49 protein-coding genes and 2 tRNA genes (1 of these 51 running past the window's edge) are annotated in these 57,317 nt (G+C 64.4%); 32 read left to right on the top strand and 19 right to left on the bottom strand.

What is annotated here, in order from left to right; all coding sequences use genetic code 11:
- The first annotated feature begins 20 nt into the window (after positions 1-20).
- Positions 21-97, top strand: a tRNA-Met gene (locus GR158_RS07780).
- Positions 98-808: 711 nt separating this feature from the next.
- On the opposite strand, the gene GR158_RS07785 is transcribed toward GR158_RS07780, so the two are convergent.
- Entirely contained in the window at positions 809-1,402 is a 594-nt protein-coding gene (locus tag GR158_RS07785; RefSeq protein ID WP_134653399.1) for a hypothetical protein, read from the bottom strand.
- A gap of 21 nt (positions 1,403-1,423) precedes the next feature.
- Complete coding sequence (locus GR158_RS07790; protein WP_134653397.1) at positions 1,424-1,741, bottom strand: PepSY domain-containing protein; 318 nt, start codon at positions 1,739-1,741, stop codon at positions 1,424-1,426.
- 522 nt (positions 1,742-2,263) lie between these two features.
- On the opposite strand from GR158_RS07790, the gene bcsN reads away from it, so the two are divergent.
- The 6 genes from bcsN (at position 2,264) to GR158_RS07820 (ending at position 13,545) form a co-directional block, all read left to right on the top strand.
- Positions 2,264-3,223 (top strand): cellulose biosynthesis protein BcsN, encoded by a 960-nt coding sequence (bcsN, locus tag GR158_RS07795; RefSeq protein WP_160870647.1) that lies wholly within the window; start codon positions 2,264-2,266, stop codon positions 3,221-3,223.
- 81 nt (positions 3,224-3,304) lie between these two features.
- Complete coding sequence (gene bcsA, locus GR158_RS07800; protein ID WP_160870648.1) at positions 3,305-5,473, top strand: UDP-forming cellulose synthase catalytic subunit; 2,169 nt, start codon at positions 3,305-3,307, stop codon at positions 5,471-5,473.
- Positions 5,470-7,830, top strand: a complete 2,361-nt coding sequence (locus GR158_RS07805) for a cellulose biosynthesis cyclic di-GMP-binding regulatory protein BcsB (protein WP_160870649.1) — start codon at positions 5,470-5,472, stop codon at positions 7,828-7,830. The genes bcsA and GR158_RS07805 overlap by 4 nt, the downstream gene beginning before the upstream one ends.
- Before the next feature lie 156 nt (positions 7,831-7,986).
- On the top strand, positions 7,987-10,170 hold the full coding sequence (locus tag GR158_RS07810; RefSeq protein WP_160870650.1) for a cellulose synthase: 2,184 nt from the start codon (positions 7,987-7,989) through the stop codon (positions 10,168-10,170).
- A gap of 144 nt (positions 10,171-10,314) precedes the next feature.
- Complete coding sequence (locus GR158_RS07815; RefSeq protein WP_160870651.1) at positions 10,315-11,595, top strand: efflux RND transporter periplasmic adaptor subunit; 1,281 nt, start codon at positions 10,315-10,317, stop codon at positions 11,593-11,595.
- A 9-nt stretch (positions 11,596-11,604) separates the two neighbouring features.
- Positions 11,605-13,545 carry a MacB family efflux pump subunit gene (locus GR158_RS07820; RefSeq protein WP_134649022.1) on the top strand — a complete coding sequence of 647 codons (1,941 nt, stop codon included), beginning with the start codon at positions 11,605-11,607 and terminating at the stop codon, positions 13,543-13,545.
- Between the two features lie 13 nt (positions 13,546-13,558).
- On the opposite strand, the gene GR158_RS07825 is transcribed toward GR158_RS07820, so the two are convergent.
- On the bottom strand, positions 13,559-14,884 hold the full coding sequence (locus GR158_RS07825; protein WP_134649021.1) for an MFS transporter: 1,326 nt from the start codon (positions 14,882-14,884) through the stop codon (positions 13,559-13,561).
- Positions 14,885-15,149: 265 nt separating this feature from the next.
- Between GR158_RS07825 and cyoA the strand changes: the two genes are divergently transcribed.
- The 6 genes from cyoA (at position 15,150) to greA (ending at position 20,727) form a co-directional block, all read left to right on the top strand.
- Positions 15,150-16,286, top strand: coding sequence for a ubiquinol oxidase subunit II (gene cyoA / locus GR158_RS07830; RefSeq protein ID WP_371731628.1), 1,137 nt, complete (start codon positions 15,150-15,152; stop codon positions 16,284-16,286).
- A gap of 101 nt (positions 16,287-16,387) precedes the next feature.
- Positions 16,388-18,391, top strand: a complete 2,004-nt coding sequence (gene cyoB, locus GR158_RS07835) for a cytochrome o ubiquinol oxidase subunit I (protein WP_160870653.1) — start codon at positions 16,388-16,390, stop codon at positions 18,389-18,391.
- A gap of 3 nt (positions 18,392-18,394) precedes the next feature.
- Entirely contained in the window at positions 18,395-19,015 is a 621-nt protein-coding gene (cyoC, locus tag GR158_RS07840) for a cytochrome o ubiquinol oxidase subunit III (protein ID WP_134649018.1), read from the top strand.
- Positions 19,012-19,404: a cytochrome o ubiquinol oxidase subunit IV gene (gene cyoD, locus GR158_RS07845; RefSeq protein WP_134649017.1), complete on the top strand. Its 393-nt coding sequence runs from the start codon at positions 19,012-19,014 to the stop codon at positions 19,402-19,404. The genes cyoC and cyoD overlap by 4 nt, the downstream gene beginning before the upstream one ends.
- Before the next feature lie 14 nt (positions 19,405-19,418).
- Complete coding sequence (locus tag GR158_RS07850) at positions 19,419-20,156, top strand: SURF1 family protein (RefSeq protein ID WP_160870654.1); 738 nt, start codon at positions 19,419-19,421, stop codon at positions 20,154-20,156.
- An 88-nt stretch (positions 20,157-20,244) separates the two neighbouring features.
- Positions 20,245-20,727: a transcription elongation factor GreA gene (gene greA, locus GR158_RS07855; RefSeq protein WP_160870655.1), complete on the top strand. Its 483-nt coding sequence runs from the start codon at positions 20,245-20,247 to the stop codon at positions 20,725-20,727.
- A gap of 37 nt (positions 20,728-20,764) precedes the next feature.
- Here the strand turns inward: greA and GR158_RS07860 are convergent, their stop codons facing one another.
- Together GR158_RS07860 and GR158_RS07865 are read right to left on the bottom strand one after the other, a co-directional pair.
- Positions 20,765-22,003: a saccharopine dehydrogenase family protein gene (locus GR158_RS07860; RefSeq protein ID WP_160870656.1), complete on the bottom strand. Its 1,239-nt coding sequence runs from the start codon at positions 22,001-22,003 to the stop codon at positions 20,765-20,767.
- 38 nt (positions 22,004-22,041) lie between these two features.
- Positions 22,042-23,142 (bottom strand): carboxynorspermidine decarboxylase, encoded by a 1,101-nt coding sequence (locus tag GR158_RS07865; protein WP_160870657.1) that lies wholly within the window; start codon positions 23,140-23,142, stop codon positions 22,042-22,044.
- A 523-nt stretch (positions 23,143-23,665) separates the two neighbouring features.
- On the opposite strand from GR158_RS07865, the gene GR158_RS07870 reads away from it, so the two are divergent.
- Together GR158_RS07870 and GR158_RS07875 are read left to right on the top strand one after the other, a co-directional pair.
- Positions 23,666-25,897: a heavy metal translocating P-type ATPase gene (locus GR158_RS07870; protein WP_160870658.1), complete on the top strand. Its 2,232-nt coding sequence runs from the start codon at positions 23,666-23,668 to the stop codon at positions 25,895-25,897.
- Positions 25,894-26,463, top strand: a complete 570-nt coding sequence (locus GR158_RS07875) for an SCO family protein (RefSeq protein ID WP_371731629.1) — start codon at positions 25,894-25,896, stop codon at positions 26,461-26,463. Before GR158_RS07870 ends, GR158_RS07875 begins: the two co-directional genes overlap by 4 nt.
- On the opposite strand, the gene GR158_RS07880 is transcribed toward GR158_RS07875, so the two are convergent.
- On the bottom strand, positions 26,460-26,876 hold the full coding sequence (locus GR158_RS07880; RefSeq protein ID WP_160870946.1) for a helix-turn-helix domain-containing protein: 417 nt from the start codon (positions 26,874-26,876) through the stop codon (positions 26,460-26,462). The genes GR158_RS07875 and GR158_RS07880 overlap by 4 nt on opposite strands.
- A gap of 345 nt (positions 26,877-27,221) precedes the next feature.
- Here GR158_RS07880 and GR158_RS07885 point away from each other — a divergent pair, with 345 nt between their 5' ends.
- Positions 27,222-28,265 (top strand): murein L,D-transpeptidase family protein, encoded by a 1,044-nt coding sequence (locus GR158_RS07885; protein ID WP_202402198.1) that lies wholly within the window; start codon positions 27,222-27,224, stop codon positions 28,263-28,265.
- A gap of 16 nt (positions 28,266-28,281) precedes the next feature.
- Positions 28,282-29,031, top strand: a complete 750-nt coding sequence (locus GR158_RS07890; RefSeq protein WP_134649011.1) for a L,D-transpeptidase — start codon at positions 28,282-28,284, stop codon at positions 29,029-29,031.
- Between the two features lie 71 nt (positions 29,032-29,102).
- On the opposite strand, the gene GR158_RS07895 is transcribed toward GR158_RS07890, so the two are convergent.
- Positions 29,103-31,664, bottom strand: a complete 2,562-nt coding sequence (locus GR158_RS07895; RefSeq protein ID WP_160870659.1) for an FAD-dependent oxidoreductase — start codon at positions 31,662-31,664, stop codon at positions 29,103-29,105.
- A gap of 287 nt (positions 31,665-31,951) precedes the next feature.
- Here GR158_RS07895 and chrA point away from each other — a divergent pair, with 287 nt between their 5' ends.
- The 5 genes from chrA (at position 31,952) to modC (ending at position 36,871) form a co-directional block, all read left to right on the top strand.
- A complete protein-coding gene (gene chrA / locus GR158_RS07900) occupies positions 31,952-33,361 on the top strand; it encodes a chromate efflux transporter (protein WP_160870660.1) in 1,410 nt (469 codons plus the stop codon).
- A gap of 146 nt (positions 33,362-33,507) precedes the next feature.
- Positions 33,508-33,654: a DUF1127 domain-containing protein gene (locus GR158_RS07905; protein ID WP_134649008.1), complete on the top strand. Its 147-nt coding sequence runs from the start codon at positions 33,508-33,510 to the stop codon at positions 33,652-33,654.
- 538 nt (positions 33,655-34,192) lie between these two features.
- Positions 34,193-34,966 (top strand): molybdate ABC transporter substrate-binding protein, encoded by a 774-nt coding sequence (gene modA / locus GR158_RS07910; RefSeq protein ID WP_160870661.1) that lies wholly within the window; start codon positions 34,193-34,195, stop codon positions 34,964-34,966.
- Positions 34,967-35,099: 133 nt separating this feature from the next.
- Positions 35,100-35,801 carry a molybdate ABC transporter permease subunit gene (modB, locus tag GR158_RS07915; protein WP_160870662.1) on the top strand — a complete coding sequence of 234 codons (702 nt, stop codon included), beginning with the start codon at positions 35,100-35,102 and terminating at the stop codon, positions 35,799-35,801.
- The gene (gene modC / locus GR158_RS07920; RefSeq protein ID WP_160870663.1) at positions 35,798-36,871 is read left to right on the top strand and encodes a molybdenum ABC transporter ATP-binding protein; all 1,074 of its coding nucleotides are present in this window, start codon (positions 35,798-35,800) and stop codon (positions 36,869-36,871) included. Before modB ends, modC begins: the two co-directional genes overlap by 4 nt.
- Before the next feature lie 15 nt (positions 36,872-36,886).
- On the opposite strand, the gene GR158_RS07925 is transcribed toward modC, so the two are convergent.
- The 3 genes from GR158_RS07925 to GR158_RS07935 all read right to left on the bottom strand — a co-directional run bounded on the left by GR158_RS07925 (position 36,887) and on the right by GR158_RS07935 (position 39,775).
- Positions 36,887-37,777 carry a hypothetical protein gene (locus GR158_RS07925; RefSeq protein ID WP_202402199.1) on the bottom strand — a complete coding sequence of 297 codons (891 nt, stop codon included), beginning with the start codon at positions 37,775-37,777 and terminating at the stop codon, positions 36,887-36,889.
- A 241-nt stretch (positions 37,778-38,018) separates the two neighbouring features.
- Positions 38,019-38,378: a winged helix-turn-helix domain-containing protein gene (locus GR158_RS07930; protein WP_160870664.1), complete on the bottom strand. Its 360-nt coding sequence runs from the start codon at positions 38,376-38,378 to the stop codon at positions 38,019-38,021.
- 59 nt (positions 38,379-38,437) lie between these two features.
- Positions 38,438-39,775, bottom strand: coding sequence for an aspartate aminotransferase family protein (locus GR158_RS07935; RefSeq protein WP_160870665.1), 1,338 nt, complete (start codon positions 39,773-39,775; stop codon positions 38,438-38,440).
- Positions 39,776-39,999: 224 nt separating this feature from the next.
- Between GR158_RS07935 and GR158_RS07940 the strand changes: the two genes are divergently transcribed.
- On the top strand, positions 40,000-40,548 hold the full coding sequence (locus GR158_RS07940) for a cupin domain-containing protein (protein ID WP_134649002.1): 549 nt from the start codon (positions 40,000-40,002) through the stop codon (positions 40,546-40,548).
- A gap of 45 nt (positions 40,549-40,593) precedes the next feature.
- On the opposite strand, the gene GR158_RS07945 is transcribed toward GR158_RS07940, so the two are convergent.
- From GR158_RS07945 to GR158_RS07955, 3 genes are all read right to left on the bottom strand, one after another.
- Entirely contained in the window at positions 40,594-40,782 is a 189-nt protein-coding gene (locus GR158_RS07945; protein WP_134649001.1) for a YegP family protein, read from the bottom strand.
- A gap of 261 nt (positions 40,783-41,043) precedes the next feature.
- Positions 41,044-41,331 carry a hypothetical protein gene (locus GR158_RS07950; RefSeq protein WP_134649000.1) on the bottom strand — a complete coding sequence of 96 codons (288 nt, stop codon included), beginning with the start codon at positions 41,329-41,331 and terminating at the stop codon, positions 41,044-41,046.
- A gap of 171 nt (positions 41,332-41,502) precedes the next feature.
- Positions 41,503-41,576: transfer RNA gene (locus tag GR158_RS07955), tRNA-Gln, on the bottom strand.
- A gap of 272 nt (positions 41,577-41,848) precedes the next feature.
- On the opposite strand from GR158_RS07955, the gene GR158_RS07960 reads away from it, so the two are divergent.
- Genes GR158_RS07960 through GR158_RS07970 form a run of 3 tightly spaced genes read left to right on the top strand, consistent with a single transcriptional unit; the run spans position 41,849 to position 44,492 of the window.
- Positions 41,849-43,396, top strand: coding sequence for a Ppx/GppA phosphatase family protein (locus tag GR158_RS07960; RefSeq protein WP_160870666.1), 1,548 nt, complete (start codon positions 41,849-41,851; stop codon positions 43,394-43,396).
- Positions 43,393-44,109 carry an RlmE family RNA methyltransferase gene (locus GR158_RS07965; protein ID WP_134648998.1) on the top strand — a complete coding sequence of 239 codons (717 nt, stop codon included), beginning with the start codon at positions 43,393-43,395 and terminating at the stop codon, positions 44,107-44,109. Before GR158_RS07960 ends, GR158_RS07965 begins: the two co-directional genes overlap by 4 nt.
- Positions 44,109-44,492: a VOC family protein gene (locus GR158_RS07970; RefSeq protein ID WP_134648997.1), complete on the top strand. Its 384-nt coding sequence runs from the start codon at positions 44,109-44,111 to the stop codon at positions 44,490-44,492. Before GR158_RS07965 ends, GR158_RS07970 begins: the two co-directional genes overlap by 1 nt.
- Positions 44,493-44,497: 5 nt before the next feature.
- Here GR158_RS07970 and GR158_RS07975 read toward each other — a convergent pair whose 3' ends face one another.
- Complete coding sequence (locus GR158_RS07975; RefSeq protein WP_160870667.1) at positions 44,498-45,907, bottom strand: DHA2 family efflux MFS transporter permease subunit; 1,410 nt, start codon at positions 45,905-45,907, stop codon at positions 44,498-44,500.
- A 239-nt stretch (positions 45,908-46,146) separates the two neighbouring features.
- Between GR158_RS07975 and GR158_RS07980 the strand changes: the two genes are divergently transcribed.
- The 4 genes from GR158_RS07980 to GR158_RS07995 all read left to right on the top strand — a co-directional run bounded on the left by GR158_RS07980 (position 46,147) and on the right by GR158_RS07995 (position 49,843).
- The gene (locus GR158_RS07980; protein WP_160870668.1) at positions 46,147-47,148 is read left to right on the top strand and encodes an MBL fold metallo-hydrolase; all 1,002 of its coding nucleotides are present in this window, start codon (positions 46,147-46,149) and stop codon (positions 47,146-47,148) included.
- A gap of 181 nt (positions 47,149-47,329) precedes the next feature.
- Positions 47,330-48,826 carry an IMP dehydrogenase gene (gene guaB, locus GR158_RS07985; protein ID WP_160870669.1) on the top strand — a complete coding sequence of 499 codons (1,497 nt, stop codon included), beginning with the start codon at positions 47,330-47,332 and terminating at the stop codon, positions 48,824-48,826.
- Positions 48,827-48,965: 139 nt separating this feature from the next.
- Positions 48,966-49,325 carry a hypothetical protein gene (locus GR158_RS07990; RefSeq protein ID WP_134648993.1) on the top strand — a complete coding sequence of 120 codons (360 nt, stop codon included), beginning with the start codon at positions 48,966-48,968 and terminating at the stop codon, positions 49,323-49,325.
- A 98-nt stretch (positions 49,326-49,423) separates the two neighbouring features.
- Positions 49,424-49,843: an MAPEG family protein gene (locus GR158_RS07995; protein ID WP_134648992.1), complete on the top strand. Its 420-nt coding sequence runs from the start codon at positions 49,424-49,426 to the stop codon at positions 49,841-49,843.
- 29 nt (positions 49,844-49,872) lie between these two features.
- On the opposite strand, the gene GR158_RS08000 is transcribed toward GR158_RS07995, so the two are convergent.
- Both GR158_RS08000 and GR158_RS08005 read right to left on the bottom strand, forming a co-directional pair.
- Positions 49,873-50,445 (bottom strand): GNAT family N-acetyltransferase, encoded by a 573-nt coding sequence (locus GR158_RS08000; RefSeq protein ID WP_160870670.1) that lies wholly within the window; start codon positions 50,443-50,445, stop codon positions 49,873-49,875.
- Positions 50,439-51,392 carry a LysR substrate-binding domain-containing protein gene (locus GR158_RS08005; RefSeq protein WP_160870671.1) on the bottom strand — a complete coding sequence of 318 codons (954 nt, stop codon included), beginning with the start codon at positions 51,390-51,392 and terminating at the stop codon, positions 50,439-50,441. Before GR158_RS08005 ends, GR158_RS08000 begins: the two co-directional genes overlap by 7 nt.
- A gap of 274 nt (positions 51,393-51,666) precedes the next feature.
- On the opposite strand from GR158_RS08005, the gene GR158_RS08010 reads away from it, so the two are divergent.
- Together GR158_RS08010 and GR158_RS08015 are read left to right on the top strand one after the other, a co-directional pair.
- Complete coding sequence (locus tag GR158_RS08010; RefSeq protein WP_160870672.1) at positions 51,667-51,963, top strand: DUF1127 domain-containing protein; 297 nt, start codon at positions 51,667-51,669, stop codon at positions 51,961-51,963.
- Positions 51,964-52,230: 267 nt separating this feature from the next.
- Positions 52,231-54,480, top strand: coding sequence for a methyl-accepting chemotaxis protein (locus GR158_RS08015; RefSeq protein ID WP_160870673.1), 2,250 nt, complete (start codon positions 52,231-52,233; stop codon positions 54,478-54,480).
- 68 nt (positions 54,481-54,548) lie between these two features.
- Here the strand turns inward: GR158_RS08015 and GR158_RS08020 are convergent, their stop codons facing one another.
- The 3 genes from GR158_RS08020 to GR158_RS08030 all read right to left on the bottom strand — a co-directional run.
- Positions 54,549-55,391, bottom strand: coding sequence for a DUF937 domain-containing protein (locus tag GR158_RS08020; protein WP_160870674.1), 843 nt, complete (start codon positions 55,389-55,391; stop codon positions 54,549-54,551).
- An 85-nt stretch (positions 55,392-55,476) separates the two neighbouring features.
- The gene (locus tag GR158_RS08025) at positions 55,477-56,850 is read right to left on the bottom strand and encodes a glutamate--cysteine ligase (protein ID WP_134648986.1); all 1,374 of its coding nucleotides are present in this window, start codon (positions 56,848-56,850) and stop codon (positions 55,477-55,479) included.
- A gap of 136 nt (positions 56,851-56,986) precedes the next feature.
- Positions 56,987-57,317 carry the 3' portion of a 16S rRNA (uracil(1498)-N(3))-methyltransferase gene (locus GR158_RS08030; protein ID WP_160870675.1) on the bottom strand. The gene runs 407 nt beyond the window's last position, so the window shows 331 of its 738 coding nt (coding positions 408-738); its start codon lies beyond the right edge, outside the window; the stop codon is at positions 56,987-56,989.

The raw sequence follows: 57,317 nt of genomic DNA on the forward strand, positions 1-57,317 counted from the left end.
CAACGGCAAAAACCGGGTAACGCGGGGTGGAGCAGCCCGGTAGCTCGTCAGGCTCATAACCTGAAGGCCGCAGGTTCAAATCCTGCCCCCGCAACCAAAACTGACAAGTAAGCCCCTGTTTTTGCAGGGGTTTTTTGTGTTTGCCTGGTGCTGCAATTTAGAGTGCAGATAAAGTATTGATTTTAATAGGCAAAAGATCAGTTTTGGTTACGGGTTCGATTTGTACCTGCGTGTTCGGACGAGGATGCAATGAGAATGAGTAAGACCGCGCAACTTAACTCGGAGCTTGATACTACGCGCAGAAGGTACGTGGACATTGACGGACCGAACTACGAAAACCTGATGCGTGCGCTTGCCCGAAAGGCAGCTTTGGCCGATCACAATGCGTGGTTGGCGGATGAGGAAGAAATACCTAATCCTAAACCCCGAAAGCGCGCCGCAAAGCCACCAAAGAGTAACGATGCGTAATGCGTCCAACTCGACGACGTTAGCGCGCCGCTCCTCAATGGTAATGGGCTGATCGGCTTGATGCCAGATTAAGGAGTGCAGCTAATTGCACAAATAGTTGCAATTAACTGCAGGAAAATATGGGCGCTGATGCCGCGAGTTAGTCAATAAAATCAAGCATATGCGTACAGTTCAAAGCGTATAGGGTCGGTCAGTGCCTTTGACGAGAACGGTCCCCCGCAACCAAAACAAAAAACCCCGCTCGGAGAAATCCTGCGGGGTTTTGTCGTTTTGGGAAACGCGCAGCGTTTATCTTGCTCTGTGTGAAAAAGGGCCGGCGATCTGCCGGCCCCTTTTACGTTCAACGCCTGTAGCGCAGGCGCTCCTGTTCGACTTCGGCCGGGCCATACGGATCGAGCGTGTCGTCGAAGCGGCTCCAGCCGCTTTCGGCATAGGCTGCGCGCCGCTGGTCGGGATCGACCCAGTTGGCGTTGCGAAGGATGGCTTCGGCCTCGCTCTCGAGAGTGTCGTCGACCTTCGCCGTGACGAGGGTGCCGCCGCGGCGCACACCTTCCGCATAGACATGCGCACGGTCTTCGGGAACGCCGGATTCGGTCAGCGCACCGATGAGGCCGCCGGCCGCACCACCGGCCACGGCGCCGGCGACGGCACCGGCGGCCGTCGCAGCGAGCCAGCCGGCCGCGACGACCGGACCGACGCCCGGAATGGCCATGACGCCGAGCCCGGTCAGCAGGCCGCCGACACCGCCGACCGCAGCGCCAATGCCCGCACCGGCGCCGGCGCCTTCGGCGGCGTTGCTTTCGCGGCCATGACGGTCGCCGGCATTGTTGGAAACGATGCTGATATCGCTCGAGGGCACGCCGCGCGCCTCAAGCGCGCTGACGGCAGCACTTGCATCGGAATAGTCGTCGAAAAGTCCTGTGACGGTCTTCATGGGAACCTCCTGATTGTGGAATTAGTTGGCGACGATGTTGCCCTGATAGTCGAGGGCGACGCCGACGGCCTTGCCGTCCTTCATCGCCTTGGCCTGCCAGACGCCCTTGTCGTCCAGCGTCAGGCCGGTGATGTCGCTGTAACCGGCCTCGGCAATACGTTCCTTCGCCTGCTCCTCGGTGAAGCTGTTCGCGCCCTCGACAGGGGCGGTCGCGTTCTTGCTGTCCGGTGTGGCGACGGCCGGCGTATCGCCATCGGTTGTCGGCGTGGTGGCCGTCTGGGCGAAGGCGCCAAGGGCAGATGCGCTCACAAGAGCGGCGGCTAGAAGAATTTTTCTCATGATCGTGTTCCTCGTTGGAGCCTGAATGCAGGCCTTTTAGGAACATCGTGCCAGTCGCATGGTTCCGAAAAACGCAAAATAGAAATTGTCGTTCGGATATGGAACATCAGGCAAATCAAGGCGTTGCGCACGCGTCCGCTCGCATCCCGTGGTGAGGTTTCATGGGGCGTGGTCTTCTTTCTGGCTACTGGATATGTCCCGCCAATCGTCACCCTGCTGGTGCTATGGATTAAAGGGGCCCTTCGGGTCACTCGTCGGAAGATCGTTCGCACTGCGCGTCGCCTGACGTGCATAATAGGCCGGCTTCCCGACGGCACTCTCGATTTTTTGCGGGGTATAGGCGGCGATGCCGGGGGCGGCGGGCCGGTGGAGTTCTGTCGCTGCGCTGGCTTGTTTCTCACAAGACGGCAAGGCGACAGCGCCTTCGATACTGTCATACGCATGAAGATGAGGCTCGATCAGGCCTTCGGGACGTGGGATCTTGGGATTTCTATTTGCCGCGCAGCGAAATATGACTAGGTCATGGATGATTCGGCGGCGATTCTGTTTTTCCGTCGTGGCGGCCGGCTGCTTCGTGCGGCATCGCTGCTGACGGTGCTTGCTGCGCTGGCTGGCGCCGGTTGTGCGGCGCGTCCCGGCGCGGGTGTGGACTCGATGTCGACCACGGTGCCCGCGACGAGCGCGCTTGTGCTGCCCGCTCCGGGCACGCTTTCGATCGTCAGCGTCATCCAGCGTCAATATACCAACGCCATCGAACAGCAGATCGCGCTTTCCACGACGGCGGCCACATCCGGGCAGAATTTCATCAGCATCCAGGCCTTCGGCCCGGCGGAAACCGTGGCGCGGCCCGCGGGCGCGCTCGCTTTCAAGCCCGTGCAGCAGGGCGCGATCCGCGGGGAGATCCGCAAGTATTTTCCCGGCCGCCAGCTCGTGATCTCCACCAATTTCGTGCGCAACAGCTACGGCCCGTTCGGCTACGCCTATGGGCTGGGTGCGGGCGACGACGGCTGCCTCTACGGATGGCAGCAGGTTCGCTCCGATGTGTCCGATCGCGACAGGCTGCGCGAACTCGGCATGCTCCAGATCCGCCTGCGCGTGTGCCAGTCGGGTGCCTCCGAGAGGGAACTGGTCGAGCTGATGTATGGCTACACGGTCGTCGGCGGGTTTGCCGGCGTCGCCTGGAACCCCTATGGCAGGCCTGCCCCCGTCGACAGCCAGATCGGTGGTGGTGAACCCCTGCGGCCGGTCTTCGAGGAACCGACGACGACGGTGGCCACGCCCACCCGCAATCGCGCGGTCGTGACGCGGCGGACTGTGGCGGAAACGCCCGTGCGCAAGACGCAGACGGCCGCCGATACCAGCGGGAACGCGGTCGTCGTTCCCTCGCCGTCGGGTGGTGCTACGGTTTCCGGCGGCGAAGCGGTCGTCGTGCCGTCGCCTGTCTGCGCCACGGGCGAGGGCGGGGCGGCAAGCTGCAACTGAAGTCGGTTGAGCCCTAATTTCTCCTTAACCGTCTTGCGGGTAGTGTCTCGCGATCACGCCATGACGGCGAAGGATGGGTAAATGAGACATAGCGGTACCGTCATACTATGGGCATGTGTGTCCGCGCTCGTGATTCTCGTCATCACGCTCCCCATCAATCTCCAGACCCAGCTTGTCGCCAGCATTGCCGTCGTGACCTTCATGGCGGTGATCAAGGTCCTGCGCGCGGAAGGCATCTGGCGGCTGATCGCGCTCGCCTTCGGCACCGCCATCGTCTTGCGCTACGTCTACTGGCGCACCACCAGCACGCTGCCGCCGCTCAACCAGCTGGAAAACTTCATTCCGGGCTTCCTGCTCTATCTCGCCGAAATGTACAGCGTGATGATGCTGGCGCTCAGCCTCTTCGTGGTCGCGCTGCCGTTGCCGTCGCGCAAGGGCAGCGTCACGCCGCTTGAAAGGCTGCCCAGCGTCGATGTCTTCGTGCCGAGCTACAACGAGGACATCGGCCTTCTCGCCAATACGCTCGCTGCCGCCAAGGCGATGGACTACCCCGCCGACAAGATGACGATCTGGCTGCTGGACGACGGCGGCACGGAACAGAAGCGTAATGCGACCGCCGTTGTGGAGGCGCAGATCGCGACGGCGCGCCATGCCGAGCTGCAGGCGCTGTGCCGCGATCTTGGCGTCAACTATCTCACGCGTGCGCGCAACGAACACGCCAAGGCCGGCAACATGAACAACGGCATGCTTCATTCGAAGGGCGAGCTGATCGCCATCTTCGATGCGGACCATGCCCCGGCGCGCGACTTCCTGCGCGAGACGGTCGGGTACTTCGCCGACGATCCCAAGCTGTTCCTTGTCCAGACGCCGCACTTCTTCCTGAACCCCGACCCGCTGGAGCGCAACCTGCGCACCTTCGAGAAGATGCCCAGCGAAAACGAGATGTTCTACGGCATCATCCAGCGCGGCCTCGACAAGTGGAACGCGTCCTTCTTCTGCGGCTCGGCCGCCGTCCTCAGGCGCACCGCGCTCAACGAGGCGGGCGGTTTCAGCGGTCTTTCGATCACGGAAGACTGCGAGACGGCGCTGGCGCTGCATTCGCGCGGCTGGAACAGCGTCTATGTCGACAAGCCCCTGATCGCCGGGCTCCAGCCCGCCACCTTCGCCAGCTTCATCGGCCAGCGCAGCCGGTGGGCGCAGGGCATGATGCAGATCCTGCGCTTCCGCTTCCCGCTCTTCAAGCGCGGGCTCTCGCTGCCGCAACGCCTCTGCTACATGTCGTCCATGCTGTTCTGGCTGTTTCCGTTCCCGCGCACGATCTTCCTGTTCGCGCCGCTCTTCTACCTGTTCTTCGATCTGGAGATCTTCACCGCATCGGGCGGCGAGTTCCTTGGGTACACGCTTGCCTACATGCTCGTGAACCTGATGATGCAGAACTATCTCTACGGCTCGTTCCGCTGGCCGTGGATTTCGGAACTGTATGAATATGTGCAGAGCGTGCATCTGCTGCCGGCCGTCGTGTCGGTGATGCTCAATCCCACGAAGCCGACCTTCAAGGTGACGGCGAAGGACGAGTCGATCGCGGTGGCGCGGCTGTCGGAGATCAGCCGTCCGTTCTTCGTCATCTTCGCCGTGCTGTTCATCGCCTTCCTCATGAGCATCTACCGGTTCTATGCAGAGCCCTACAAGGCGGACGTCACCTTCGTCGTCGGCGCCTGGAACCTGCTCAACCTGCTGATTGCCGGCTGTGCGCTCGGCGTCGTCTCCGAGCGCAGCGAGAAGGCGGCCAGCCGGCGCGTCACCGTCAAGCGCCGCTGTACCTTCCTTAGCGAGGGCCGCGAATATCCCGCCACGCTCGAAAACGTGTCGGCGAACGGCGCCCGCGTGCAGGTCTTCGGCCTTGAGGACCATATCGCGACCGGCGCGGAGGGCGCCCTGCGCTTCAAGCCTTATGGCGGGGAGCACGAGGAAGCGCTGCCGGTCGAAATCCGCAACACTGAAACGACCGGCAACGTCATGGTGATCGGCTGCCGGTTCACGCCGCAGGATGCCCGGCACCATTCGCTCGTCGCGGACCTCATCTTCGCCAACTCCAACCAGTGGAGCGATTTCCAGGTGTCGCGCCGTTATAATCCCGGCATCTTCCGCGGCACGCTGTGGTTCCTCGGGATCGCCGCCTATCAGACGAGCCGCGGCCTGATCTACTTCGTGCGCAGCCTGGGCGGGCGCAAGGGGGAGGCGACGTCGTGAAGTTCGCTCCAGCAGCGGCCGTGGGGCTCGGCCTGTTTCTCGCGCTCTCGGCCTCCACGACATTCGCGCAGGAGGCTGCCGTTCCCTTCGACATGTCGGGCGAGCGTGGCCCGACCGCCGACAAGAAGCCGGACGAGGGCGAGAGCGGCACGACCACGACCACGACCACGCCCACGACGACCCAGGTGGAACAGAAGCCGGTCGTGAAGCCGCCCGCGCGGCGTTACATCGTGTCGGCCCCGTCGCTGATGCTGGAAGGCGAGGTCGCCAGCCGTTCCTTCCCGATCTACCTCACGAAGGATGAGGCGGCCGGCGCCGATGCGCTCAACCTCGGCTATTCCAACGCCGTCGTCGTCGCGCCGGAAGCCTCGCGCCTGACGGTCGTGGTCAACGACGTTCCCATCGGCGAAATGCCGGTGCAATCGGCCGAAGGCACGAAGGATGTGCAGCTGAAACTGCCGGCCGGCCTGCTGCGTCCCGGCGTCAATCGCGTCACGTTCAACGCGACACACCGCCACCGCACCGACTGCACCATCCGCTCGACCTACGATCTCTGGACGGCGATCGATCCCGCGCGCACGTTCCTGACCCTGCCGGACACCCCGGCGGGCCGCTTGCAGACCATGGACGATATTCCCGCCATCGGCGTCGGGCCGACCGGGCAGACGAAGTTCATCCTGGTCCTGCCGGAAATGGGCCAGCCCGCCGCCACGAACGCCCTTATGCGCCTCAGCCAGGGCCTCGCCATGATGGCGAAGATGCCCAACCAGACCTTCGATGTCGTCAATACGATGCCGGCGACGCTCGGCGCCGGCGAGCTGGCGGTCGTGATGGGCACGGCCGGCGATCTGACGCCGATCCTGCCACGCCTTCCGGCAACGGCCGGAAGCTCCGCCGTCGCGACCTTTGTCGATGCTCCCGCAGGTGACGGCAAGGTGCTTGCCGTCAGCGGTCCCGACTGGCCGTCCATCGAAAGTGCCGTGGAGGGCATCGTCTCGCCCATTGACCGGCCGCTCGGGATCATGCGCGAAGCGCTCAGCGTTCGCCAGCGCAATGCCGCCGAAATGCCGCTCGTGTACGGAGAGACCACCCTGACACTGGCCGCGCTCGGTGTGCGCACCGGCGAATTCAGCGGCCGCCGTTTCCGCACGGGCTTCGATATCGGCATTCCCTCGGATTTCTACGCCGACGCCTATGGCGAAGCGACGCTGCTGCTCGATGCGGCCTATGCGCCCGATGTGCTGCCAGGCAGCCATTTCGATGTCTACGTCAACGGCAACCTCGCCTCCACGGTGCCGTTCAACAGCCGGAACGGCGGCATTTTCCGTCACCTTCCCATTCGCGTGACGATGCGGCACCTGCGGCCCGGTCCCAACCGCATCGACATCGAAGCGATCCTTCTGACGCAGGCCGATGCGGTCTGTGCGCCGGGCGCCAGCGCCTTGCAGGAGCCGCGCTTCGCGCTGTTCGACACCTCCGAATTGCGCGTGCCGAATTTCGCCCGTATCGGGCAGATGCCCAACCTTGCCGCGCTGTCGGGAACCGCGTTCCCCTATAACGGCCAGGCCGAACCGGCGGCGCTCTACCTCGACCGCCTGGATTCCGACACGCTTTCGACGGGCGCGACGTTCCTTGGCCGGCTTGCGGTGTCCGGTGGCCGGGCCTTGCAGGTTCGCCCGGAATCCTCGGCGCTTGCCATCGGCGATCGCAACGCCATCCTGATCGGCACGTTGTCGCAGCTTCCGCCGCTGGTGCTCAGCCAGACGCATATCGCCGCCGAAAGTGCATCGACCTGGGGCGCGCCGGTGACGGGCGACAATCAGCAGGCCGGCACGCAGGAGGCGATAGACCAATGGCAGTCACGCGTGCGTGGGGGCGCATGGCGCAGCCAGGTGGCGGCGTTCCAGGCCTGGCTGCAGGAAACCTTCGACATCTCGTTCTCGTCGCTCCGGTTGCTGCCGGGCGAAGAGCAGGAGGTGGTGCCCGACGATAGCGCCCAGTTCCTCATCGCCCAGGGTGACAGCCCGGACCATACGGCGACATGGACCGTGCTTTCGGCGCCGACGGGCGCGAGCCTCAAGGCGGGTATGGCTGCGATGGCGCAGGATGCCCGCTGGCAGCAGCTGGATGGTTACGCGTCGCTGGATGACAAGGCCTCCGACAGCCTCGACACGCGGCCGGTCAGCCGCGCCCGGTTCGTGCCGACCCAGCCGTGGAGCTTTTCGAACATGCGCCTGATCGCGGCGAACTGGCTGTCCTCCAACATCCTGTCCTATGCGCTGGCGTTTTGCGGCCTCTCGCTGCTCCTCGGCATGGCGACCTGGGGGCTTTTGCGCCGGTTCGGGCGGCAGTTGTGATCGCGCTGTTTACCGTCGGTTAACCCTACTGGGCTTTTATCGGTGCGAGTTGGCTCTTTATGACGGACACAGGACCGTGTCCGCCGTTCATGACGCATGGTGTCGTCACGGGGTAAGCCGGAGCCGGATGTGGATAATGACCGAAGGAAATTCGGGATGAAGTCGATCCTGATGGCGCTCGTCCTCGTTTCCGCCGGCGCGGCAAGCGTCGCTGGCTTGTCATTCCGCCTGCCCGGCGATCAGCCGCAGGATGTGCTGCGCATGGCTGCGGGTGCAGACGGGCGTGGGAAGACGGAAAAGAGCCCGCGCGTGGAGCTGGCGCAAGCCGACGGAAACGCGCAGCAGGTTCCCGCCAACCAGACCACGACGACTGCGCAAACCACCCAGACGACACAGGCCGCCGAGACGACGCAGGCCAAGCCCGCGGTCGATGAAAGCGCCCTGCGCTACTTTGCCTCGCGCGGAGACACGGTGCGGCTGAACGCCGAGATCGCCCGCCTGCGCGCGCTCTATCCGACCTGGACCCCGCCGGAAAATCCCCTCGCCATTCCCGAGAACGAGGACAAGCAGCTCGAGGCGATGTGGGCGCTCTACAGCCAGTCGCGTTATGCCGATGTCCGCGCGGCGATCGCCGCCCGCCAGAAGGAAGATCCGCAGTGGACGCCGCCGGCCGACCTCGTCGAGCGGCTCGATATCGCTGAAAAGCGGGCGGCGCTCATCGCGGCTTCCAATGCGGGCAACAGTCAGGAAGTCGTGCGTCTCGGGGCAGAGACGCCGAGCCTCCTGACCTGCAGCGATGCCGACGTGCTCTGGCGCGTCGCCGAGGCCTTCGTGAAGGTCGATCGCGTGCCGCGCGCCAAGGATGCCTTCGGCTACATGCTCGACAACTGCACGAACGGACCGGTCCGGCTTGCGACGGTGCAGAAGGCTGCCGCCGTGCTCGGCTATGCCGACATGCAGGAGCTCCTGGCGCGCGAGCGTGTCGCTGCCGACGGCACCAAGGAATTCGATCCGATCCGTCCCGATCTCGCGCGTCGTTTCGTCAGCGAAGGCGACGATGAGCCGAAGCTGACCGTCGCGTCGGAATATCTGAAGATCGTCGAGAAGCTTCTGGCGGATGACGGCCTTGCATCCGACGCGCTGCTGCTCGGCTGGTATCACCTTCGCCGCGACGAGAACGTGCTGGCCGAACCCTTCTTCCGCAAGGCGCGCTCGATCGAGGATTCCGCCTCGGCCGCCCAGGGCCTGTCGCTCATCCTGCTCGCCCGCAAGCAGCCGGCGGAGGCGGAGGATGTGATGTATGCATGGCGCACCAGTTCCGACCAGGCGATGGAAACCTATCTCGCCGCGACCGCGAACCTGATGGCGCTCGACCCGATGCCGACCATCGATGCAAAGGTGCTCAACCGCATCGCGCAGGTGACGGTGGAGGAAAAGCACCCCGAAACCGGCGAGCAGTTCGGCTGGTACGCGCTCGCGATGGACCAGCCCCGCACGGCGACGGAATGGTTCTCGCAGGTCCTGCGCTGGAAGGCGGACTACGAGCCCGCCGCCTATGGTCTGGGCGTGACGCGTCTTCGTCTTGAGGACAGGGCAGGGCTTGCGGCGGTGAAGCAGGCCTGGGCAAGCCGTTCGGAGCGCATCGCCCGGCTGGGCGAAGCCGATACCGGCGACGATGCGGCACCCCTTCGCCGCGAGCGGGAGCAGCGCGCTGTGCAGGTCGACCGCCGCTTGCCCACGCGCGATGTCGTGGCCGAGGAGCGCCCGGCGGTCGTCGAGGAGGTTGCCACGAGGACGCAACGCACCGTCCGTACGACGACACGCAGCACGTCGAGCGCCGATTGCCGCTCGACGCGCGATCCGGCAGGCCTTCCGCCGGCCAGCGCCCTGTCGCTGGGCTGGTGCCTCATGGAAAGGAACCGCCCCATGGAGGCCGCGCAGGCCTTCGAGGTGGCGCTGGGCGGGCAGGGCACGGTGCGCAGCGATGCGGCCTATGGCCAGAGCCTCGCTTATCTGCGTGCCGGCCTGACCAGCGATGCCGCCGTCGCCGCCACCAAGGCGAAGCTCGAGCAGCGGCGTGGCGCCGAACTCCAGTCCGCCATCCTTGCAGACCGCGCCGTCGCGAGCTTCCGTGCGCAGCGTTACCGCGAGACATTGGCCTATCTCGACCAGCGCCAACAAATCCGCGCCGAGCCGGTCGACCTGATGGTCATGCGCGCCTATGCCTACAAGAATCTCGGCATGCGGGGAGACGCCTTCCGTCTCTTCGAGGCACTGGGCGAGACGGGCCGGAAGGACGCAATCCGCGCGCTGGCGGAATTGCGCGCCGAGCGTCGCTAAGCCCGGCCCGGCTGGCACCTTCAGGCACGCTTACAGGAAACATTACGAAAATATAATGATCCCAAAGGGTTCTCCTTTCGGGACATCGGTGTCACATCTCTTTGTAAGGGACAGGGAGGCACGGCCTCGACCATTGGAAGACGGATGAGCAAGAGCGCACGACCGAAAGAGGATGCCAGGACCGCCGAGGATGCGGGCCGGACCAATGTGACATTCATGCCCGGCGCGGTGCCGCCGCGGCGGCGCAAACGTTCGCGGGCATGGCTTTGGCTGGGGCTTGCCGTCCTTGTCGCCGGGGCCGGTTACTACGGCTGGCGGGCCTACACACCCGCCGACACGGCAGCCGCCGTCGTCACCGAGGCTGTGGTGCGCGGCGATATCGAGAACGCCGTCACCGCCGTTGGCACGCTGGAAGCGGTCAAGTCCGTCGATGCCGGTGCGCAGGTCTCCGGCCAGCTGAAGGCGCTGCATGTCGCCATCGGCGACACGGTCGACAAGGATACGCTGCTTGCCGAGATCGACCCCGCGACCATCGAAAACCGTATGGAGATCAATCGCGCCGAACTCGCCAATCTCCAGGCTCAGCTTGAATCCAAGAAGGCGCAGCTCACCTTGAGGCAGGCCAATATCGCCCGCCAGCGCAATCTCGTGGCCGGCAGCGCCGCCGCCCAGCAGGCGCTCGACCAGGCCGTCGCCGATCTGGCGGCCGCCGAAGCCGATGTGAATGCGACCGAGGCGCAGATCCGCAAGCAGCAGGCGACCATCGCCGGCGACGACGTGGACCTCGGCTACACCAAGATCTATGCGCCCATGGCCGGCACCGTCGTTTCCAACCCGGTGAAGGAAGGCCAGACGCTGAACGCCGCCCAGTCGGCGCCCACCATCGTCACCATTGCGGACCTCTCGACCATGACGGTGCGCGCCGAGGTATCCGAGGCCGATGTCGGCCGCCTGAAGGTCGGCATGGAGGCTTATTTCACGCTGCTTGGCCAGCCCGGCAAGCGTTTCAACGGCACGCTGCGCCAGATCGAGCCGACGCCGACCGTGGAAAACAACGTCGTTCTCTACAACGCGTTGTTCGACGTACCGAACCCCAACGGCGAGCTGATGACCTCCATGAGCGCGCAGGTCTTCTTCGTGCAGGCCGCCGCGCGCGACGTGCTGATCGTGCCGAACGGCGCGGTGAGCATGAAGCGCGCCGAAGGCGGCGGCAAGCCGCAGGCGGAAGTGACGGTCGTCAAGCCCAACGGCGCAACCGAGACCCGTTCCGTCGAAACCGGCATCCGCAACCGCGTCAGCGTCGAGATCAAGAGCGGGCTGGAAGAGGGCGAACGCGTCGTCGTGACCCCGACATCGGAAGGCGGTTCGGGCCGCGGCGGCAGGGGCGGGCAGGGTCGCGGCATGCGCATGCCGCCGATGTTCTGAGGTGCTGACATGGCACCGCTGATCTCGCTCCGGGACGTCACCAAGACCTATTTCAACGACGGTTTCGCCGTGGAGGTGCTGCACGGCGTCTCGCTGGATATCGAGGCCGGGGAATTCGTCGCCATCATCGGCCAGTCCGGTTCCGGCAAGTCGACGCTGATGAACATCCTCGGCTGTCTCGACCAGCCGACGAGCGGCGATTACCGCATCGACGGCGAGCCGGTTTCCGATATCGACAGCGACGACCTCGCGGCGCTGCGCCGCCGCACCTTCGGCTTCGTGTTCCAAAGCTATAACCTCATCCCGACGGCAAGCGCGCTGGAGAATGTCGAGGTCCCCGCGATCTATGCCGGCCTTCCGGCGCGTGACCGGCAGGAGCGGGCGGAAATGCTGCTCGGCTCGCTGAAGCTCGGTGATCGGCTGGATCATCGGCCCAACCAGCTTTCGGGCGGCCAGCAGCAGCGTGTCTCCATCGCACGCGCACTGATGAACGGCGGCCGTGTCATCCTCGCCGACGAGCCGACCGGCGCGCTCGACAGCCAGAGCGGCCAGGAGGTCATGGCGCTCTTGCGCAAGATGCACGAGGACGGCCACACGGTTATCCTGATCACCCACTCGCGCGAGGTGGCGGAAGCCGCAGACCGATTGATCGAAATCCGCGACGGCACCATCATCTCCGACCAGGCGCGAAAGCCGCGGTCCGCGTCATCAGCCGCCGCCGGCCTGCAGAAGGCGGTGCGTGAGGGATCGGCTGCGATCGCCGACCTCTCCGAAGCGGTCAAGATGGCGTTCCGGGCCCTGCATGCAAACCTCTTTCGCACCGTCCTCACGCTGCTCGGCATCGTGATCGGCGTCGGCTCGGTGGTGGCGATGCTGGCGATCGGCACGGGCGCGCAGAATTCGGTGCTCGACCGTATCTCGGCGATGGGATCGGACCTGCTGCTCGTGCGTCCGAGCATGGCCAATTTCCGCGGTGGCGGGAGTGCGCCGGTGACGCTCATACCGGCAGATGCCGACGCCATTCTCGAAGTGCCGAACGTCGCCTTCGCCGTGCCGGAAATGACGAGCACGGTCACCGTGCGCTACGGCAATATCGATTACCAGACGACCGCCAACGGCACGGTGCCGGCGTTTCCGCGCGCGAAATCCTGGGCCGTGGCCTCGGGTGAATTCATCAATGCCGAGGACATGAGCACCTATGCCCCGGTTGTCGTGCTGGGCCAGACGGTCGCCAGGACGCTGTTCACCAACGGCGAAAACCCGCTCGGCCAGTATGTGCTGGTCAACAAGATTCCTTTCCAGGTGATTGGCGTCATGGCGGAAATGGGCGCGACCGCCGGCGGCAACGATCAGGACGACGTGATGCTCGTGCCGCTGTCGACCGGCAGCATGCGGCTCTTCGGCCAGCGCAACGTGCGCACGATCACCGTGCAGGTGCAGGACGCCAGCGCCATCGATCAGACGCAGGACACCATTCAGGCACTGCTGGACGAGCGCCACAAGGCGCAGGATACGCAGATCACCAACATGTCCTCGGTGCGCGAGGCCTTCACCGAGACGTCGAACACGATGAAGCTGTTCCTGGGTTCGGTCGCCGCGATCTCGCTGCTCGTCGGCGGCATCGGGGTGATGAACATCATGCTGGTCAGCGTGCGCGAGCGCACCCGCGAGATCGGGGTTCGCATGGCGACGGGTGCGCGTCAGCGCGATATCCTGTTGCAGTTCCTCATCGAGGCGCTGGTCGTCTCGGCGATCGGCGGCGCCATCGGTGTCGTGCTGGGCCTGTCCATCGGCGGCATTGCCCAGGCCTTCGGCATGCCGGTGAGCTTCACCGTCGGACCTGTCGCGCTGGCCTTCGCCTGCTCGTTCCTGACCGGTCTGGTCTTCGGCTACCTGCCGGCCCGCAACGCCTCGCGCCTCCAGCCGGCGGTTGCGCTGAGCACGGACTGACGCCGAACCGGCGTCAGGTGCGGTCGAGCGCCCTTGTGAGCGTGAGCGCTGCGATGGTGCAGATCGCGCCGGAGATCAGGTAGCCGCCGATGAAGATGATGCCAAAGCTGCTGGCAAGTCCGAGCGCCACCAGTGGTGCGAAGCCCGCGCCGACCAGCCAGGCGAGGTCGGAGGTGAGGGCGGCGCCGGTATAGCGGTAGGGCTGCGAGAAGCGCGAGGACACCGCGCCCGAGGACTGGCCGAAGCTCAGGCCCAGGATGAAGAAGCCGATCAGGATGAAGGCATCCTGTCCCTTGCCGCCCGCATCCAGCAGGAACGGTGCGGAGAAGGAGAAGATCGCGATCAGGATCGCGCCGGCCATCAGCTGGTTGCGCCGGCCGATCCGGTCGGCGAGCACGCCCGACAGCACGATGCCGACCGCGCCGAGTGCTGCACCCGCAACCTGCACCCACAGGAACTGTGCCGCCGACTGCCCGCCCGTCAGCGTGACCCAGGAGAGCGGAAAGATGGTGACGAGGTGGAACATCGCGAAGCTTGCCAGCGGTACGAAGGCGCCGAGAACGACGTCGGTGCTGTGCTTGCTCAGCATTTCGAACACCGGTCGCGCCTGCAGCTCCTGCGCTTCCATCGCCGCGCCGAATTCCTTGCTGGCGACGATGCGCAGGCGCGCGAAGAGCGCCACAACGTTGATCGCGAAGGCCACGAAGAAGGGATAACGCCAGCCCCACGAGATGAAATCCTCCTGCGACAGCGTGCTGACGAAATAGCCGAACAGGACGCTGGCCAGCGCAAAGCCGATGGGCGCGCCGAGCTGCGGGATCATCGCGTACCAGCCGCGGCGGTTGTCCGGGGCGCTGAGGTTGAGCAGCGAGGCGAGGCCGTCCCACGCGCCGCCGAGCGCAAAGCCCTGTCCGAGACGGAAGAGCGCCAGAAGCGCCACGGCCCAATAGCCGATCGTGTCGTAACCCGGCAGGAAGGCGATGGACGCCGTCGAGCCACCGAGGATGACGAGCGCCGTCGTGAGCTTCGTGCCGCGTCCGTAATTGCGGTCGATCCACATGAAGACGAAGGAGCCGACCGGGCGGGCGAGGAAGGCCAGCGGGAACAGCGCGAAGGACATCAGCGTCGCGACCACCGGATTGGGCGCGAAGGGGAAGATGAGCTTGGGAAAGACCAGGATGGAGCCGAGGCCGTAGACGAAGAAATCGAAGAACTCGGAGGTTCGGCCGATGACCACGCCGATGGCGACGCTGCCGGGCGACAGCGGCTTGTCGTCCTCATGCATGCGGCGCGCGTCGCGCTCCAGACCGGACGAGGTGGGATTGACGGCCGAACTCATGAACTCCTCCGTATGGATTTGCGTCATGTGGTTAGAATGTTGATCAATCGTTGGCCGATGGCAAGGACTACCTTGCAAATGAGTCACCGGGCCTGCGAATTGACAGAGGGCATTTCTATTGCGCTAGTACAATCGCGCATCGACAGATAGCCCCTTATTGACTACCCTCCTGCGACAGAATGCTGCGCTGCGACGATGGACCTCACTTCCAAAGCCGTTTGTGCCCGATTATTGCCGACTAGACAGAACGCAAGTTGAGGCCGAAATGCCGAAGCAATTCAGTTTAGCCAGTCGATTCACCGTTTTTGCCCTTATGCTCGCCACTTTGAGTGGTTGTGATCTCGTCGTCATGTCTCCATCCGGTGATATTGCGGCGCAGCAAAGGGACCTGATCGTCATCTCGACGATCCTGATGCTGGTGATCATCATTCCCGTGATTTTCCTCACGCTGTTCTTCGCCTGGCGGTACCGTCAGTCGAACACGGCCGCCAAATACGATCCGGAATGGCACCATTCCACCGGCCTGGAAGTGGTCATCTGGTCGGCGCCGCTCGCCATCATCATCGCGCTGGGCGCCATCACCTGGGTCAGCACCCACAAGCTCGATCCCTATCGTCCGCTCGATCGCATCGACGCGGCGCGGCCGGTGACGGAGGAGATGAAGCCGATCACCGTGGAGGTCGTCGCGCTCGACTGGAAATGGCTGTTCTTCTATCCGGATTACGGCATCGCCACCGTCAACGAGATGGCGGCCCCCGTCGATGTGCCGATCAACTTCAAGCTCACGGCCTCCTCGGTCATGAACTCGTTCTACATCCCCGCGCTTGCCGGCATGATCTATACGATGCCGGGCATGGAGACGAAGCTGCACGCCGTCATCAACAAGCCCGGCGAGTATGACGGCCTCTCGTCCAATTTCAGCGGCGACGGCTTCTCGCACATGCGCTTCAAGTTCCACGGCGTCGACCAGGCGGGCTTCGATGCCTGGGTCGCCCGCGTCAAGCAGAACGGAACCGCGCTCAACCGCGACGCTTACCTGAAGCTCGAAAAGCCGAGCGCGAAGGAACCCGTCCGCTACTTCGCCACCGTCGATGACGGGCTCTACGAGGCCGTGCTCAACATGTGCGTGCGCGAAGGCCAGATGTGCATGAAGGACATGATGCACATCGACATGATGGGCGGCGGCGGCAAGGACAGCCACGACAACAAGGAGCGCCTGCGCCACGACGACCGCTTCGTCAGCGAGGCCCGCCCGAAGAGCGACATCCCCGTCGAACAGCTGGTCGCCTCTCTCGAGCAGGATATCTGCCGCACCGAGCCCGGCGAGGCCCTGACGCTGGATGTGGACGGCAAGCTGCCGGCGACCGAGTTCATGAAGTACAGCCCGCGCGCGACGCAGTAGCGCCCGCGCCTGCCGGAACCGGCTCCCGCGGTTCCGGCGCCTGTGTAGAAACCCATGGCCTGCCAGTCCCGGGCCGCAGTCTGTAAAGTTTGGACCACCCCATGTTCGGTGACATCAGCCTCACGCAATTCATCTTCGGCCGGCTTACCTGGGAAGCGATCCCCTATCACGAGCCGATCCTTGTCGTGACCTTTGCGGTCGTGGCGCTCGGCGGCCTCGCCATCCTGGGCCTGATCACGAAGTTCAAGCTCTGGGGCTATCTCTGGAACGAATGGTTCACGAGCGTCGATCACAAGAAGATCGGCATCATGTACATCATCCTCGCCATCATCATGCTGCTGCGCGGCTTTGCCGACGCCATCATGATGCGCATCCAGCAGGCGATCGCCTTCAATGGCAACGAGGGCTACCTCAACCCGCACCACTACGACCAGATCTTCACCGCCCATGGCGTGATCATGATCTTCTTCGTGGCGATGCCCTTCGTCACCGGCTTCATGAACTATGTCGTGCCGTTGCAGATCGGCGCGCGCGACGTCTCGTTCCCGTTCCTCAACAACTTCTCCTTCTGGATGACGACGGCCGGTGCCGTCATCATCATGATGTCGCTGTTCGTGGGCGAGTTCGCCCGCACCGGCTGGCTGGCCTATCCGCCGCTGTCTGGCGCCGATTACAGTCCGGGCGTCGGTGTCGATTATTACATATGGGGCCTTCAGGTGGCGGGCGTGGGCACCACGCTGTCCGGCATCAACCTCATCGCGACCATCGTGAAGATGCGCGCGCCCGGCATGACCTTCATGAAGATGCCGATCTTCACCTGGACGTCGCTCTGCACCAACATCCTCATCGTCGCCACCTTCCCGATTCTCACCGCCACGCTCGCGCTGCTGTCGCTCGACCGCTACGTCGACACGAACTTCTTCACGAACGATCTCGGCGGCAACCCGATGATGTATATCAACCTCATCTGGATCTGGGGCCATCCGGAGGTCTACATCCTCGTCCTGCCGGCCTTCGGCATCTTTTCCGAGGTGGTCGCCACCTTCAGCGGCAAGCGTCTCTTCGGCTATGCCTCGATGGTCTACGCCACCTGCGTCATCATGATCCTGTCCTATCTCGTGTGGCTGCACCACTTCTTCACGATGGGCTCGGGCGCGTCGGTGAACGCCTTCTTCGGCATCACCACCATGATCATTTCGATCCCGACGGGGGCGAAGATGTTCAACTGGCTCTTCACCATGTATCGCGGGCGCATCCGCTACGAAGTGCCGATGCTATGGACGATCGGCTTCATGGTGACCTTCGTCATCGGCGGCATGACGGGCGTGATGCTCGCGATTCCGCCGGCCGACTTCGTGCTGCACAACTCGCTGTTCCTGATCGCCCACTTCCACAACGTCATCATCGGCGGCGTGCTGTTCGGCCTGATGGCGGGCGTCGTCTACTGGTTCCCCAAGGCCTTCGGCTACAAGCTCGATCCCTTCTGGGGCAAGATGAGCTTCTGGTTCTGGCAGATCGGCTTCTTCTTCGCCTTCATGCCGCTCTATGTGCTCGGCCTGATGGGTGTGACGCGCCGCGTCAGCCAGTTCGAGGACCCGTCGCTGCAGATCTGGTTCATCATCGCCGCCTTCGGTGCGGGCCTGATCGCCATCGGCATCGCCTCCTTCATCATCCAGCTCGTCGTGAGCTACTTGAAGCGCGACCAGCTGCGCTGTGATACCGGCGACCCGTGGAACGGCCGTACGCTGGAATGGTCGACGTCCTCGCCGCCGCCGGACTACAACTTCGCCTTCACGCCGGTCGTGCACGATCACGACAGCTGGTACGACATGAAGAACCGCGGCTACGAGCGTCCGCTCGAAGGCTTCAAGCCGATCCACATGCCGAAGAACACCGGCACGGGCGTCATCCTCTCCGGCATCAGCATCGTGCTGGCCTTCGCCCTGATCTGGTACATCTGGTGGCTGGCGGCCGTTGCCTTCATCGCGCTTATCGCAGTGTCGATCGCCCACACCTTCAACTACGACCGCGACTTCTTCATCCCCGCCGAGACCGTGACGGCCACGGAAGATGCGCGCACCAAACTGCTTGCAGAACGGACCTGAGCCATGAGCGCGACCCAAGTCCAAGAAACCGAAAAGCCGCAGTTCTACCTGACGGAAGACCACCACCCGGAAAACAGCACCAATCTGGGTTTCTGGCTGTACCTGATGAGCGACTGCCTCATCTTCGCCGTGCTGTTTGCCACGCACGGCGTGCTCGGCCGCAACTATGCGGCCGGTCCGTCGCCGGCGGACCTGTTCGATCTCAACCTCGTCGCGATCAACACGGCGCTGCTGCTGTTCTCCTCCATCACCTACGGCTTCGCCATGCTGCAGATGGAGCGTGGCGCCAAGATGGAAACGCTCGTCTGGCTCGGCATTACCGGCCTCTTCGGCGCGGCCTTCCTGGCGGTGGAAATCTATGAGTTCCACCATCTCATCGCCGAAGGCGCGGGGCCGACCCGCTCGGCTTTCCTGTCGTCCTTCTTCACGCTGGTGGGAACGCACGGCCTGCACGTCACCTTCGGCCTCATCTGGCTGGTCACGCTGATGGTGCAGGTGTCGAAACGCGGCCTGATCCCGGAAAACCGCCGCCGGCTGATGTGCCTGTCGATGTTCTGGCACTTCCTCGACGTCATCTGGATCGGCGTCTTCTCCTTCGTCTATCTGCTGGGAGTCCTCGGATGAGCTCGCATCACGAAAGCGCGTCTGACGTGCATCACGCCCACAGCCACGGTCACGAGGCCGCCCACGGGTCCTTCAAGAGCTACGTGACGGGCTTCATCCTGTCGGTCATTCTCACGGCCATTCCCTTCTGGCTGGTCATGGGCGGCGTGCTCGACAGCAAGCTCCTGACCGCCGTTCTCGTCATGGGTATCGGGGTCGTGCAGATCTTCGTGCACATGATCTACTTCCTGCACATGAACACGCGTTCCGAGGGCGGCTGGACGATGATGGCGCTGATCTTCACGCTCGTCATCGTCGGCATCGCCATTGCGGGTTCGCTCTGGGTCATGCATCACCTCAACACGAACATGATGCCCATGACCCATGAGATGATGAAGAACATGCCCTGACGGGCGGGGCCGGCATGCAGACGCATCAGCCAAGGCCGCAGGACGGCGGGCAACCATCGCCGCGCGCCCGCAAGGTTCTCACGGCGTTCCTCGTCCTGCTCGTGGCGGTGTTCGTAGGGCTCGGCACCTGGCAGGTGCAGCGGCTCTTCTGGAAGCTCGACCTGATCGCGCGGGTGGATGCCCGGGTCCATGCCGCGCCGGTAACGGCGCCTGCGGCTCCCGTGGATGCCGCCGCGGACGAATATCGCCATGTCACAGCCACCGGACTTTTCGAACACGACAAGACCGTGCTCGTCCAGGCCGTTACGGAGCGCGGCGCGGGCTTCTGGGTGATGACGCCGCTTCGGGCCGATGGCGCCCGGACGATCCTCATCAATCGCGGTTTCGTTCCCGCCGACCGCAGCGGCGAGGATGCACGCCTCGGCAGCGAACTGGCCGCCGGTCCGGTCACGGTGACGGGCCTGCTGCGGATCAGCGAGCCGGGCGGCGGTTTCCTGCGCGCCAACGATCCCGCGGCCGACCGCTGGTTCTCCCGCGACGTGGCCGCCATCGCTGCGGCCAAGGGGCTTGAGAATGTCGCGCCCTATTTCATCGACGCGGATGCAACGCCCAATCCGGGCGGCCTGCCGGTTGGCGGCCTGACCGTCGTCACCTTCCGCAACAGCCACCTCGTCTATGCGCTGACCTGGTATGCGCTGGCGGTGATGAGCGCGTTCGCGGCCTACAGCGTCCACCGCCGCCGCTTCGTCTGAAATCCCTTGCATCCCCCCGCATGCAGCGCTTTGCAAAGCAGTCGAACGACCCTACATAGTGACGTCGGTCGTCAAACGGAGTTCAGGTGTGAGCGTTGCCTTCGTCAAGGAAGAGAGTGCGGAAACAGCAGCGGAAACCCAGCTGCCGGATCGGCCCATCTCGCCGCATCAGAACCTCGTCACGGAAACGGGCCTGAAGGCGCTCGAGGCGCAGCTGCAGGCCGCGCGCGAGGCGTTCGAGGCGGCCAGTGCGCTTGAGGATGTGAACGAACGCCGCCGCCAGACGGCCGGTCCCGTGCGCGATCTGCGCTATCTCGCGGAGCGGCTGCGCACGGCCCAGCTCGTGCCGGCGCCGACCGCGAACGATGTCGTCGCCTTCGGCAGCACCGTAACCTTCAGCCGCGACGACGGACGCGTGCAGACCTACCGTATCGTCGGCGAGGATGAGGCCGACCCCAAGGCGGGTTCGATCTCCTATGTCTCGCCCGTCGCGCGCAAGCTGATGGGCAAGGCCGTCGGCGATGTCGTCACGGTGGGCGAGCAGGAACTCGAGATCGAGACCATCGCCTGAAACGAAAAAGGCCGGCTTGCGCCGGCCTTCTCATATCTTAGAAGCTGACGGCGCGATCGCCGTCCTCGTCCTGGATGCGCGTCGGCAGGCCGATGCGGTTCAGGAGGTTGATGAACGGCCTCGGCGGCAGTTCTTCCACATTGGCCATCTTCTTGACGTCCCACTCGCCGGTGGCGACGAGCATCGCGGCGGCGACGGGCGGAACGCCGGCAGTGTAGGAAATGCCCTGCGAACCGACTTCCTCATAGGCTTCCTTGTGGTCGGCCACGTTGTAGATGAAGACGGTCTTTTCCTTGCCGTCCTTCAGGCCCTTCACATAGTCGCCGATGCAGGTCTTGCCTTCGTAGCCGGGCGCGAGCGACGCCGGATCGGGCAGCACGGCCTTGACGACCTTGAGCGGCACGACTTCCAGGCCTTCCGCCGTCTTGACCGGCTGTTCGGAGAGCAGGCCGAGGTTCTTCAGCACCGTGAAGACGTTGATGTAGTGATCGCCGAAGCCCATCCAGAAGCGGACATTGGCGCCATCCATGTTCTTGGCGAGCGAGTGCACCTCGTCATGGCCGCAGAGATAGGCGCGGCGCGTGCCGACGACCGGCAGGTCGTAATCCTTGCCGATTTCGAACATCTTGTTGGTCTGCCACTGGCCGTTCTGCCAGGAATAGACGACGCCGGTGAATTCGCGGAAATTGATTTCCGGGTCGAAGTTCGTGGCGAAGTACTTGCCGTGGCTGCCGGCGTTAATGTCGACGATGTCGACATCCGTCACCTTGTCGAGATATTCGTCCTTGGCGAGCTTGGCATAGGCGTTGACGACGCCCGGGTCGAAGCCGGCGCCGAGGATGGCGGTGATGCCCTTCTCCTCGCATTCGGCCGCACGCTTCCACTCGTAGTTCCCGTACCACGGCGGCGTCTCGCAGATCTTGCCCGGCTCTTCGTGGATCGCCGTGTCGATATAGGCGACGCCGGTATCCATGCAGGCGCGCAGCACCGACATGTTGAGGAAGGCGGTGCCGACATTGATGACGATCTGCGACTTCGTGGACGTGATCAGCGCCTTGGTGGCCTCGATGTCCAGCGCGTCGAGGGCATGGCCTTCGAGAACGCCCGGCTGCTTCATCGCGTTCTTCTCATGAACGGACGCGATGATCTTGTCGCACTTCGCCTTGGTGCGCGAAGCGATGTGGATGTCGCCGAGCACGTCGTTATTCTGGGCGCATTTGTGCGCCACGACCTGTGCAACGCCGCCGGCGCCGATGATGAGCACGTTTTTCTTCATGTCCCGGAATAGCTCCTTCTGGGGTTGATGGGGGAGATTTAGGAAAGGCTTGCTTCGTAGTCCGCGTAGTCGAATTCGCGGACGGTGCGGATGCTGCCATCCAGTTCGCGGATGGCGATCGCCGGCATTTTCACGCCGTTGAACCAGTTCTTCTTGACCATCGTATAGCCGGCCGCATCCTGAACGGAGATGCGGTCGCCGACCTTCAGGCGGTTCTCGAAGTTGAATTCGCCGAAGATATCGCCGGCCAGGCACGACTTGCCGCAGACCATGTAGCGGTGCGGGCCGGTGTTGGGCGAAATCTTGGCGTTCTCGCGGTAGATCAGGAGATCGAGCATGTGCGCCTCGATCGACGAGTCGACGATGGCGAGGTCCTTGCCGTTGTTGAGGATGTCGAGCACGGTCACTTCCAGCGAGGTCGATTTGGTGATCGAGGCTTCGCCCGGCTCGAGATAGACCTGTACGCCGTATTCACCGGCAAAGCGCTTCAGCCGCTCCGCGAATCGTTCCAGCGGATAGTTCTCGCCCGTGAAGTGGATACCGCCGCCGAGGCTCACCCATTCGGCCTTCTTCAACAGCGGCGCGAACGTCTCCTCGATCGTACCCAGCATGCGATCGAAGAGGTCGAAGTCGCCGTTCTCGCAGTTGTTGTGGATCATGAAGCCCGAGACGCGGTCCATCACCGGCTCGACCTTTTTCACATCCCATTCGCCGAGGCGCGAGAAGGGGCGGGCAGGATCGGCAAGGTCGAAGCTCGACGAGGAGATGCCGGGATTGAGACGCAGGCCCCGCACGATGCCGGCCGCCTTGTCGGAGAACCGGTCGAGCTGGCCGATCGAGTTGAAGATGATCTTGTCGGCGTGGCTGATCACCTCGTCGATCTCGTAATCGGCATAGGCGACGGAGTAGGCGTGGGTTTCCTTGCCGAACCGCTCGTGCCCCAGGCGCACTTCGTTGAGCGACGAGGAGGTCGTGCCGTCCATGTAGTCGCGCATGAAATCGAAGACCGACCAGGTGGCGAAGCACTTCAGCGCCAGCAGCGCCTTCGCCCCGGACAGCTCGCGCAGCTGCGCGATCTTTTCCATGTTGGCGAGAAGCTTCGACTTGTCGATCAGATAATACGGCGTCGTAAGGGACATGCGGGACCTGTCTTGTGCGGTGGATGGCCGCCGGCGCAAACCGGCAATGCGACGAAAACGCGATGAGGAGGCGCAAACCGTCCGCTTCGCGTGGCTCAGGAAAGGGAAAAGCCGCTGTTACGGTATCGTCGTGCGGACACGGCGATGTGACAGCGCCTTGGCGCTGTTGCCCCGGTCGCGATACCTGGCGAGAAAGAGATTGGGCAGGCGCGGCGTCTTCACCGGGCGCAACGATGCGGCCGGCGTAACGGCATAAAAGCCAGACCGTGCCCCATGGGCACTGATCGAAAAGCGTTCTTCCGTTCGGGGGGCATCCGAGCCCATCCCCGATTGGAAGAGGGCGTGCCAAGACATGGCGTCCTCCCCAACCAGCAGATGAAACCTGCAACAAGTGGCGCTCTCTAACACGAGGCGGCCGGAAATATCAATGTGGCTTCCGCTGCGATTTTTTTCGATTTCGCTCTTGCACCTCTAGTCGCTAGAGGTCGTAGACCATCCTCACGATAATGAAGAGGATTGTATGATGTCCGATGTGAAAGAGACGCGTTTCCGGGTCGAGGGCATGGATTGCGCGTCCTGCGCCAGCAAGATCGATACGGCGGTGCGCCGCATGCCCGGCGTGTCCGACGTCTCGGTTTCCGTCACCGCCGGTACGATGCGTGTGCAGCACGATCCGGCGAGCGATCTTGAGGCAGTCCGCAGGAAAGTGTCGGGCCTCGGCTATGTCGTGACGCCGGGTGCTGCCCTTGCGGGAGGCAATCCCGCATCGGAACACGCACATCCGGACTGCGGTCATGCGCATGCGCACGACCATGACCATTCGCATGGCCACGACCAGGGAGCAAAGGCCGCCGCCATCGAAGGCCTGCACGGCCACGATCACGGCCCCTCGGAAGGCCCCTGGTGGAAGGGCAAGAAGGGCCGGCTGACCATTCTTGCCGGCGCCGCGCTCGTGATCGCCTATGGCGTCGGCCACCTGTTTCCCGCCATTGCATCCTATGCCTTTCTCATCGCCATGATCGTCGGCCTCGTGCCGATCGGGCGGCGCGCCATCATGGCGGCGCTTGCCGGCACGCCCTTCTCCATCGAAATGCTGATGACCATCGCGGCCGTCGGCGCCGTCATCATCAATGCGACGGAAGAGGCCGCGATGGTCGTCTTCCTCTTCCTCGTCGGCGAGCTTCTGGAAGGCGTGGCTGCCGGCAAGGCGCGCGACAGCATCCGCTCGCTTTCGACCCTCGTGCCGAAGACGGCGCTGCTGGAGGAGGACGGCCGCACCAAGGAGGTGCCGGCCGAGGCGCTTCCCGTCGGCGCGGTCATCCTCGTGCGCCCGGGCGACCGGATTTCCGCCGACGGCACGATCATCGAAGGCGAGAGCGCCATCGACGAGGCGCCGGTGACGGGTGAAAGCACGCCCGTCCGCAAGGAGACCGGCGACACGGTCTTTGCCGGCACGGTGAACGGCGACGCGGCATTGCGCATCCGGGTCACGGCGGCAGCCGCCGACAACACGATTGCCCGCGTCATCAAGCTGGTCGAGGAAGCCCAGGAATCCAAGGCGCCGACCGAGCGCTTCATCGATCGCTTCTCGAAATATTACACGCCCGGCGTCGTCGTGGTCGCTGCGCTCGTCGCGATCATCCCGCCGCTCGCCTTCGGCGGCGTCTGGAGCGAATGGGTCTACAAGGGCCTCGCGGTGCTGCTGATCGGCTGCCCCTGCGCGCTCGTCATCTCCACGCCGGCGGCCATCGCCGCGGCCCTGTCGGCCGGAGCCCGCCGCGGCCTGCTCATGAAGGGCGGCGCCGTGCTGGAAGGTCTGGGCAAGCTCACCGCCATCGCCTTTGACAAGACCGGCACGCTCACCGAGGGAAAACCCGTCGTCACCGATGTCGTCGCCTTCTCGTCTCCGGCCGAAGAGGTGCTGCGCCTCGCCGCAGCGCTGGAGGCAGGCTCCAGCCATCCGCTGGCGCTCGCCATTCTCGCCAAGGCCGCCGAGGACGGTGTCGTTCCCACGGTCGCCACCGGTTCGCGCGCGCTGGGCGGCAAGGGCGTCGCCGCCACCGTCGAGGGCAGGGACGTCTTCCTTGGTTCGCCGAAGGCCGCGGCAGAGCGCGTCGCGTTGTCCGAAGAGGTGCAGGCTGCGACCGTGGCGCTCAACGATGACGGCAAGACCGTGTCCATGCTGATCGTCGATGGCGTGCTGGCCGGTGCCATCGCCATGCGCGATGAACCGCGCGCGGACGCCGCCGCCGGCTTGAAAGCCCTGAAGGACCTCGGCATCAAGACCGTCATGCTGACGGGTGACAACGCCCGCACCGCCAAGGCCGTCGGCACCCAGCTCGGTATCGCGGTACGCGCCGAACTGATGCCGGAGGACAAGCAGCGCATCGTCGGCGAGCTGCAGCGGGAAGGCTTCGTCGTCGGCAAGATCGGCGACGGCATCAACGACGCCCCGGCGCTCGCCGCCGCCGATGTCGGCATCGCCATGGGCGGGGGAACGGACGTGGCGCTGGAAACCGCCGATGCCGCCATCCTGCACGGCCGGGTGGCCGACGTGGCGCTGATGACGGACCTCTCGAAGCGCACCATGCGCAACATTGTCGAGAACATCGTGCTCTCGCTCGGCCTCAAGGGTGTCTTCCTCGTCACGACCATTATCGGCGTCACCGGTCTGTGGCCCGCAATCCTCGCCGATACCGGCGCCACCGTGCTGGTCACGTTGAACGCACTGCGTCTCCTCAGGCCGATCAAGTGACGCGGCGCAGGACAATCCTCGGCCTCTGCGTGCTGGCCCCGATCGTCGGAGCGACGGTCGCCGCTCAGATGCCGGCGGAGGAGACGCCCAGGCAACGGGTCTTCCGGCTCGAAACCGTCGACGGCAAGCCGTTCGGGTCCGCTGATCTCGCCGGCAGGCCCTATCTCGTCTTCTTCGGCTTCACCCATTGCCCGGATGTCTGCCCGACCGCGCTTTTCGAGTTGAGCGGTCTCCTGAAGGAGATCGGTCCGGTGGCGGATCGCATCACGCCGCTCTTCGTCTCGATTGATCCCGAACGCGACACGGCGGAACTGCTCAAGCTCTACATGACGTCCTTCGATCCCCGCATCGTGGCGTTGCGGGGCGATGCGGCTCAGACCAGGCAGGCTGCGGATGCCTTCTCGGCCACATACAGGAAGGTGGAGACAGCGTCCGACAGCTACACGATGGAGCACACCGCCGGGCTCTTCCTCATCCGCGCGGACGGGCGTTTGCAGGGCATGCTCGACATGCACGAGCCGCGTGCGGTCCAGCTCCAGAAACTGAAGCTGCTGGCCCAGATTTAGCCGTGCTCGTCGTGGCAGAGTTCGTGATTGGCGAGCGCGCGGATGACATAGCAGTCGCGCACCTGGTCGGAATGGCAATGGCTGGTGATGCGCACCAGCTCGGCTTCCAGCTTCTGGAGCCGGGCGATCTTGCGGCGAACGGCAGAAAGCTGTTCGGCGGCGATGCGGTCGGCATCGTGGCAAGGGCGCTCGGGATGCTGGCTGAGATCGATCAGTTCACGGATGGCATCGAGGGTGAGCCCGAGATCGCGCGCATGGCGAATGAAGGCGAGCCGGTCGCGTTCGTCGCTGGAGTAACGCCGCTGGTTGCCTTCGGAACGTTCGGCCGGTGCGATCAGCCCCATCTGCTCATAGTAGCGGATCGTGGGAACCTTGACGCCCGTTGCCCTGGAAAGATCGCCGATGGTCAGCATCGTTTCGCCTCGTCGCATGCACTCGCCCACAGATGGACGTGGAGGTCATGAAAATCAAGTTTTCCGGCTCTTCCCATCGTGCGGACAGCGCGCGGCAAGGTTCTGACATTTTTTTGTACGTGCCGTGATCGTTGGACGAAAGAATGCCGCAAATCTGGGGTTGAAGCTCTGGTGGCAAGAGGGTTTAAGCTCCGGCCGATCCTGGTCGGCTCCGTGTCGCCGACCGCGGCATGAAGCCGCAAAAGAAACAAGATTAACGAAGTTCTAAGCAATCGCTTGGACTCTAGACGAGACGGGCGCCGCGCGATTGCGGCGCGCCGAACTTCCAACAACCGAAACAGACCGATGTTTGTGCTTCGCCAACGCTCCGATACCAAATCCGCCCGCCCGCGCCTTTCCCTGCTCGCGCGCCTCGCCGCCGCTACGGTTGCCGGTGGCCTGCTTGCCGGCTGCATGGCCATGGACGTCGCCTCGCTTGCGGAAGCGCCCAAGCTTTCCAACAAGGTGAAGGCGGAAATGTCGAAGAAGAAGATGCGGCCGGAAAGCCCGGTCCTCGTGCGCATCTTCAAGCAGGAGAGCGAGCTGGAGGTCTGGAAGGTCGATGCCAGCGGCAAATATGCCCTGTTCAAGACCTATCCGATGTGTCGCTGGTCCGGAAAGCTCGGCCCCAAGACGAAGAGCGGCGACCGCCAGGCACCCGAAGGCTTCTACCATGTCTCCGCCGGCATGCTGAACCCGAACTCGCAATATTACGTGTCGTTCAATCTCGGCTATCCGAACCGTCTCGAATCGGCGCTCGGCTATACCGGCGAGGCGCTGATGGTGCATGGCGCCTGCTCGTCGTCGGGCTGCTATGCCATGACGGACCAGGGCGTCGGCGAAATCTACGCCATCGTGCAGAAGGCGCTCGAAGGCGGCCAGCAGCGTTTCCAGGTGCAGGCCTTCCCCTTCCGCATGACGACGGAGAACATGGCCAAGCATCGCGGCGACCCGAACATGCCGTTCTGGCGCACGCTCAAGGAAGGCTACGACGCCTTCGCCTTCACGCGCCAGCAGCCGAAGGTTTCGGTGTGCGGCGGGCGCTATGTCTTCAACCGCGAATTCGTGAACGGCGAGCCGAGCGATCCGCTCGCCCAATGCCCGGCGACCGTCGACGGTGTACAAAATGATGTGATCGCGAAGATCGGCGCGGAACAAAAGAAGCTGGATGCGGCTTTCGCCGCTGCCACACCGGTTTCGAGCTTCGCCTATGTGGACGGCGGCATGCATCCCAGCTTCCGCTCGCTTTTGAAGCAGCAGGGCGCGAAGGGCATGGCATCACGCATCTCTCGCACCAAGTATCCGGTGAGCCGGCCAGACGCCGCGCTTGCCGATCCCTATGACAAGTAAGGTGTGAGGGCGTTCGTTGACATTTGAAAGCGTAACCCGCCGGACTTTCCTCCTGGGCAGTGCCGGACTGGCGACGACGGTCCTGGCCGGCTGCACCACGGCCCGGGAACGGGTCGAAGTCAGGCCCGAGCCTGTCGTCGACAACAGCATCTATGCGGCCATGTACGGCCCCAAGGATGACGAGCAGTTCCCGCTGCCCGCCATTCCCTACCAGAAGATCGATCCGCGCTTCTACCGCCAGATGGTGCCGAACCCGACCGGCGAGCGCCCCGGCGTCATCGTCGTCGATACGGCGAACCACTTCCTCTACCTGACCTATGAGAACGGGCAGGCCATGCGCTATGGTGTGGGCCTCGGCCGCGCCGGCTTCGAATGGGCGGGCCGCGGCGTCATCCAGTACAAGCGCGAATGGCCCCGCTGGACGCCGCCGGACGAGATGATCGCCCGCCAGCCCGAGCTGGAACCCTACAGTTCGCGAAACGGCGGCATGGAGCCGGGCCTCAAGAACCCGCTCGGCGCCCGTGCGCTCTACATTTTCCGCGACAAGCAGGATACGCTCTACCGCATCCATGGCTCGCCGGAATGGTGGACGATCGGCAAGTCCGTGTCGTCGGGCTGCGTGCGCATGATCAACCAGGACGTGGTCGACCTCTACAACCGCGTGCAGAGCGGCACGCCGATCGTCGTGCTCGGTGCCGCAGCCCCTGCCATGGCGGCGGTCGATCAGCCGATGCCCGTCTATGACGAGGCCACGCCGGTCTACTGAGATTTGCCTGAGCAATAAAAAAGGGCGTGCCAGCAACTGCCGGCACGCCCTTTTGCTGTCTGCGAAGCCGCTTAGGTGCGCGGCTTCAGGTTTTCGGGGTCGTAGAGCGGCTTGTAGCCGATGCTGACCACCTCGACGGGGTAGATCTCGTCGAAATAGGAGATGTTGAGCTTGCGGCCTTCCTGGCAATAGGCATGCGGCAGGTAAGCCAGCGCGATGTTCTTGCCGATGGTCGGGCCGAAGGCGATCGACGTCGTGTAGGAGCGGCGGCCGAGCTCGTCGATCAGCACTTCGCCGGTTTCCGGGTCCATGACCGGCAGGTTGCCGAGCGGATAGCGCTTCACACCGTTTTTGTCCGTATTCTCCGTCATGACCAGCGTGCAGAGCATGGCGGGCTGGTGGGGCCTGGCCTTGTATTCCAGATGCTTCGCCTTGCCGCGGAAATCCGCTTCCTTGACCTTCGGGCGCGCCAGGTCGGCCTCGATCAGGTTGTACTGGGTGAGCAGGTCGGCGTTCTGCAGGCGCAGGCTCTTTTCCATGCGGCGCGAGTTGGCATAGGTCTCGACGCCGACGGCCATGGCGCCGGTGGAGCGCAGCGCATCCCACACGGCCAGGCCGTCCTCGTACTTCATGTGCAGTTCCCAGCCCTGCTCGCCGACATAGGAGATGCGGAAGGCGGTGACCTGCTTGCCGGCGATCTCGATCGGCTTGATGGCCGCGAACGGGAAGTTCTCGATATCGAGGCCGGCCGGATCCGCGACGACCTTCTTGAGGTTTTCGCGGGCGTTCGGGCCCCAGATGCCGATGGTGATGTACTTTTCCGAGGTATCGGTGATCGTGACGTCAAGGCCGCGATCTTCGGCGACGCGCTTCATATAGTGGAAGTCGCGCGGGCCGGCGTCGGCGCCGTTGACGAGGCGGCAGCGGTCGGCCATGCGGAAGACCGTGAAGTCGGCGCGCACCATGCCCTCGTCGTCGAGGAAGTGGGTGTAGATGCCCTTGCCGATATTGCCGTCACCGCCGATCTTGGCGGCGCAGAGCCATTCGAGAAGCTCGACATGATCGGGGCCCTCGATATCCACCATGTGGAAATGCGAGAGGTTGATGATGCCGCAATCCTCGCTGAGCGCCAGGTGCTCGGCATTGGAAACACGCCAGAAATGGCGGCTGTCCCACTCGTTCTCACGCACTGGAACGCGGTCGCCGTACTTTTCCAGCAGATGCTCGTTGGCCTTGTAGCCATGCGCACGCTCCCAGCCGCCGAGTTCCATGAAGTAGCCGCCGAGCTCGACTTCGCGCTCGTAGAAGGGCGAGCGCTTGACGCCGCGCCCCGAGGCATAGGGTTCGCGGTTGTGCACGGCGGGGAAGTAGATCTTCTGCGCCGCTTCGAACGTGCGGCCCTCGATGAACTTCTCTTCCAGCTGGTGCGGGTAGAAGCGCGAATAGTCGATCGAGTTGTGGTCGATCTCGGTGCGTCCGTCCGTCATCCAGTCGGCGATCAGCTTGCCGTAGCCGGGGCCGTCCTTGACCCAGATGGCGACGCAGTACCAGAGACCGCGCACCTTCTGGCTTTCGCCGCAGGACGGTCCGCCGGCGGCCGAGACCTGGAGGAGGCCGTTGAAGGAATGGCTTTCATTGTAGCCGAGTTCACCGAGGATCGGCGTCAGCTCCATTGCCTTTTCGAGCGGCTCGAGGATCTGCTCCATATCGAGATCGCGCTGCGAGGGCGATAGGCGGGCTTCGTTCTTCTCGAGGATGTCGCGCGGATGGCACAGCCGCGGATTGGTGGTCTCGTAGTAGCCCCACTCGATCTGGCCGCCTTCGGTGGTCTTCGGGTCGCCGGTATCGCGCATATAGGCCGAGTTGCCCTGGTCGCGCAGCAGCGGATAGCCGATTTCCTTGCCGGTGCCTTCGAATTCGTTGTACGGGCCGAAGAAGGTCAGCGGATGGTCGACCGGCATGACGGGCAGGTCCTCACCGACCATTTCGGCGATCAGGCGGCCCCAGATGCCGGCGCAGACGATGACATGGTCTGCCATGATGGTGCCGCGATGGGTGACGACGCCCTTGATACGTCCACCCTCGACGATGAGCGACTTTGCCGGTGTGTTGGCGAAGGCCTGCAGCTTGCCGGTCTTCTCGGCAGCATCGACCAGCTTGCCGGCGACGGTCTGCGAACGCGGGATGACGAGGCCGGCATCCGGGTCGAACAGGCCGCCCTGCACCTGGTCCTCCTCGATCAGCGGGAACTTTTCCTTGATCTCGGCGGGCGACACGTAGTGCGCGCGCGTGCCGAACGCCTTGGCGGAGGACAGCTTGCGCTTGATTTCCTCCATCCAGGTGTCGTCGCCGGTGCGTGCGACCTCGAGGCCGCCGATGCGGGCGTAATGGCCCATCTTCTCGAAGAAATCGATGGAATACTGCGTCGTCCAGACCGAGAGATAGTCATGGCTCGTCGTGTAGCAGAAGTCCGAGGCATGTGCCGTCGAACCGATGTCGGTCGGGATGCCCGACTTGTCGATGCCCACGATATCGTCCCATCCGCGCTCGATGAGATGGTGGGCGATCGACGCGCCCACGATGCCACCCAAACCGATGATGACGACCTTCGCCTTTTGCGGAAATTCTGCCATGTGCTGGACCCCGATGAGAAATTTGAGGCCGACTTTAGGGCCTCGTTCTGCGCCATTGCAGCCTGTCTGCGACGGCTCCGCGACCAGTTCCGACAGTCGCGGGAATGGCAGCACGACCCTAGCCGATCATGCCGCCGGCGCAACGCAATTCATGATGTCGGGCGCTGGTCAGGTTTTGCCCGGGTCTGCGCTTCTTTGGAAAGCCATGCCGATGAACGGCATGTCACATTTGCTATATATCGGCAGGCTAAAGCGCCGGGGGGCGCAGAGACCAGGGAGGCGAGACATTGGCAGGCGATACGGCGGTCCGGGCGGATGCTCCGCCCAACGACCACGCGCACGGTGTCTCCATCGGCGAAGCGGTGGGCGTGTGGGCGCGGGTGGCGGCGCTGAGCTTCGGCGGCCCGGCCGGGCAGATCGCGGTCATGCATCGTATCATCGTGGAGGAGAAGCGCTGGATCGGCGAGAGCCGCTTCCTGCACGCGCTGAACTACTGCATGCTGCTGCCCGGCCCGGAGGCGCAGCAGCTTGCCGTCTATATCGGCTGGCTGATGCACCGCACGCTGGGCGGACTGATCGCAGGCCTGCTGTTCATCCTGCCCGGTTTTCTCGCCATTCTGGCGCTGAGCTACGTCTATATCGTCTTCGGCGATGCGCGTGTGGTGGAGGGGCTATTCTTCGGCCTCAAGGCGGCGGTGCTCGCCGTGGTCGTGCAGGCCGTTTTCCGCATCGGCAGCCGTGCCCTGGCCAATCCCGCGATGATCGCCATTGCCGGCACGGCCTTCATCGCCATCTTTGCCTTCAAGGTGCCGTTTCCGCTCATCGTCGCCGCCGCGGCCCTGATCGGCTATCTCGGATCGAAGTCCGGGATGCGGCTTTTCCGCGTAAGCGCCGGCCATGCCGCCACCCGCGGCGCGGTGCTGCAGGACCGCGATTCGCTTTTGGGGGAGGCGACACCTGCCCATGCCCGGCCGGATTTGCGCTGGTCGCTGAAGATCTCGGGCGTGCTGCTCTGTCTCTGGCTCGGCCCCATCGCGCTGATCTGGTTCTTTGCAGGCGGCGACAGCGTTTTCACCCATATCGGCATCTTCTTCAGCAAGATGGCGGTCGTCACCTTCGGGGGCGCCTATGCCGCGCTTGCCTATGTCGCGCAGGAGGCGGTGCAGCACTATGGCTGGCTACGGCCCGGCGAAATGCTGGACGGGCTCGGCATGGCGGAAACGACGCCGGGACCGCTCATCATGGTGCTGCAATTCGTCGGCTTCCTCGGCGCCTATCGTGATCCCGGCGGCCTGAACCCGATGGTGGCGGCGACGTCGGGCGCGATCCTCACGACCTGGGTGACCTTCACGCCCTGTTTTCTCTGGATTTTCCTGGGTGCCCCCTTCATCGAGAGGCTGCGCGGCAACGCGGCGCTGTCGGGCGCGATGTCCGCCATCACCGCCGCCGTGGTCGGGGTCATCCTGAACCTGGCCGTCTGGCTTGCGGTGCATACCCTGTTCCGGACGGTAACCGTACTCTCGGCCGGGCCGCTGCATATCGAGCTCCCGGTGCTTTCGACGCTGATCCTGCCGTCGGCCCTGCTGGCCGCGGCGGCGGCCTTTGCGCTCTTCAAGCTGAAAAGCACCGTGCCGGTGACGCTGGGCCTGTCCGCACTCGCCGGAATCGGCTGGGTTCTGCTGACTGGCGGCAACTGACCTGTCCGAACCCATGCGTTTGTTGCATGGGTGACGTGCGGGCTTTGCGCTGTACCGCAGTGCAGCATTGCGGTACAACACAGTCATCGAAAGACGCGGCGCCACGGATCGGTGCCGAACGGAGAGCCTCAGGAAAGGGGATCATCATGAACATGGCACGTTCCTTCAGCAATTGGCGCAAATATCGTCAGACCGTCACCGAACTCGGCCGCATGACCGAGCGGGAACTCAACGATCTCGGTATCGCACGCTCGGATATCCGCCAGGTCGCCCGCAACGCCGTCGGCTTCTGACCGACTGGCCGCACGACGGCAGGAATTTGGAAGCGCCCGCTCTTGAGCGGGCGTTTTTGCATTGCGAAGGACGCCGGCGAGGGCAGGGCCGGCAGGATATCTTCAGGCATTCGCTACGCGCATAACGCATGGCTGCTTTGCAAAACGATGCCTATGAAATCATCAGGAATCGGATATAGTCATACCTATCGAAGCAACGTACCTCCTCCCACGAAGCTTCGATGTTTGCAGAAGGCCTACTCCTCCTCCCAAGGCCGACTGCGGGAATGGCGACACTCCTCCTCCCAGTCGTCATTCGGTTCTATCGGAAAGCCTGCCGCACCTCCTCCCGCGGCAGGCTTTTCCATTTCTGGACCCCGGCAACGCCGCGCCCTTCCTTGTCGCCACGTTTTCCCGATGCTTTCGTTTGCAGGCAATCTGCATTGCATGCGTTATCGGCATCATTGTGTTCTCGAAAATATAACGCTGGCAAAATGGCGGGCAGCGATATATTCACGAGGATATCACGCTGCCGGAAGGCGGAAATGGGAGAACAGGAATGAACCGTCGTCTGCTTCTGAAACTCGTCTTCGCCGCCTTTGCCGCTTTGCCGCTGGCCTTGCCGGCCATTGCCGCCGAGAAGGTCACGGTCTTCGCAGCCGCCAGCCTCAAGAATGCGCTGGATGCGGCGAATGCCGCCTGGCAGGCCGAAACGGGCAATGAGACGACCGTCTCCTATGCCGCGAGTTCGGCACTCGCCAAGCAGATCGAAGCGGCGGCTCCCGCCGATCTCTTCATCTCGGCTGATCTCGCCTGGATGGACTATGTGGCCGAGAAGAAGCTGATCAAGGACGAAACCCGCTCCAACCTGCTCGGCAATCGCATCGTACTCGTGGCGCCGAAGGATGCGGCCAAAGCGGTCGACATCAAGGAAGGTTTCGATTTGGCCGGCCTCGTGGGTGACGGAAAGCTCGCCATGGGCGCCGTCGACAGTGTCCCGGCCGGCAAATACGGCAAGGCCGCGCTGGAAAAGCTCGGCGTCTGGCCGTCCGTCGAAAGCAAGGTCGCCGGCGCCGAAAGCGTGCGCGCCGCGCTCGCGCTGGTATCACGCGGCGAGGCGCCTTATGGCATCGTCTATGAAACGGATGCCGCCGCCGATCCGGGCGTTGCCATCGTCGGCACCTTCCCGGAAGACAGCCACCCGCCGATCATCTACCCAGTCGCCATCCTCGCGGAATCCCGCAGCCCGGCGGCGGCCGCCTATCTCGACTTCCTGAAATCCGAAAAGGCCGCGCCATTCTTTACCGGGCAGGGTTTTACCGTCCTGAAATAGCGCGAGTTTCACGATAGCCCTGCGATGTACGGTCGGGGCCGTTTCTATTTCATTTTGCGATTGGCGATCGTATGACCTCGTGGCACCCCCCTCGCACCGCCTCCGAAGATACCCACGAGCCGGGAGCGGTATCGTGGACTGGCTAGCGCTGAGCGCCGAGGAATGGACCGCGATCCGGCTGAGCCTTTGGGTTTCGTCGGTGGCGGTGCTCGTCAGCCTGCCGCTCGGCATTCTCGTCGCGCTGGCGCTGGCACGCGGCCGCTTCTGGGGCAAGTCGCTGCTGAACGGCATCGTGCACCTGCCGCTCATCCTGCCGCCGGTCGTGACGGGCTTCATTCTGCTCATCCTGTTCGGCCGGCGCGGCCCGGTCGGCTCCTTTCTCGATGATTGGTTCGGCATCGTCCTGTCCTTCCGCTGGACGGGCGCGGCGCTGGCCTGCGGTGTCATGGGCTTTCCGCTGATGGTGCGTTCCATCCGGCTCTCCATCGAGGCGGTCGACCGCAAGCTGGAGGAGGCCGCCGGAACACTCGGGGCAAGTCCGCCCTGGGTTTTCCTCACCGTCACGCTGCCGCTCATCCTGCCTGGCGTGCTGGCCGGCTTGATCCTCGCCTTCGCCAAGGCAATGGGCGAGTTTGGTGCCACCATCACCTTCGTCTCCAACATACCCGGCGAAACGCAGACATTGTCGGCTGCCATCTACACCTTCACACAGGTGCCGGGGGGCGATCAGGGCGCCATGCGCCTCACGCTGGTCGCTATCGCCATTTCCATGGTCGCGCTGCTCGCGTCGGAAATCCTCGCCCAGCGCATTGGCCGCAAGGTGCATCTCGAATGAGCCTCGTCGTCGATATCCGCCACCGCCTCGGCGCTTTTTCGCTGGAGGCCGCCTTTTCCTCCGATGGCGGCGTGACGGCATTGTTCGGCCGGTCCGGCTCGGGCAAGACCTCGCTCATCCGCATCATCGCCGGCCTGACGCGCCCCGCGGACGGCCGTGTCCAGCTCGACGGCGACGTGCTGGTCGATACCGCTGCCCGCCGCTTCGTGCCGCCGCATTGTCGCCGTTTCGGCTATGTCTTCCAGGAGGCCCGCCTTTTTCCGCATCTCACGGTGCGCCGGAACCTCGATTACGGCCGCTGGTTCGCGCCGAAAGGTGCACGGGCGGAAAACCCTGGTCGCATCATCGATCTGCTCGGCATCGGAAGCCTGCTCGACCGCCAGACCGCTCATCTCTCGGGCGGTGAAAAACAGCGCGTCGCCATCGGGCGTGCGCTCCTGTCGTCTCCGCGTCTTCTGCTGATGGACGAGCCGCTGGCGGCCCTCGATGACGAGCGCAAGGCGGAAATCCTGCCTTATCTGGAGCGTCTGCGGGACGAGGTCGGCATTCCCATCGTCTATGTCAGCCATTCCGTCGCCGAGGTTGCCCGCCTTGCTGACACGGTGGTGCTGATGGCCGCTGGACGCATCGAGGCCATCGGGCCGGCATCCGATGTGTTGGGCGGTCCGCGCCTTGCCTCCGCCATGGAGCGCCGCGAAGCCGGCAGCGTCCTGACCGGCCGCGTCGAGGCAAACGACGCGGCCCATGGCCTCGCCACCATCCGCCTCGAAGGCGGTGCCGCACTGCTGGTGCCCGGCGCGAAGGCCTCGCCCGGCGAGACGGTGCGGCTTCGCATTCCCGCCCGCGATGTCATGGTGGCAACGGCCCGCCCGGAAGGCTTGAGCGCGCTGAACATCCTTGAAGGCACGCTGGAAGCGATCGAGCCGGACGGGGAGGGCATGGCAAGCCTGCGCATCGCCTGCGGCGGCGATCATGTCCGCGCCCGCATCACCGCGCTTTCGGTCGAGCGCCTTGGTCTCGAGCCCGGACTGCCGGTTCATGCGGTGATCAAGACGGTCGCGCTGGAATAGGCGGTTTGAACAAGGTCAGGCCGGTTTGTTCCCGAAGCTGACGCCAATGAACTCGTTATCGGCGGTGCGACGGGTCCGGGTCTGCGTTCCCGGTGTGCGGATCGCATGGTCGTGCACATGTACGCCGTAGATATGCTCGATCCATTTTGCATTCTTGCAAACCCGCCGCGCCCGCAGCATGTTCCAAGGTGCAATCTTGCGCATAGCGTGTTCGTCGTTGAACTCGTTCACGGCCAGCCATTCGCCAACCCACGGGTTCACGGTGATGTCACCGACATCGTCCAGATAGACCGGCACAAGCGGCAGATACTTCTCCGGCGAATCGGCGAAGACGGCCAGTGAATCCTTGGCCGAGGAATAATAATCGACGTCGATCGAGGCAAAACCGATGGGTGCATCCGCCCCAACCGTGCGCAGGAAGGCCGGCAGCGTCTCGGTGATCGGCCCCAGGATCAGTTCACAATTGGCGGGCAGGTTTTCGCGGAGCCGTTCAGAGTCCATCGGGAAGTCACCCGCAGCATAGGCTTCCGGCAGATCGCGGTAGTCGACCGGCTCCGGCATGCCGGTGCCCGTGTCGAAACCCACAATCCGGAACTCCACCCCCGTGACCTTGGTGACCTGCTTTGCAATGCGGCAAATATTAAGAAGGCCGGCTCCCGCTGCAACACCGAATTCCAGCAGGGTCAGGCGCTTATAGCCCCACTCGTTGGCGAGGTCGGCAGCTCGCAGGATCGGGAAAGCATACTGCGGGCGGATCACCAGATCGAAGTCGACCTTGCAACGAAAGCTCCCGAAGCCGGCGACGAACAACGACGCCAGGTTGATGTGCAGTGGTTCCGTCAGACGCTCCACCGCGACGCGCGCAAGCTTGTCCTTACGAAAGATTCTCTTGAAAAGCGGGTTCATCTGCGAATCTCCATGCTGCCTTATCGCCTCCATGGCCAAAAGGACGTGAGAGAACGGTGAATTAAGGTCTCTGACCCTCTTAAACGCAGCCTGTTAATCAAGCATTACGCTTCAATTTAAGAGTGTATTTCCCTGACGCCTTTTGACGCATCGTCCCGGAGATCCAATGTTTTTTGTTTGAGGTAATACTGCTGCCCACAGGCAGTGGCGCGCTGATCTTCACTCAGAACGCCGGTGGCGATCACTCCGCCAAGTGGGTGACGATCCAGCCGATATCGTCGACAAGGGCCGCTTCCGCCTTCTTCTCCATGGTGTGGTAGTGCGCGATCAGCGCTTCGCCGAACGGTGTCAGCACGGCGCCGCCGCCCTGCTTGCCGCCGCGCTGCGATTCCACCACGGGTTCGCGAAACAGGCGGTTCATCTCGTCGACCAGAAGCCACGCGCGCCGATAGGACATGTCCATCGCCCGGCCGCCGGCGGAAATCGAGCCGGTTGCCCGGATATGCGTAAGAAGTTCGATCTTGCCGCGCCCGATGCGACCCTCCGGCTCGAACTGGAGGCGGAAGATGAGTTTGGGTGCGCGCTTGCCGGCTGCTGACATGAAAAGGGCCCGTGCTGATGACGGGCCCACATATAACAGCGTTTCCCGCGCAGGAAAGCTCAGGCCGCGCGCTTCAGCGCATCGCCGAGGATCGAGACGATATCCTCGAAATGCGTCTTCTCGGCAATCAGCGGCGGCGAAAACGCGATGATGTCGCCGGTCACGCGGATGAGCAGGCCCTTCTCGAAGCAATCCACGAAGACATCATAGGCACGCGCGCCCGGTGCGCCGTCGCGCGCGGCAAGCTCGATGCCGGCGATGAGGCCGATCGTGCGGATGTCGATGATATGCGGCAGGCCCTTCAGCGAATGCATCGCCGCATGCCAGTCGTCCTGCAGCTCCGCACCGCGGGTGAAGAGGCCCTCGTCACGGTAGATGTCGAGGGTGGCGATGCCCGCGGCGCAGGCGGCGGGATGGCCGGAATAGGTGTAGCCGTGGAAGAGTTCGATGGCGTTTTCCGGGCCGTGCATCAGCGCGTCGTGCACCTTGCGGCTGGAGAACACCGCGCCCATCGGGATCGCGCCGTTGGTGAGCCCCTTGGCCGTGGTCACGAGGTCGGGCGTCACGCCGAAATAGTCGGTGGCGAAGGCTGCGCCCAGACGGCCGAAACCGGTGATGACCTCGTCGAAGATCAGCAGGATGCCGTGCTTGTCGCAGATCGCGCGCAGCTTTTCGAGATAGCCCTTCGGCGGGATCAGCACGCCGGTGGAGCCGGCGACCGGCTCGACGATGCAGGCGGCAATGGTTTCCGCGCCATGCAGCGCGACGAGGCGCTCCAGATCGTCGGCAAGCTCCGCGCCATGCTCCGGCTGGCCCTTCACATAGGCATTCCTGGCGAGGTCATGCGTGTGGCGCAGGTGGTCGGAACCGGCAAGCTGCGGAAAGACGCGGCGGTTGTTGACGATGCCGCCCACCGAAATGCCCCCGAAGCCGACGCCGTGATAGCCCCGCTCGCGGCCGATCAGGCGCGTGCGCGTGCCCTGGCCGATGGCGCGCTGATAGGCGATGGCGATCTTCAGCGCCGTATCCACCGACTCCGAGCCGGAGCCCGTGTAGAATACACGGTCGAGCTTGGCGCCATCAGGACCGGGCGCGATTTCGGCCAGCCGCTCGGCGAAGTCGAAGGCGATGGGATGGCCCATCTGGAAGGAGGGCGCGAAATCCATCTGCGTCAGCTGACGCTCCACGGCGGACGCGATCTGCCGGCGGCCATGGCCGGCATTGACGCACCACAGGCCCGCGGTGCCGTCCAGCACCTGCCGACCGTCGCTGCTGGTGTAGTACATGCCTTCGGCGGCGGCGAGCAGGCGCGGCGCGGCCTTGAACTGGCGGTTGGCGGTAAAGGGCATCCAGTAGCTGTCGAGCACCGGCGCATTGGGTTTGTTGTGCACGTTCATGGCGAAGTCCTCCAGGGGCGGATCCGGCAAGGGCGCAACGGCGCACCACCGGAATTGCGAAAATCGAAAGGAAGAGCATGTCGGAAATGCTCTGGCTGGCGGGATTGTCGCCATGATTTGCAAGGCCGAACAAGTCCTTTTCTTCTTGACGCCAAGCGATTGAAAAGAAAGGATGGAGGAAGAGAGAGTTTCGCTATTTCGAACATATAGAACAGGCGGAGGCCATGTCGGTCGATATCGGGGGCAGGCTGCGCTACCTGCGCATGGCCCACAACCTTTCCCAGCGCGAACTCGCCAAGCGCGCCGGTGTCACCAATTCCACCATTTCGCTGATCGAATCGAACGCGTCCAACCCGTCCGTCGGCGCCCTGAAACGCATTCTTGACGGCATCCCGATCGGCCTTGCGGAATTCTTCGCCTTCGAACCGGACCGGCCGAAGAAGGCCTTCTACCGCGCGGACGAACTGACGGAGATCGGCAAGGGCGGCATTTCCTACCGGCAGCTGGGCGACAACCTCTTCGGCCGCAGTCTGCAGATCCTGAAGGAGTGTTACCAGCCCGGCGCCGATACGGGAAAGGTGCCGCTGGTGCACGACGGCGAGGAGGGGGGCATCGTGCTGTCGGGCCGCCTCGAAGTGACCGTGGATGACGAGCGGCGCATCCTCGGGCCGGGCGATGCCTATTACTTCGAAAGTCGGCGTCCGCATCGCTTCCGCTGCGTCGGCCCGGTGCCTTGCGAGGTCATCAGCGCCTGCACGCCGCCGACCTTCTGAACGGCAAAAAGCCCGCCGGTGGCGGGCTTTCCAAAAACGGGCCGATCAGGCCTTGGGTGCGGTGTTGTCTTCCACCGGCGCGTCGGGACCATTCTTCTTGATCGAATCGATGGCGTTCTGTGCGCTGGCCTTGCTGGAATAACCTTCCGTGGAAAACATCACTTCGCTGTTGTACTTGAAGCGAACACGAAACTCGCCGGCCTTGTCCTTGTAGATTTCAAACTTGTGTGCCATGGGCTTCCCTCTACGCTGTTGTGAATCAGGCAACCACAACGTGCCAGCCGGCGCCTGCGCTGACAAGAGGCACGTCCGCGCCGGTCCACCTGTTTATTAGGAATCGAGCAAGAGCGCCGCAAGCAGCGTTCAAGGCCGGATGCTGGGAAGATCGGCGATGATCAATGGCGCAGGCGAACTGCGTCTGCCAGGGCGGAACGCAGTTTGCCAGTGCGGGCGATGCCAGCAGCACCGCGCCGGCCACAACCCAGGCGCGCCGCATCAGGCGGCCTTTTTCTTTCGAAGCGAGAAGAGGGTCAGCGCGGCCGCACCCAGCCCGTAAAGCGCCCATTCAACGGGCAGAAGGTCCGCGGTCTCGCTGCGGATCGGCCGGTAGGCCACGGTGCCGGGCCGCGTCTCGAGCCCCGTCTTGCCCTCAGCCTGGGCCTGCGCGATCTGCTGGGGAGAAACCTCCCATTCCGCACCGCGCCACGTGTCATACGCCATCTTGCCCGCTCCCACGGCAACACCCACGACGGCGGCAATGACAAGGTTCCTGACTGTCGACATGCTTGATTTCCCTCATGATTTCCGCAGGGAAAATAACCACGCCCCGCTGCGCAGGCAAGGCCGATATGGCGTGATTTGCCGATCCGGCAGAGGAGAAGGCGCAACGACCGTTCCGCCGAGCACGGCAGGTCCGAAGCCAAGGTTCTCTGATATGATTTTCGGGAGGAAGATTGGCTGGGGAACCTGGATTCGAACCAAGATTAACGGAGTCAGAGTCCGTCGTTCTACCGTTGAACTATTCCCCAGCATGGCGGGTCGGCTTGGCCGGCGCCTGTGAGGCGGGCTTATAAACAAAAGATGGCGAGATGCAAATGGTTTTTTCCGGAAAATCGTGACGGCGTCGCCGGCGGCATGGGTATGGGGGACGCGGTCCGGCGCGTGACCGGGCGGGCTGTCGTCGTGGCGTCACAAAAAGAATTTGGCGAACGGGGCGCGCGCTGGTAATGTCGCCCCAACGAAGATCGAGAGAGCGCCTGCTTGCAGCTTCAAGGCTTTGCGCGGCGCCATAGGCAGTAACGTGAACGACCCCGACAGCGGCGAAAAGCCGTCCGTTTCCGGGGCGCGAGTTGCGGGTGATGCGGGGCGACCGAAGCGGTCGCGCCGTCGCAAGGGAAAGCAGAAGGGCGCCACAGCTCCCTCTGTCGCCTCCCTGTCCGCAGGCCAGGTGGACGGTTCGACCGGAACCGCCGAGCGCCCCCAGTCCGCCCCCGGTGGCAGCAGCAATGCGCGCCGCAACAAGCGCCGCAGGCACGGCAAGGTCGCCGGTGGCGAGAATGTGCGTCCGCTTGTCCCGGTGGGGCAGAGCGAATCGCCGCATCCCGACGAGCGCCATGCCGAAGGCCGGCGAAACCGCCGCAAGCATCGCGGAAAGAAGGCCTCCGCGCGTGTATCGCAGCCGGTGCCCGGCAGCGCCGTCGTGCAGCCGGCCGCGCAGGCCTTCATCGAGCAACGCCCTGCCACCACGCACGAGCCGCGGCGCGATACGGCTTTTGCAACCCGTGGCGGCGAGCGTGACGGCTTCGAGATGCCGCTTTATGCGGCCCTCGACCTCGGCACCAACAATTGCCGGCTTCTCATTGCCCAGCCCACGCGGCCCGGGCAGTTCCGCGTCGTGGATGCCTTCTCGCGCATCGTGCGGCTCGGGGAAGGGCTGGGCGCGAGCGGGCGGCTTTCCGAGGAGGCGATGGATCGCTCCGTCGAGGCGCTCAAGGTCTGCGCCACCAAGCTGAAGAGCCGCAATATCCGCCGCGCGCGCCTCATCGCCACCGAGGCCTGCCGTTCGGCCGAAAACGGCGAGGTCTTCCTCGTGCGGGTGAAGGAAGAGACCGGCCTCGATCTTGAAATCATCAACCGCGAGACCGAGGCGCGGCTTGCGGTCTCGGGCTGCTCGTCGCTTGTCGGGCGCGAGGCGAAGTCCGTCGTGCTGTTCGATATCGGTGGCGGTTCGTCGGAAATCGCCGTCATCCGCATCGGCGAAAACCGGTCCAGCCGGCTTGCAAATCACATCACGCACTGGACCTCGCTGCCCGTCGGCGTCGTCACGCTCTCCGAGCGTCATGGCGGGCGCGACGTGACGCCGGAAAGCTTCCAGGGCATGGTCTCGGAGGTCGAGGGCATGCTGGCGAAATTCGATTGCCCCGGCGATATCGTGCATGCGCCGGAGGATTTCCATCTCATCGGCACCTCGGGTACGGTGACGACGCTGGCCGGCGTGCACCTCGATCTGCCGCGTTACGACCGCCGCCGTGTCGATGGCGTGTGGCTTTCGGACGATGAGGTCACGGCCATGCAGGCGCGGCTGCTCTCCTGGGATTTCAACGCGCGCGCCGCCAATCCCTGCATCGGGCCCGACCGGGCCGATCTCGTTCTCGCCGGCTGCGCGATCCTCGAGGCGATCCGCAAGCGCTGGCCGTCGCGGCGCATGCGCGTGGCCGACCGCGGCTTGCGGGAAGGCCTGCTCACCGACATGATGGCCGACGACGGCGTGTGGCGCCGCGGTCGCCATCGCCGCAATCATCGCGCCGGCCCGCGCAATCCGGCAAAGCCCGAAGGACAGGCATCATGACAAAGCCCCCTATCGGCCGAAAGATCGGCCAGAAGGTCAAGAAGGGCAAGCTGAAGGCCTCTTCGCGCCGCTGGCTGGAGCGCCATATCAATGATCCCTATGTGCAGCGCGCCAAGCTGGAGGGCTATCGCGCCCGTGCGGCCTTCAAGCTGCTGGAGATCGACGAGAAGCACAACATTCTGGGAGGTGCCCGTCGCATCATCGACCTTGGCGCCGCGCCGGGCAGCTGGTCGCAGATCGCCGCCAAGGTGACGAATTCCACCGATGCCGATCCGCGCGTCGCGGCAATCGACTTCCTGGAGATGGATCCGCTGCCGGGCGTGCGCATCCTGCAGATGGACTTTCTCGATCCCGATGCCCCGCGGCAGCTTATCGAGGCGGTCGGCGGCACGCCGAACCTCGTCATTTCAGACATGGCGGCGCCCACGACCGGCCACCGCCAGACGGACCATCTGCGCACCATGCATCTGTGCGAGGTCGCGGCCTATTTCGCCGTCGAGGTGCTGGCAGAGGGCGGTCACTTCCTGGCCAAGACGTTCCAGGGCGGCACGGAGCGCGACCTGCTCAACATGCTCAAGCAGAATTTCCGGCAGGTCATCCATGTGAAGCCGGGCGCCTCGCGCGCCGAATCGGTGGAAATGTTCCTGCTTGCGAAGGGCTTCAAGGGCCGCAAGGCGCCTGAAACGAGCGACGCGGCCGAAGCGGACGCCTGATGCTTCTCTACACCACCGTCGGCACGAATGATCTCGAACGGGCCGGCCGCTTCTACGACGCCATCCTGCCGCTCATCGGCTATGGCAGGCAGAAGGAGGCGCAAGGCGAGATCGGCTATGGGGCGGATGGCGACGTGCGCTGCCGCTTCTGGGTGGTGGAGCCGTTCAACCGCGAGCCGGCGACCTATGGCAACGGCGCCACCATTGCCTTCGAGGCGCCGGACCGGGCTTCGGTGGATGCCTTCCACGCGGCCGCGCTCGCGGCAGGCGGCACGGATGAGGGCGCACCGGGACTTCGGCCGTTCCACGCCAGCTTCTATGCGGCCTTCGTGCGCGATCCCGATGGCAACAAGCTCGTCGCCGTGTGCGAAAAACCTGTCTGAGCGCGCTACTTCACGCCCACCGTTTCCTCTTCCACCGCTTTCAGCTTGTGACCGGAGACGGATTCCCCGGCATTCTTAGCCATGGAAATGAACGGTAGCACCGCCAGCAGCGTCAGCCCGGCAATGATCATGAAGGCAATCTGGAAGTCTGCGAGTTCGAGCGGCGAGCCGGTGAGGGTCGTCTCGATTTCCAGAATGGCGCCGGCGACCGCAACGCCCATGGCAAGGCTGATCTGCTGGATGACCGCGCTCATCGACGTGGCCTTGCTCGCATCCGCATCCGCGATGTCGGCGAAGGAGAGCGCATTCACGCTGGTGAAGAACAGCGAGCGGGCGAGCCCGGCGATGAGCAGAACGCCGGCCATGAACCAGAACGGGGTGGCCGGCGTGAACAGCCCGTTGGCGAAGGTCAGCGCCGCGCCGCAGATGCTGGCGACGATGAGCGTCGTGCGGAAGCCGGCATAGACCAGCACGCGCTTTGCCATGAACTTGGTGGTGATCGCGCCGATCGCGCCGGTGAAGGTGACGAGGCCGGATTCGAAGGGTGTCAGCCCGAAGCCCACCTGCAGCATCAGCGGCATGAGGAAGGGCACCGCGCCGACGGAGATGCGAAACAGCGTGCCACCGATGGCGGCGGCGCGAAACGCGCTGTCGCGGAAGAGCCTGAGGTCGAGCAACGGTGCTGGATGATGGCGCGCATGGAGCACATAGAGCACGCCGCAGACGATGCCGGCGATGGTGGCGGCGATGCCGATGATGGGTGGCAGGGCGGGCAGGCTCACCACGGAAAGGCCGAAGATCGTGCCGGAGGCCGCGATCGCGCTGAGCAGGAAGCCGATCCAGTCGAGCGGCGGTGGCGGTGTCGCCTCGACCTCGGGCAGGTAGATGCCCGACAGCACATAGCCGATGATGCCGACCGGCAGGTTGATCAGGAAGATCCAGTGCCAGGTGAAATAGGTGGTGATGAAGCCGCCGAGCGGCGGGCCGGCGAGCGGCCCCACCAGTGCGGGGATGGTCAGCAGCGCCATGGCCGAGACCAGTTCGGAGCGTGAGGTGCTGCGCACCAGGACGAGGCGCGCCACCGGCGTCATCATCGCCCCGCCCATGCCCTGCAGGAAGCGCGCGACGACGAAGGACAGCAGGCTGCCGGAGATCGCGCAGAGGATGGAGCCTGCGACGAACACCAGGATGGCGAGGCGGAAGACGCGCTTGGCCCCGAACCGGTCCGCCATCCATCCGCTCAGGGGAATGAAGGTGGCGAGCGACACCATGTAGGCGGTGAGCGCGAGCTTGAGCGTGATCGGCCCCACGCCGAGATCGGCGGCGATGGCCGGCAGCGAGGTGGAGATGACGGTGGAATCCATCTGCTCCATGAAGAGCGCGACGGCAAGGATAAGCGGAACGATACGGTTCATCGGTATGTCGCGTGCGAGGTCCCGGGCGGACCCGGCGGGCAGGGCGGCGGCTGTGCATCTGGAGTGCCAAGCCGAAACATCCGGCAATATCTGCGCCTCGTACTGCGTTCTGTCAAATCGCAGGCGGCCGCGCGCAGGCATCACAAGCGCGTGATAGGGCGGGACCGGAATGTGAGAGCGCCCTAGCTTTCGCCGTGGCATTCTTGCCCAGGCCCTTCATGCATGAAAGAGGAACAACCATGGGAAATCCTTCGACCATCTCGCGCCGGACGCTGTTCCTGGCCGCAGGTGTGGGTACGCTGGCCGCACCCGTGCTGCTCGGCCGGGCAGCCGCAACCGCACAGACCAAGACCGCAGAAGAGGCGACCGACATGCGTGTGAGCCCGCTCCAGGCGCGAAGCCTCAAGCTCGGCAGCTTCCGTATCCTCACGGTGCGCGACGGCATACGCCCGTCCGGCGCGCCCAACGAGACCTTCGGCACCGATCAGTCCGCTGATGCGGTCGGCACGCTGCTCACCGAAAACTTCCTGCCCGCCGACAGCTTCGCCAACAGCTTCACCCCCGCATTGGTCGATACCGGCTCCGAGGTGGTGCTGTTCGACACCGGCATGGGCGAGGGCGGGCGCGAAGCCGGCATGGGCCGCCTTCTCGAAGGCCTCAAATATGCGGGCTACACGCCCGATCAGGTGTCGGTGGTCGTGATCACCCATATGCACGGCGACCATATCGGCGGGCTTCTGGAGGGCGGCAAGCCGGCGTTCCCCAATGCGCGTTATGTCACGGGCCGAACCGAATACGATTTCTGGGTCAATCCGGAGCGGATGGGCACGCCGGCCGAACAGGGCCATCAGGGCGTTCTCGCGAAGGTGCAGCCTTTGGCCGAAAAGCTCACCTTCATCGAGAACGAGGGCGAGGTCGTGCCCGGGATCACCGGCCTCGATGCCTTCGGCCATTCGCCGGGCCACATGATCTTCCGCGTGGAATCGGAGGGCAAGGCGCTGATGCTCACCGCCGACACGGCCAACCATTATGTGCTTTCGTTGCAGCGGCCGACCTGGGAAGTCCGTTTCGACATGGACAAGGCGGCGGCCGCCGCGACCCGCAAGAAGGTCTTCGACATGATCGCGACCGACCGACTTCCCTTCATCGGCTATCACATGCCGTTTCCGGCCGTCGGTTTCGTCGAGACGGTGGGCGAGGGCTATCGCTTCGTGCCGGCGAGCTACCAGTTCGACATCTGAGCGACACCTTCGGGATACGCGCAATGCCCGGAAGCGATTCCGGGCATTTTGCTATTTGCAATCCGTCATGAACGTGTTACCAGCCCTCGCCAACTTCCAAGAATTTCTTGCAAGCGACCGAGGCGGACAACTCCCAATGTTCCCCTTGGTGCGTAAGCTTTACCCTGAAGGAACTTGGCCCATGGCGCGCATCATTGAAACGGCAACCGGTCTCGAAGCCCTGACCTTCGACGACGTCCTTCTGCAACCCGGTCACTCCGAGGTCATGCCGGGCCAGACGAATATCGCCACCCGCATCGCCCACGATTTCGAACTCAACCTGCCCATTCTTTCCTCCGCGATGGACACGGTCACGGAAAGCCGTCTCGCCATTGCCATGGCGCAGGCCGGCGGTCTCGGCGTCATCCACCGCAACCTGACGCCCGCCGAGCAGGCCGAGGAGGTCCGCCAGGTCAAGAAGTTCGAAAGCGGCATGGTCGTCAATCCGGTCACGATCGGCCCCGACGCCACGCTGGCCGAGGCGCTGTCGCTGATGAAGGCGCACGGCATTTCCGGCATCCCGGTCGTCGAGAACGGCGGCAACGGCAAGGCCGGCCGCCTCGTCGGCATCCTGACGAACCGCGACGTGCGCTTCGCTTCCGATCCGGCCCAGAAGATCTACGAACTGATGACCCGTGAGAACCTGATCACGGTCAAGGAAACGGTCGACCAGCAGGAAGCCAAGCGCCTCCTGCACCGCCACCGCATCGAGAAGCTGCTGGTGGTCGATGGCGACGGCCGCTGCGTCGGCCTCATCACCGTCAAGGACATGGAGAAGTCGCAGCTCAACCCGAATGCCTCGAAGGACTCGCAGGGCCGCCTGCGCGCCGCCGCCGCCATCTCGGTCGGCGACGACGGCTTCGAACGCGCCGAGCGCCTGATCGATGCCGGCATCGACCTCATCGTCGTCGATACCGCGCATGGTCATTCGCAGCGCGTGCTCGATGCCGTCGGCCGCGTGAAGAAGCTCTCGAATTCCGTGCGCATCATGGCCGGCAATGTCGCGACATCAGACGGCACCAAGGCGCTGATCGATGTCGGTGCGGATGCCGTCAAGGTCGGTATCGGCCCGGGCTCGATCTGCACCACGCGCATCGTCGCCGGCGTCGGCGTGCCGCAGCTCGCGGCCATCATGTCGTCGGTCGAGGCCGCGCAGGCCCAGGGCATCCCCGTCATCGCCGATGGCGGCATCAAGTTCTCCGGCGACCTCGCCAAGGCCATCGCCGCCGGCGCCTCGGCCGTCATGGTCGGCTCGCTGCTGGCCGGCACGGATGAAAGCCCGGGCGAAGTGTTCCTGTACCAGGGCCGCTCCTTCAAGGCCTATCGTGGCATGGGCTCGGTCGGCGCCATGGCGCGCGGCTCCGCGGACCGTTACTTCCAGGCGGAAGTGCGCGATACGCTGAAGCTCGTGCCCGAGGGCATCGAGGGCCAGGTGCCCTACAAGGGTCCGGTCTCCGGCGTTCTGCATCAGCTCGCCGGCGGCCTGAAGGCTTCCATGGGCTATGTCGGCGGCAAGGACCTGAAGGAATATCAGGAGCGCGCCACCTTCGTGCGCATCTCCGGCGCTGGCCTGCGCGAAAGCCACGCGCATGACGTGACGATCACCCGCGAGAGCCCGAATTACCCGGGCGCGGTCTGATCCGCACGTTCAGACGCCAGAATGAGAATGCCCGGCTTCGCCGGGCATTTTCGTATTTGACGCCGTTCTTCCTTTCCGTTCCTGCATGTATGCGCATAGGATGAAATAGCGGCAATCTCGCTGCTCCTCGGGGGACATCATGAAAACAATTCTGGCTGGCGTGCTTCTCGGCCTTGCGCTGGGCGCGCCCGTTCACGCGCAAACCGTCAATGCCGGCACCTACAATGTCGAGGGCACGAACCTCGACGGCTCGGCCTATAGCGGCACGGCGACGATCACGCTGACGAGCGAGACGACCTGCGCCATCGAATGGAACACCGGTGCCGTCACGTCGAACGGCATCTGCATGCTCTACGACAATGCATTTGCCGCCGCCTATGTGCTGGAAGACGCGGTCGGGCTCATCGTCTACGAGGTGAAGGCCGACGGCTCGCTCGAAGGCGCCTGGACGATCAGCGGCAAGGACGGTTCCGGTTCGGAGACCCTGACGCCCCAGTAGGATCATGCTTTCGGCTTGTCGGATCGGCCGCTGCGGGTTGAGGCCCTGGCCATAACCGCCTATGAACGCGGGACGATACGACAAGCCAAAGGATTTTCATGTCTCCCACGGAAGCCACCATCTGGCCGATGATCGCGCATGTCGCGCTCGTCTTCGCGCTCTATGTCCTGCTCTCCTCGCGCCGCATCGGCGCCGTGCGCAATGGTACCGCCCGTGCGGAGCAGTTCCGCGAAAACCGGGAGGAGCCGGCCGAAAGCCTCACCGTCAAGAACGCCATCGCCAACCAGTTCGAACTGCCGGTCCTCTTCTACGCCGTCAGCATCCTTCTCTATCTGGTCGATGCCGACAATCCGGTGACGGTGGCGGGCGGCTGGCTGTTCGTGGCCCTGCGCTATGCCCATGCCTGGGTGCATGTCACGAGCAACCGCCTGCGCTACCGTCGGCCGCTGTTCATTGCCGGCCTTTTCGTCCTGATGGCCCTGTGGGCGTGGCTCGGTATCTGGCTCGCCTTCACCTGATACAGGCGGCGCCGGTCCCGGCGCCGTCTTCAGGCGCTGACGTCCAGCCGCATCGCGCACCGCGTGTCGCGCGAAAGCCCGTCGGCATCCTCGCGGTCCATGAGTTCGAGCAGGCGCGGCGAGAGTTCGCCGTCCTCCAGAATGCGGAAGCCGAGACGCTCGTAAAACGGGCAGTTCCACGGAATGGTGCGGAAGGTCGTGAGCGTCACCGCCTCGAGACCACGCGCCGCGGCATGTTCGATGGCGTGTTCGATCAGCCTGCGGCCAAGGCCGAAGCCCTGATGAAGGTGGCCCACCGAGACCTCGCAGATATGAAGGTCGCTGTCGACGATTTCCGCGCTCAGGAAACCGAGCGGCCGGTCGCCGTCGTCCGCCGCCACCCAGTTGGTGCCGGCGGCGGTCAGCCTGCGATGCGTTTCGGCACTCTGCACATCCCCGACCGAAAGCCATGAGAAGGCTTCGATCAGCCGGAAGGCCTGCGCGGCCGACCGTTCGATCTGGCAGAGCGTTTCCGCCTCGTCGTCGCGCGCGAGCCGGGTGGTGACACCGGTCGGCCCGTTCTTGACGAGAGGGGCGCCATCAAGCGGAAGCTGCGTTACCATCCGGGCAGGATCTGTCCCGGCCGATGCCGCGGAAGGCGCGGAAACACTTTGACTTCGGCATCCGTGAGGTCTTCGGCGGCGGCCAGTGGCGTGATGTTGTCGAGGCACGCTGTAATATGGCTGGTAATGGCGTTGGACAGCGACGGCGACAGGCCCGGCCGGCGCATGATGCCGATCTGCACCGGCGCGAGAGACGGAAAGCCGTCCGCCTGCGTCAGCACCTTCATGCCCGGGCGCAGCGCCGATTCCGGCAAGACCGACACGGCCATGCCGGCCATGACGGCGGCGGCGACGACGGTCGACGACCAGCTGGTGAACAGGACCTGGTAGTCACGGCCCACCGAATCGAGCGCCCCGCAGGCGATCTGCCGCCACTGGCAGTCGCGCCGCCCCACGGCAAGTGGCACGGGCGCGTTTTCCGGCAGCGGATGGTTCGCCGACATCACCCAGCAGAGCGGCTCGGTGCGCACGACGTCGGAATGGCGCTGGCGCGGATTGTGAGTGACGAGCGCAATGTCGAGCTCGCCCTTCGCCATCTTCTCGGCCAGGTCCACCGAGGGCTCGCAGACGATGTAAAGCTCGACATTCGGATGCGTCTTGGCGAACCGCATGATGATCTCGGGCATGTAGCGGTCGGCATAGTCGTCGGGCGTGCCGATGCGCAGCATGCCTTCCAGCCGGTTGTCATCGAAGGCGGCGATGGCCTCGTTGTTGAGGCGCAGCATCCGCCGGGCATAGTTGAGCAGGCGTTCGCCCTCCGCCGTCAGCCGGTTGCCGCGGCCATCCTTCATAAAGAGCTGCTTGCCGATGCGCTCCTCCAGGCGGCGCATCTGCATGGAGACGGCCGACTGGGTCTTGAACACCCGCTCGGCGGCGCGTGTGAAGCTCCCGGTATCTGCGATCGAGACGAAGGTCTGCAGCTGGTCAATGTCGAGCGGAGCGGACATGGATAAACTCATCAGATTGTTTGATTGATACTATTAGAAACATTCGTTGGACTGATCAATGGGATTCTGCGAAAAAGCAATTGTTGAACGATTGCTCCGTCCGCCGGGCCTTCGTTCGGCAGATATGCCGCTCGCTTCGACCTCCCGCGGGCGTCCCTTATGAGACCGAGACCCCGAACCGCCGTCCGATCCCCTGCGGATGGCGAACGATCATTGGCGTCCTGCGAAACCCCATCGAAGATGATGGACCGCTGCGCCGGAAAGGAGAAGTGCCATGCGCATGATCGACCGTAATTTTGAAATTGAGACGACTGCAGCACGCCGCCCGGTCCCGACCTTCTTGGCGCGTGTCCGCACGGCCGTCTTCGGATTTTTCCGCGCCTGGCGCAATCACCGCATGGTCAACCGGCTCAACGAGCTCGACGACCACCAGCTTCTGGACATGGGGCTGCGCCGCAGTGATGTGCACGCCGTGCGGGCTGCTTCGTTCTTCTCCGATGCCGGCCTGCACCTGACGCTTGCCTCGCGCGAACGCGCCCGCCGTCACCTGCGCGCCGGCCGCCTGGACTGATTTCTCCCGGCCACGCCCTCTTTCGCGAGGGCGCCGCCAGACTTCCCCGCAGGGTGAGAGCCAATAACCCTGCTGCTTGCCCGGCGTGCGACTCCCAAGGTCCGCGCCGGGCTTTTTCATGTCCTCGGCCCGGAGATCGGCTTTACCTAAAGTAAACCACACTTGGATACCGTCTGCGCAGCAGTCGTGGAGCGCTCCACGGGCATGATGCCGCCTGCCCTCCGGATGAACCGGGTCACCGCCTCGTTTTCTATTGGACGGATCGTCATGCGGATTTCCCGGAAACTGCCCCTTGCCGCGGCCGTGCTCACGCTGCTTTCCATCGGCGCCGCAAGTGCGGTCTCACTGATCGTCAGCGCCGAAACGGTGACGGACCAGGTCATGCAGAAGCTGGAGGCGACGGCGGACGGCCGGCGCAACGAAGCCCGCGCCTATCTGGAGGGCATGAAGCTCGACCTCATCAGCATGGCGAGCGCCATGCCGACCACGCAGGCCTTCTACGGGTTCGCCGGTGCTTGGGGGGCGCTGGGCGCGGAGCCCTCGAAGGAGCTGCACAAGCGCTACATCGCCGACAATCCGAACCCGCCGTCCGAGCGCTACCTGCTCGATACCGCCAAGAAGGACAATTTCGACCGGTCGCACAAGCAGTATCACGCGACCTTCCGCAAGCATCTCGAATCGCTCGGCTATGCGGATATCTACATGATCGACCCCAAGGGCAACGTGCTTTATTCGGTGGCCAAGGCTGAGGATTTCGGCACGAACCTCGCTGACGGCCCCTACAAGGACAGCGGTCTGGCGCTGGCCTTCACCCAGGCCATGGCGCTCAAGGAACCGGGGTCGGCCGTCTTTTCCGACTTCGCCGAATATGCGGCCCTCGGCGGCGCGCCGGCAGCGTTTCTGGCAGCGCCCATCACCATGAACGGCCGCACGCTCGGCATCATGGCGATCCGCGTGCCGAACGCCAAGCTCGACACGATCTTCGCCAACAGCAAGGGCCTCGGCGAAACCGGGGAAACCGTGCTCGTGCGCGCTGACGGCATGGTGCTCACGGATGCCCCCCGCACGCCCGAATACGATGCGCTGAAGGTTCGCCTCGACATCACGAACCTGCCCGTCGGCAGCGAAACCCACGGCACGATCACCGATGCGACGGGGACGGAACTGTTTGCCGCCGCGGCACCGCTGTCCTTCGGCAGTGCCGAATGGTCCGTCGTGGCGAAGATCAGCCGGGCGGAGGCGACCGCCGGCCTGATGCGCGGCACGCTCATCGTGCTCGGCGTCACCGCCGCCATCATCGCGCTTGCCATCCTCGCGGCCACGATCTTCTCGCGCGCCCTGACGCGCCCCATCCACCAGCTCGTCAAGGCGATGACGGCGCTTGCGGCCGGCAACACGCAGATCGACCTGCCGAAGGAAGGCCGCGCCGACGAGATCGGCGACATGGTGCGCTCCGTCGCCGTCTTCCGCACCGCCGCGCTGGAAAAGGACGCGCTCGAACGGTCGACCGCCGAAGCGCGCGCCTCGTCCGCCCGCGAACAGGCGGCGCAGGAGGCGGCCAAGGCCGCCCAGCAGCGCGAGGTTCAGGAAGCCGTCGCCACACTCGGTGCGGCGCTGGAGCGCCTGTCGGTCGGGGACCTCTCGACCGTCATCGACCGTACGTTCGCGGACGGGCTGGATGAGTTGCGCGCCGATTTCAACACCTCGGTCCGCCGCCTTGCGGAAACCATTGCCGCCGTCTCCTCCAGCGCGCGCTCGATCGACGGCAAGGTCGTGCATGTCGATGCCGCCGCCCGCGACATCGCCGAGCGCACGGAAAGCCAGGTGGCAGCACTGGAGCGTACCTCCGGCGCCGTGGGCCAGATGATGGAGGCCATTCGCAATTCCACCGAGCGCGCCGACGAAGCATCGCGCATGGCGACGGACGCCAAGCGCAGCACGGACCTGTCGAGCGGCGTCGTCACCGATGCGGTGGCCGCCATGGAGCGGATCGAGGGCGCCTCGCGCGAGATCTCCAGCATCATCAACGTCATCGACGAGATCGCCTTCCAGACGAACCTGCTGGCGCTCAATGCCGGCGTGGAAGCGGCGCGCGCGGGTGAGGCCGGCAAGGGCTTCGCCGTCGTGGCGCAGGAGGTGCGCGAACTCGCCCAGCGCTCGGCCAATGCCGCCAAGGACATCAAGGCGCTCATCACCAAATCCGGCACGGAAGTCGCGAAAGGCGTCGATCTCGTGCAGCAGGCCGGGTCGGCCCTTTCGGGCATCGCCGAGCAGGTCACCCGCATCAGCGACCACATCCACTCGATCGCCGCCGCCGCCAACCAGCAATCGTCCAGCCTCGGCGATATCAGCCGGTCGATGAACGAGATGGAGCAGGTCACGGCGCAGAACCGTCAGGCGGTTTCCGAGACCGCGGCGGGCATGTCCGGCCTCGCCGGCGATACGCGCGCGCTGGCCGCCATCGTCGAACGCTTCAACCTGCCCGCCGATGCGGCGCGGACGCGGGCTGCGGCGTAAGGTTCGCGGTGAAGGTCGGGGCGGGGCCGAGAGCTGCCGCCCCTTACTTCAGGGCAGCCTCAAGCCCGTCAGGCCTTGCTGCTCTCGCTGTCCATGCCGTTGCGCATCGTCTCGAAGATCGCCTCGACGTTGCGCTGGTAGTCCTTCTGCATTTCCAGCCCGGTATCGAACATCGTGCCGACGAGCGACTTGAGCGCATCGGCCGGGGCAGCGTTCGGTTCCTGCGGTTTCTCGCTTGCCGCGGGCTGGCCCGCCATTCCGGCCATCATGTCCTGGAAAGCTTTCGCAAAGGGATTGTCGGTGAAGGGATTGGCGGCAGGCGCTTCCTTCTTCGTGCCGAAGAACTCCTGCGCGGCCTGCGTGAAGGGATTGTCGAAGGGGTTCGCCGGCTCGGGTTTCTTCGCGAGGCCTGAGGCTTCGGCCCATTGCTGCATCATGTCGGCGAAGGGGTTGGCGGGCGCGGCGCCGGCCGGCGCGCCGGGAAAGAACGGGGCGAAGGACTGCTTGAAGAGGCCGCCCATCAGCGTGCTGGCCATGACCGGCAGCATCTGCTTGTAGATTTCCTGCCCGATGCCGGTCATCTGCGCGGCCTGCGCGGCGATGGCGCGCGACACGTCCTTGTTGCCGAAGAGGTGGCCGAGGATCCCGTTGCCCTCGGCAAGGCCCTGCGGCGTGAAGGCCTTGGAGACGTCCTCGAAATACTTGGCGTGCTCGCCCGTAGTCAGCGCCTTCATGAAGGCGGCCATGTCGTAGGGGTTTGCGGCGTTGCGCTTGAAGCCCTCGGAAAAGGCCGGCATCAGCGCGGCGACGGCCTTCGCCGCCTGCTCCTGCGCAAGCCCGAACTGCCGCGCCATGATCTCCACCGCGTTGCCGTTCTGGGCCTGCATGATCATGTCGTAGAGCGATTGCATCGGCGAGACCCTTCCCCTGGCAGGCGTGTATGCGCCTTGAGTATAATGGGAATTTCCGCCGCGCAAACCGCTTTCTGGCGTGATGTCAGTACTGGTACTCGCTGAAGACCGGCTCGACGGAGCCGTTCCAGCGGCCATGGTAGAGCGCCAGCATGTCTTCGGCGAGCGTCGCCTTCTTGGCCAGCACTTCGTCGAGCGGTGCGAGGAACACGCTTTCGTCGACGCCATCGCCATTCAGGCGTGCGCGCGCGACAAGTCCCTGGCGGGCGATGGCGAGGACCTCGCGGGCGACATCGAAGAGCGGCTTGCCGCGGAATTCGGCGCGCAGCCCCTGCGCCGGCACCGCGTCGCGCAGCGCCGAGACTTCCTCGAAGGTCCAGTCGCGGGTCAGCGCCTCGGCGGCGTCGAGCGCGCCGTCGTCATAAAGCAGACCCACCCAGAAGGCGGGCAGCGCACAGATGCGACGCCACGGGCCGCCATCGGCGCCGCGCATTTCCAGGAACCGCTTGAGGCGCACATCGGGAAACAGCGTGGAGAGGTGGTTCGTCCAGTCGCCGAAATTCGGCTCGTAATCCGCGACCTCGCCCTTCAGCGCACCCGCCATGAACTGGCGGAACGTGACATGCGTGCAGTCGTGGTACTTGCCGTCGCGGACGATAAAATACATCGGCACGTCGAGCGCCCAGGTCACATAGTCCTCGAAGCCGAAATCCGGCGCGAAGGCGAAGGGAATGAGCCCGGCGCGGTTGTTGTCCGTGTCGCGCCAGATATTGCCACGCCAGGACAGGAGCCCGTTCGGCTTGCCGTCGGTGAAGGGCGAGGAGGCGAAGAGCGCGGTCGCGAGCGATTGCAGCTTCAGCGACACCTGCATCTTGCGGCGCATGTCGGCTTCGGAGGAAAAATCGAGGTTCACCTGGATCGTGCAGGTACGGTACATCATGTCCAGGCCCTGGCTGCCGACCTTCGGCATGTAGCGGGTCATGATGTCGTAGCGGCTCTTGGGCATGCGCGGCGTTTCGGCAAACGACCATTTCGGGCTGCCGCCCATGCCGAGGAAGCGGATGCCGAGCGGTTCGGCGATCTCGCGCAACGTGGCGAGATGCTGGTTTGATTCCTTGCAGGTCTGGTGCAGGTTTTCAAGCGGCGCGCCCGACAGCTCGAACTGGCCGCCCGGCTCCAGCGAGATCGCGCCCATGCCCGAGGGTTCCGCAAGGCCGATGATGTTGCCGGCATCCATGATCGGCTCCCAGTCGGTCTTGGCCTGCATGCCGTTGAGCAGTGCGGAAATGCTCGCATCGCCGAAATAGGGAACGGGGCTGTTGTCGGCCGTAAAGAAGACGAATTTCTCGTGCTCGGTGCCGATGCGGAACTTCTCCTTCGGCTTGTTGCCGGCGGCGAGATAGTCCGCCATTTCCGCAACGGTGCGGATCGGCGTCTGGTCGGTGGTGTCACGGGCCATGGGCGTCTTCTTCTGAACGGATATGCCCGGCAGAACCGCAGGGCCTTGGGAGGGTGCTTGAACCGGAATTAAATGCGGTGCAAGCGAATTCCTTTCAAGGCAGATTCAAAAAAACCAATTCGACTTTCGAGGAAAATCATTCCCAGTCGCCGATGGTCGCCTGGATCACGGCCATCGCCGCGACGGCCGCGGTATCGGCGCGCAGGATCCGCGGGCCGAGCGGAATGGGCGTCACGAAATCCAGCCCCCGCAGCAGCGTGCGTTCCTCGTCCGAAAACCCGCCTTCGGGGCCGACCAAAAGGGCGAGCTTGCGCTCCTTGATGTCACGCAGGACGGCCAAGGGGTTCTGGCTGCCATGCCCCTCGTCGCAGAAGATGATACGGCGGTCCCTCGGCCAGTCGGAGATGAGATCGTCCAGCTTGCGGGGGGCAGCAACGCGTGGGATGGCCAGGATGCCGCATTGTTCG

Source organism: Shinella sp. AETb1-6, from assembly GCF_009826875.1.
Classification (GTDB): Bacteria; Pseudomonadota; Alphaproteobacteria; order Rhizobiales; family Rhizobiaceae; genus Shinella; species Shinella sumterensis.

Excerpts from the sequence above, each read along its gene's own strand:
- GR158_RS08010 (WP_160870672.1), top strand. The coding sequence starts at position 51,667 with ATGCGCATGATCGACCGTAATTTTGAAATTGAGACGACTGCAGCACGC.
- GR158_RS07880 (WP_160870946.1), bottom strand. The coding sequence starts at position 26,876 with ATGCTGACCATCGGCGATCTTTCCAGGGCAACGGGCGTCAAGGTTCCC.
- GR158_RS07945 (WP_134649001.1), bottom strand. The coding sequence starts at position 40,782 with ATGGCACACAAGTTTGAAATCTACAAGGACAAGGCCGGCGAGTTTCGT.
- GR158_RS07860 (WP_160870656.1), bottom strand. The coding sequence starts at position 22,003 with ATGAAGAAAAACGTGCTCATCATCGGCGCCGGCGGCGTTGCACAGGTC.
- cyoC (WP_134649018.1), top strand. The coding sequence starts at position 18,395 with ATGAGCGCGACCCAAGTCCAAGAAACCGAAAAGCCGCAGTTCTACCTG.
- GR158_RS07870 (WP_160870658.1), top strand. The coding sequence starts at position 23,666 with ATGTCCGATGTGAAAGAGACGCGTTTCCGGGTCGAGGGCATGGATTGC.
- modC (WP_160870663.1), top strand. The coding sequence starts at position 35,798 with ATGAGCCTCGTCGTCGATATCCGCCACCGCCTCGGCGCTTTTTCGCTG.
- GR158_RS07825 (WP_134649021.1), bottom strand. The coding sequence starts at position 14,884 with ATGAGTTCGGCCGTCAATCCCACCTCGTCCGGTCTGGAGCGCGACGCG.
- GR158_RS07925 (WP_202402199.1), bottom strand. The coding sequence starts at position 37,777 with ATGAACCCGCTTTTCAAGAGAATCTTTCGTAAGGACAAGCTTGCGCGC.
- GR158_RS07990 (WP_134648993.1), top strand. The coding sequence starts at position 48,966 with ATGAAAACAATTCTGGCTGGCGTGCTTCTCGGCCTTGCGCTGGGCGCG.
- GR158_RS07850 (WP_160870654.1), top strand. The coding sequence starts at position 19,419 with ATGCAGACGCATCAGCCAAGGCCGCAGGACGGCGGGCAACCATCGCCG.
- GR158_RS07950 (WP_134649000.1), bottom strand. The coding sequence starts at position 41,331 with ATGTCGACAGTCAGGAACCTTGTCATTGCCGCCGTCGTGGGTGTTGCC.
- bcsN (WP_160870647.1), top strand. The coding sequence starts at position 2,264 with ATGGATGATTCGGCGGCGATTCTGTTTTTCCGTCGTGGCGGCCGGCTG.
- cyoD (WP_134649017.1), top strand. The coding sequence starts at position 19,012 with ATGAGCTCGCATCACGAAAGCGCGTCTGACGTGCATCACGCCCACAGC.
- GR158_RS08025 (WP_134648986.1), bottom strand. The coding sequence starts at position 56,850 with ATGGCCCGTGACACCACCGACCAGACGCCGATCCGCACCGTTGCGGAA.
- GR158_RS07885 (WP_202402198.1), top strand. The coding sequence starts at position 27,222 with ATGTTTGTGCTTCGCCAACGCTCCGATACCAAATCCGCCCGCCCGCGC.
- cyoA (WP_371731628.1), top strand. The coding sequence starts at position 15,150 with ATGCCGAAGCAATTCAGTTTAGCCAGTCGATTCACCGTTTTTGCCCTT.
- GR158_RS08000 (WP_160870670.1), bottom strand. The coding sequence starts at position 50,445 with ATGGTAACGCAGCTTCCGCTTGATGGCGCCCCTCTCGTCAAGAACGGG.
- GR158_RS07905 (WP_134649008.1), top strand. The coding sequence starts at position 33,508 with ATGAACATGGCACGTTCCTTCAGCAATTGGCGCAAATATCGTCAGACC.
- GR158_RS07815 (WP_160870651.1), top strand. The coding sequence starts at position 10,315 with ATGAGCAAGAGCGCACGACCGAAAGAGGATGCCAGGACCGCCGAGGAT.
- GR158_RS07895 (WP_160870659.1), bottom strand. The coding sequence starts at position 31,664 with ATGGCAGAATTTCCGCAAAAGGCGAAGGTCGTCATCATCGGTTTGGGT.
- GR158_RS08020 (WP_160870674.1), bottom strand. The coding sequence starts at position 55,391 with ATGCAATCGCTCTACGACATGATCATGCAGGCCCAGAACGGCAACGCG.
- GR158_RS07930 (WP_160870664.1), bottom strand. The coding sequence starts at position 38,378 with ATGTCAGCAGCCGGCAAGCGCGCACCCAAACTCATCTTCCGCCTCCAG.
- GR158_RS07965 (WP_134648998.1), top strand. The coding sequence starts at position 43,393 with ATGACAAAGCCCCCTATCGGCCGAAAGATCGGCCAGAAGGTCAAGAAG.
- GR158_RS07790 (WP_134653397.1), bottom strand. The coding sequence starts at position 1,741 with ATGAGAAAAATTCTTCTAGCCGCCGCTCTTGTGAGCGCATCTGCCCTT.
- GR158_RS07865 (WP_160870657.1), bottom strand. The coding sequence starts at position 23,142 with ATGTCCCTTACGACGCCGTATTATCTGATCGACAAGTCGAAGCTTCTC.
- GR158_RS07980 (WP_160870668.1), top strand. The coding sequence starts at position 46,147 with ATGGGAAATCCTTCGACCATCTCGCGCCGGACGCTGTTCCTGGCCGCA.
- cyoB (WP_160870653.1), top strand. The coding sequence starts at position 16,388 with ATGTTCGGTGACATCAGCCTCACGCAATTCATCTTCGGCCGGCTTACC.
- GR158_RS07970 (WP_134648997.1), top strand. The coding sequence starts at position 44,109 with ATGCTTCTCTACACCACCGTCGGCACGAATGATCTCGAACGGGCCGGC.
- GR158_RS07785 (WP_134653399.1), bottom strand. The coding sequence starts at position 1,402 with ATGAAGACCGTCACAGGACTTTTCGACGACTATTCCGATGCAAGTGCT.
- GR158_RS07935 (WP_160870665.1), bottom strand. The coding sequence starts at position 39,775 with ATGAACGTGCACAACAAACCCAATGCGCCGGTGCTCGACAGCTACTGG.
- GR158_RS07995 (WP_134648992.1), top strand. The coding sequence starts at position 49,424 with ATGTCTCCCACGGAAGCCACCATCTGGCCGATGATCGCGCATGTCGCG.
- GR158_RS07940 (WP_134649002.1), top strand. The coding sequence starts at position 40,000 with ATGTCGGTCGATATCGGGGGCAGGCTGCGCTACCTGCGCATGGCCCAC.
- guaB (WP_160870669.1), top strand. The coding sequence starts at position 47,330 with ATGGCGCGCATCATTGAAACGGCAACCGGTCTCGAAGCCCTGACCTTC.
- modA (WP_160870661.1), top strand. The coding sequence starts at position 34,193 with ATGAACCGTCGTCTGCTTCTGAAACTCGTCTTCGCCGCCTTTGCCGCT.
- GR158_RS08015 (WP_160870673.1), top strand. The coding sequence starts at position 52,231 with ATGCGGATTTCCCGGAAACTGCCCCTTGCCGCGGCCGTGCTCACGCTG.
- GR158_RS07810 (WP_160870650.1), top strand. The coding sequence starts at position 7,987 with ATGAAGTCGATCCTGATGGCGCTCGTCCTCGTTTCCGCCGGCGCGGCA.
- GR158_RS07820 (WP_134649022.1), top strand. The coding sequence starts at position 11,605 with ATGGCACCGCTGATCTCGCTCCGGGACGTCACCAAGACCTATTTCAAC.
- bcsA (WP_160870648.1), top strand. The coding sequence starts at position 3,305 with ATGAGACATAGCGGTACCGTCATACTATGGGCATGTGTGTCCGCGCTC.
- GR158_RS07975 (WP_160870667.1), bottom strand. The coding sequence starts at position 45,907 with ATGAACCGTATCGTTCCGCTTATCCTTGCCGTCGCGCTCTTCATGGAG.
- GR158_RS08005 (WP_160870671.1), bottom strand. The coding sequence starts at position 51,392 with ATGTCCGCTCCGCTCGACATTGACCAGCTGCAGACCTTCGTCTCGATC.